This window comes from Lichenihabitans psoromatis, assembly GCF_004323635.1.
In the GTDB taxonomy this organism is placed as follows: domain Bacteria; phylum Pseudomonadota; class Alphaproteobacteria; order Rhizobiales; family Beijerinckiaceae; genus Lichenihabitans; species Lichenihabitans psoromatis.
Window position 1 is genome coordinate 1,092,780 of the sequence record NZ_CP036515.1, and the last position, 57,671, is coordinate 1,150,450.

Consider the following 57,671-nt stretch of genomic DNA (forward strand, 5'->3'; position numbering starts at 1 on the left):
CCTCGGTCCCGGGCGTCGGCCAGGGCTGCTGAGGACCCATCACGAGGTCCACGTTGACATTGCCGATCACAAGCAATTGCGGGTTCATGGCGTGACGGTGATCTTGTTGGACCGGATCGGCGTGCCGACGTCGGCCACGCGCGCAGCCGCCACCTCGACCAGCAGACGCTGGAGGGTCGGCAGCATGTCAAACACCGCCGCCATCCCGTCGCTGGGCCCGACCGACAGCGTATGAACCCCTCGGACGGGCTTGGACCCGCTGCCGTCGAGCACCACCACGGGGCACCCCGCCAAACGGCAATCCGCCGCCAGAGCAGCATCGAGATCGGCCGATTTGGCGCCGCGCAAGATGATGACGCCGGTCTGCGACGTCAGCGCCTCCATTGGACCGTGTCGCAACTGCCCGGCCTCGAAACCGAGCGCCGAACATCGCGCAAGTTCCATCAGGCACAAGGCGCCACCCTCCGCAACGCCGGCCAGCAATCCCCGGCCGCTCACTACGAAGGTCAAGCAGGCCGCAAGAGCATCGAGCGCAGCCTCGATCTCGACCATTTCAGGCTCGGCCAGCGCCGCAAGGGCTTCGATCGGGTCGAGGCCGAGCGACGCCAGCACCGCAAGATGCAATGCGTGGGAGATCAGCAGACTTCTGGTCGCCGCAAAAGCGCGCTCGGGTCCGCCGCTGCCGATAAGACACGGGACGGAACGGCCAAGCGGGCTCGCAGCATCGAGCGTGAGGCCAAACCGCTCGTCAGCGCCAGCCTCTTCCCTGAGATAGCGGACGATCTCTCCCGATTGCCCCGATTGCGAAACGATGAGGACCGTTCGCGGCATCGCCGAAGGCAGTACCCCGAGCATGTCCGAGACAACCTCGGCGCTCGCATCGACGCCGAGTTCGCGATAGGCCCGCGCTGCGGTGCGATTGACCCAATGCGAGCCGCCCATGCCAAGCAGCAGCAACCGGCCGGTCTTCCGGATGCTCGTGGCGATGATGGCGACGACCGGCTTGGCGGCCGCGACGGAATCCAAAGCATCGGCATGCTGCCGCGCCATCTCGGCCTCGATGGCGACTAATCCGGGTGCGATCATCTTGTCATCCTTTGACGCCACCCGTGGTCAGCCCACTGATCAGCGCCTTCTGCAAGCCGAAGGCGATCAGCACCGGCGGCAATGCGGTCAGCAAGCCGGCAGCGGCCACAAGCCCGAAATCCGTGGCGCGACCCGCCGCAAAATCCGCGATCGTCACCGTCAGGGTTTTGGCATCGGCATTGCTGGTAAACAGCAGAGCGAAGAAGAATTCGTCCCAGGCGAGCAGCAGCGCGAACAACGCCGCCGTGGCGATGCCGGCCCGGGCCAGAGGCAACGACACGTAAAGCAGCGTCTTGAACACGCCAGCGCCGTCCATCGCGGCCGCCTGCTCGATTTCATCGGGCAGAGCGTCGAAGGCTGATTTGATGAACCAAGCCGTGAATGGCGTCAGAATGGCGCAATAGACGATGATGAGGCCGGTGACGCTGTTGAGCAGATGCAAGGCCGACAGCATGAAATAGAGCGGAAGCACCAAGGCGACGGCCGGCGTCATATAGGTCGCCAACACCACATAGAGCGTCGCCGTCACGGCCCGGCGCCGATAGCGCGCAAAGGCCCAGGCGGCCGGGATCGAGACCAGCATCGATACGAGCGTGGCGCCGACCGAGGCGCCGAGGCTGTTCCGCAACCCGAGCAGAAAGGCTTCGCCCGGCGTATTGGCGCCGAAATCGAGCAGCCGCCGATAATGGCTGAGATCGATCTGACTGGGGATGAAGCGCAAGGGCTTTGCGGTGAGGTCCGCTGGCGGCGACAGGCTGAGGATGAGCAGCCACGCCACCGGCGCGAGCGTCACCAGCACGAAGAGGAGAACCGCTGCATAGAGAAGCGTGGATGCGAGGCGGCTCCGCTTCATGCGGGTTGCCCGTGACGCAACAGGCGCATGTAAACCGTGACCAGCACCATGCAGATCAGAACCACGATCAAGGCATAGGACGCACCCGACCCGACCCGCAGGAAGCGAAACGACTCCTCATAGACGAAAAAACTCATGGTCTTCGTGGCGCTCGCCGGGCCGCCGCGTGTCATCACATAGACGATGTCGAAGACTTTCAGAGCCTCGATCGACCGGAGGACGATCGCGACGAGCAACGGTGGCGCGATGACCGGCCAGGTCACGACTTGAAAGCGGCGGAAAGCGCCCGCGCCATCGAGCCGCGCCGCCTCGTAGAGATCGGCTGGCGCATTCTGTAAAGCCGCCAGGACGATCAGCGCGACGAGCGGGTAATTCTTCCACACGTCGGCCAGGACCACGGCGTTCATGGCGCTATCGGGGTCGCCGAGCCAACCTCGGTATCCGGACAAGACGCCCGTCTGTGTCAGAACCGCGTTGAGCACGCCGAAATCAGGCTGATAGATGAGGCGCCACATGATTGCGTTGACGATCGTGGGCAGCGCCCACGGCAGCACGAGCAGCGCTCGACACACCGTCCGGCCCCGAAATTTCTCGTTGAGCAGCAACGCCACGAGAACGCCGAAGAGCGTTTCGAACCCGACCGACAGGATGGCAAAATAGAGGGTATGCGCCGTCGCGCTGAGGAAATTCGCATCGGTCAGCGCATAGATGAAATTGTCGAGCCCAACCCAATGCGCCGAGCCGAGCCCCCCCAGCAAACGCGCGTCCGTGAAGGCGAGCGCGATCGTCTGCACGACCGGGTAGCCCACGACGGCCGCCATGATCGCCAACATCGGAGCGAGCAGACGCCAGGGCGAGATCGAGCCCGGCCGTTGCATAGCCATGGATCAGCCCTTCGTCAGACATGGGGCGCACGGACGCGCCGTGCGCCGATCCATCATCGCAGGCGCGCGGCGGCCTTGTCGGCCTCGGCCAGGGCGGCATCCGGGGTTGCCTTGTCGGTCAAGGCATTCTGGATCTGCGCCTGCAAAATGGTCGAGACCTCCTGGTAGGAGGGTGTCACCGGGCGAAGGCTCATGACGCTGATGGCGGTCTTGGCGGCTGCAACCAAAGGCTCCTGCCCCTTGGTTACGGCCGGATCGTCATAGGACGACTTCCAGATCGGCAGGCTCAACTGAGCATATTTGTTCTGAACCTCCTGCGAGGTCAGAAAGCTGATGTATTTCCAACCGAGATCAGGATGGCTCGACCCCGCCGTGATGCCGAGACCCATCGACCCGTTGACGGCCGAGGCCTCCGTGTGACCGGCGACGCCCGGTGCCGGCACCACGCCGACCTTGCCGACGATCTTGCTTTCCGCCGGGTCATTGGCCTTGGCGTAAGCATAGGTCCAGTTGAGCGCGAAGGCGGCATTGCCGGCCGAGAAGACTTTCCGCACATCCTCCTCAAGATATTCTTTGGAGTTCGGATTGGAGACGCCGTCCTTCAACGATTGGACCATATATTTGACGGCATCGAGCGAGCCACCCTGATCGAAGGCGGGCTTGCCGTCATTGTAGTAGGTCCCGCCATGGGCCGCCGTGATGGTGGCATAGTCACACACGACGGCTTCGGCCTGCGACCAACTCCAGACGATCGGATAATCGACGATCTTCTTGTCCTTTATGATCTTCGCATCGGCCAGAAGTTCATCCCAGGTCTTGGGCGGCGTCGCGATGCCGGCTTTGGCCAGCATGTCGGTATTGTAGAACAGGTATTTGGTATCGAGGATCCACGGAAGGCCGTAATACTTGCCGTCGAAAAGGCTCGTTGACCATGCGCCGTCGAACACCTTCGCGGTGTCGATATTGGCCTTCACCCGATCGGTGACGTCGCGAAGCACGCCGTCACGCGCAAAAGCCGCCGGCCAGATGACGTCATACAGCACCACGTCATAGCCCGAGCCACCCGCAGCCTTTGAGGCGACGATCTTGTCGAACAGCGCCTCATAGGGCACGAATTCCAAATTGACGGTCGTCCCGGGGTTCGCTTTTTCGAAGTCGTGCGTCATGTTCCGCACGTCATTATCGCTATAGGCCGCTTGCGCCATAAAGAGCGCATTCAGGGTTTCGGCATGTCCCGGCGACGCCAAGACCGTCCCGGCCAACGCGGCCAGACCAACCACACCGATCCAAGACTTGATTTGCAGCATGGCTTTTCCTCGTTTTAGGCGGAGATGGGTCGGGTTCGATTGCGTGAACGGGTCGGTAGAGGTCCTGGGCAGGAAAGGCGTCGGTGTCGGTCGCACGTGCCGCTCGGCGAACGATGGCCCGGATGGCGTCGAAGGAACGTTTCGATTAAGTCAATTTGAAATGAGTATTGAGAGCTGTCAAGCCGCTCCAGCGGTTTGCGGAAACCTGGGAATGAGGGGAACGAGAACGCCAGTGTCGACCAGCCTCAAGATCGCGGGCAGCAATCTCGAACATGTGCAGACGCATAATCGGCGTGTCGTCCTCGATGCAATCCGCCGGGCGGGCGCCCTGACGCGAGCCGAGGTCGCGCGGCGAACCCATTTAACTGCGCAAACCGTCAACAACATCGTGAGCGTCCTGCACGACACTGGCTTGGTGTCGGCCGGGGCGCCCAACCGAGGCGGCCGCGGTCAACCCTCGATTCCCTACAGCATCGATCCCGAAGGCGCGTGGTCGCTCGGCTTCCACGTCGACCATCGCAGCATCTCGGGCGCGGTCGTCGATTTCACCGGCCGCATTCGAGGTCACAAGAGAATACCCGCCGATCAGCCCTCGCCCACGCAGGCCGCCGACGCCCTCGCCCGAATGGCCGCACCTTTGCTGAAACGGGCCGGCGCGGTCGAGAGCCGGATTCTCGGGGCCGGATTGGCCGTGCCGGTTCGCTTCAATGCCGGCTCGATCACAAGCGCCGGACCGACGACCCTGCCGGGCTGGGACGAGGGCGACGCGGCAGACATGATCGAAGCCGCGCTCGGCATGGCCGTGCTGATCGAGAACGATGCCGTCGCGGCGGCCATCGGCGAACGCCTGAACGGCCTCGGCCGTGAGATCGATAGCTACGTCTATCTGTTCATGAACGATGGCCTCGGCGCCGGGATCATGATCGAGGGTCAGCCGTGGCGCGGCACGGGCCGAAATGCCGGCGAAATCGGTCATATGATCGTGGTGCCCGATGGCCGGCCATGTCCCTGCGGCAATCACGGCTGCCTCGAGCGGTATGTGTCATTGAGCGCGGTCTACGAGAACCTCGGGATCGCCCCACCGGATGCCACGCCCGAGTTCATCGCCCATCTCGAAACGAGCGCCCCCGGTCGCCTCGATGCCTGGGTCAAGGACGCCGCGCCACGCCTCGCCCAAGCAATCGGAATTCTCGAATCGGCCTTCGATCCACAGACCGTGATCCTGGGCGGCGTGGCGCCGAAAAGCGTCTTGGAGCGCTTGGTGGCGGCTCTCGCGCTGCCGGTCTCGGTCGGGTCTCGCGCGTCACGCACCCTGCCTCGCGTCATGCTCGGTCGTACCGGCCCGGAGGCTCCGCTGCTGGGCGCCGCATCCTTGCCGATCTTCGACGAAGTCTCACCACGCTTTGACGTGCTTCTCAAAAACGGTTGAGGCGCCTTAGCTTTACGCTACCAATCGGCATTCTTGCCGAGATCGGATCTGGGAAGATTGTCGCCGAACGTCACCATGGTCGGCCGCTCGGCCGCCGTCAGGTTGCGCCTCGTCCAATCCAAGAGGTCGGCTTCGAGGCGGGCTACGTCGACGCCGGGTTGAGGCACGACGAAGGCCTTCAGGCGGCTGCCTTCCTCAGGACGCATGAGACGAACCGCCGCCTCCCGCACGCCGGGTCGCCCCGCGAGTTGGGCCGCGACGGCGCTGGGACTGACGTTGACGCCGCCGACCTGAACGGCGCCGTCGCGCCGTCCCGCCAGCCGGAACCGACCATCATCCGTCAAGACGATGCGATCCGGCAGATCGGCCCTGAGCCCGGAGAGGTGGACGAGTTCGTGCGCCTCCTCCCGCGACTCGTCCGAAAACCGCCAATGGGGCATCAGCGCATAGGGATCGCCGGGGTCGTCCCGTAACGCGATCCCAGCCGTCTCGGACGATCCATAGACCTCGATCATTCGGGCAAGGCCACTGTCGCGGAGTGACGCGATAAGCGCCTCGGGACACGGCGCCGTCGAGGTCACGCCGGTCACGCCCGGAGCCACATGACGGAGACTGCGCTCGAACCAGCGCCATCGTTCCGGGAAACCGACGACGAGATCGCCGGCTCGCAGATCACGGGCAAGGTCGGCAGGACTCGCCCGCTCGGCCGCCCACACATCGACGCCGAGATGGTCGGGAAGCAGGGCAGTGAAAATGAAGCCGTAGATATGATGAGCCGGTGCCATGGCGACGATGCGCCGCCGGTCGCTCAACCAATCGGCGAGGAACGAGGTCTCGGCCAAAAGATGCGCGGCGGAGTGGCAGCAGCGTTTCGGGACGCCGCTCGATCCCGAACTCGAGAAGGTGATGCCCGATCCGCCGCCGCGCAGCACGGTTTCGATGTGGTCGAGCCAGCCACCGAACGTGTCGGTCGCCAACAGGTTGGCCTCGTCGCCGCCATCGTAGAGGTGGAACATTTCGTTCACGGCGGCGGCGAGTTGAAGGATCTCGAGCGAATCCGCCGCGACCGAGACCTCGCCCTCACCCTCACCCTGCATCGGAAGTGTCTCGGGCCACACGTCCGGCAATCGCGTCGGTGACGGCACCAGACCGCGTCGGCCCCGTGCCGCCGCGCGCTCTTGGCTCAACAGGCTCTGCAAGACGCGACCCAGCGCCGCGCGAGACAAGATAGGCGGCGCTGGAGCAGTCAAGCGACAGGCGACACAGGACGACCTTCCACGACGCGGTCACGACCACTTCGCTTGGCGGTGTAGAGGGCTCGATCCGCTTGTTGAACCAGGTCCGCGAGAGACCCGGTTGCGGCTGAGCCGACGACCCATCCCAAACTCGCCGTAACGTGAAGATCCGTTCCACCGACCTCGATCGATGCGGATGCGATCGCCGATCGCATCGTCTCAGCAACGGTCGACGTCAGAACGGCATCGGCGCCCGGAAGCATCGCGGTGAATTCCTCGCCACCAAGACGGGCCAGCGTGTCGATTGGACGGAGGACGGCCGCGCAAGCACTCGCAACCATTTTCAAGACCTGATCTCCCACTGCATGTCCATGAGTATCGTTGACCAACTTGAAATAGTCGATGTCGAGGCTGATGAGCCCGACCGGCCTGCCGGTCCGCAAGCAGCGGCGAAGCTCTTCTTCAGCAATATCGAAAAAATGGGCGCGGTTGCAGACGCCTGTAAGATGGTCGGTTGTCAGACGGCGTCTGATTTTATCGGAATCCATCCGGGACTGCGCCACAGGGCGAAGCACCGCAGTATAGCCTACGACCTGTTGGCCCGCTCCGCTCTCGTCGCCGCGCACTGAAATCAGGCGATGGCAACGGTAACGCCCCCCATTGCGCAACGCGGACCAGCTCTCGGCGAGATGCCAGCCGTCCCGATGCGCGCAGGCGATCTCATCCGGCATGCTCATTGAGGAGGAAGCCGGATCGGGCCGATCGAGAATGCTGATGTGGTTGCCGACGAGGTCATGTTCAGCAAAGCCGGTCTGCAACAACACGGCCGCATCGGCGGTTTGAATGCGGCCGTCGAGATCCAGCCCGAGAATGGCGAAATCGTCTTTGGCGTTGAGGAGCGACGAAAACCAAGCATCGGCCTGTTTCAAGCGCCGCTCCTGAGCCACGCGCTCGGAGATGTCTTCGAGCGTCACGATAAGCTGATCTTTATTCAGCTTGACGATCGTGCAGGCTAGAACCAGGGGGATCTCGGTCTTACCCCCTTGCGAACGGCCCACGAAGAGGCGATGGCCTTGGCAGATCTGCCCTTGCTCCGCCCCGAAGTCGGATACGACGTGCCGCAACTCGGGCGCGTAAGCCTCGATCGCGGCAAAAAGGTTCATGCTCTGCGATACGCTGCCAAGCCCGAGCAGCAATTGCATTGCAACCGGATTGAGCATTGTGATCCCACCCGTTGCATCGGCTCGGATCAGACCAACCGGACAAGCATAGAGGAACTGAAGCAGGTCCGTGCTATCGCGCTCGAATTCATCGTCCACGGCGGTCACTTGGAACGCAAGATCAATATATAACGCAACGGCGCGGCGCTCCCTTTCAGCAAGCGGAGCTTGACCGGGGTAGGCCGCATCCGCAGCGTCAGAACGTAATCGAGGGTGGTATCGAGCGTCGGCTCGTCCTCGAATTTCTGCGCGACCATGAAATTGTTCATGCACTGCGCTGTCGTTGCGAAATAATGCGTGTTCAAGACGCTGTCGAGCGAAAGGCCGGCCGCGCGGCTCTCTGTTTGATTGTAAACCTTCACCAAACCTTCGGGCGACAACCCGACGACACCGAACGAAAGGTCGTTGATGACCGTGGAATCGAGCCGATCGAGATCCGCCAGCGTGATCGTGGCAAAATCGAAAGCGTTTTGGTCGGACGACATGGTTGGCCTTTCGGGCGGTGGCGCGCGGCGAAGGACGGCGTATGACGACGACGTCTAAGCTCCGATGACTAAGGGACCGTATACGAGTCCGGCAGACGAGCGAACACGAGAAACCGAGACGGCGCCACGATCCTTAAAGAACGGGACAAGGACTATGTCGCCGTGCGAAGATCATAGCGTGGAAACACTTCAGTCATCAGCAAAACCCGTTCCGGCGCGTGCCTCAAAAGCCGTCATCTCGGCCTATGCCGAGGATATCGCACGCCAACTGGGTTTTCAAATCGGCAACACGCTCGAGCCGATCGTCGCGACACTCGGTGGCATCATCGCCTATCGCAATCCCATCTACGTCAACTCGAATGCCAGCGAGTCCATCGTGGTTCGCGGCGGCAACGACTTTACGATTTATCTCGGCACCATGACGTCGCCGGAGCGCGACCGTTTTACGATAGCGCATGAACTCGGCCACCTCTTCATTCACTATCCGCTGACAAGCATCGATGGCGCGCCCACGCCTATGATCGCGACCACCTGGGTCGATGACGACGACGAAGACCAGCGCCGAGCCGAATGGGAAGCGAATTGGTTTGCGGCCGCATTTTTGATGCCTGCGGAAGACTTCGCGAGCTATGCGAAGCAGATGGATCTCAACGAACTCGCCATGACCTTCTCGGTCAGCTATTCGGCCGCAGAGATGCGGAAAACCAGCCTAGGCATCACGTAAGTGCCAGAATGTCCCCGCTATCGCATTCGCCTGTTCCTGTCTGTCGATCTCGTCGGTTCGACCGCCTTCAAGCTTGGGCGTGGCGCGGATCGAGCCAAGGTCAGCAATCCTCATCCGATCTGGGTCGATGAAATCCGAAAGTTCTATCGCGGCTTTCCGGCGACTCTGACGGCCAAATTCCGCAGGCTCGCAGAGACGGACAAACGAGCGGACATTCAGGAAAAGCCACCCCTGATCTGGAAAACGATCGGGGACGAAATCGTCTTCTGCAACAAGATCGAAGACATCGACCATCTCTCCATCTGCATCAACGCGTTCATCTCGACGCTCGACATGCACAGCAAGGCCTTGGAGACGCGACGGATCGAGGACGCCGGAAAACTGCCGGCCGGCCTCGCGGTCAAGGGGACCGCCTGGATCGCCGCCTTCCCCTATCCGAACATCTCGGTCAGCATCTCTCAGAAAATTCGAACGCTCAACCTCGAAACGACCGAAGAATTCGAGGCCAGCGCCGAAACCAACCCGCAAGGTTATGATTTTCTCGGCCAAAGTATCGATACCGGTTTTCGGATCTCGACCTTTTCCGGCATCGACAGAATTTCGATTTCGGCGGAACTGGCTTATCTTCTCTGCGATCTGGCGGCGGACGGTAAACTCAACGTCAAGCTGCATTACGCAGGACGAGAATCGCTAAAGGGTGTGACGACGGGCAAAACTTACCCGATCACCGTCTTGGATACCGAACGCAATCCGCTTCGGAAATCGGTCAAAGAACATGAAAAGACGCTGATGGGCGTCGCGGAAACCAAGAATGAGCAGTTGAAGGCTTTTCTTGCGGCTTATTTCCTCGACGAAGCGGTCGAGGTGCCGAGCTTGTCGGAAACCTCGCTGCCTGAAAATTACCGGACCTTCGCTTTGGCTTGGGCCGCGACCGCGAAGGAAGAAGAAGAAAAGACGAAACGCGAGCTCGAAGGGGAAGCTCAGCGGGCGCAGGACCGATTGCTCGACAAGTCGCACGAAGCGAACGTCATGGATCGCGTTCGGTCAATCGGCGACACGTTGATCAAGAAGGCCACGAGCCTGCCGTCGTCGCGCCGATCAGGCCGCTAACGCCACGGTCTCATGGCTCGCCCGCGACGTCGACCCGGAAACGCAACCTGTCCCGCTCCGCGACGTTGCTGCTTCGAGCGCCCGACGATGGCGAGGGTCGACGCAGCGGAGATTTGCGTTTGAGCACAGAGGCCGACGAGGCGGACTGGAAGGCCATGGTGGCCGACCTCAGCGAAGGCGTCTTGCTGATCAGGCCTGACGGGACACTGACCTTCGCCAACACGGCCGCGCTAGCGATGCATGGCGTCAGCCGGCTCGACGAGCTTGGTGGGTCAATCGCGGGCTTTCACAAGCGGTTTATCCTCAGCAACGCACGGTCGCATCCGCTCGATCCGAAGCAGGATCCACTGGCGCGGGCGGCGCGGGGCGAAGCCTTCTCCGACATGGTAATCCGCGTCGCCAAAGTCGGGGACGGGGAGCATCAGTCGATCTTCAGGGTTCGGAGCCTCATCGATCGGAACGGCGAACAAGGCGGTCTTCACTCCGGCCTGCTGATCCGGAATGATACGGAACTCGTCGAAGCCGAACAGCGGTTCGAGCATATGTTCCGCGCCAACCCGGCCCCGGCCGCGATTTGTCGCCTCTCGGATTTTCGATTCTGTCGCGTCAACCAGGGCTTTCTCGAACTGACCGGGTTCAAGGAAAACCAGGTGGTCGGCCGTTCGGTCTACGAGGTCGATGTGTTGAGGCAGGCGGAGCAGCGGGCCGCCGCCATCGAGCACCTGCACGCCGGCGAAACCATCCGGCAAAGGGAAGCCTGCCTCGACGTCCCTGCGGATAGCAATAAATGGGTGATCGTGGCCGGTCATCCGATCGACATGCCGGGTGATACCCGATGTATGCTGTTCACATTTGCGGATCTCGAGGCGCGGCGGAAGGCTGAGATCGCCCTGAAGCAAAGTGAAGAACGCTTTGCCAAAGCGTTTCAGCTGACGCCGGTCCCGACCTTGATCGGCAAGCGGGCCGGACTTGCCATCTCCGGCCTCAATGATTCCTTCACCCAGACGTTCGGTCACCATCTCGACGATTGCCTGGGCAAGACGGCCGCCGAGATCGGCCTCTGGATCGACCCCAAGCTCGAGCGCCGCTTCGACCGCGAGCTGAAGCGGGCTGGAGCCGTCAGGAACTTCGATGGCCGCCTCCGGGCGAAGGATGGGTCAGAGCTCGACTGCATGATCTCGGCCGAAAGCGTGACGATCGATGGCGAAGCTTGCGTGCTCTGTACGCTGCAGGACATCACCGAACGGCGTCGATCTGAAAAAGACTTGATCGCCGCGATCGAGGCGGCAATGTCGGACGCGTCGTGGTTCACCCGGGGCGTGCTCGATAAGCTTGCGGCGCTCCGGCAACCACCGCGGCCGGGCGAGGCCGCTCCGAGCGAAACATCTCTGACACGGCGCGAGCGCGAGGTGTTGAAGCGCGTCGGCCATGGGTCGACCGATCAGGAGATCGCCGAGGAACTGGCCGTCTCGCCCAACACGGTTCGAAACCATGTCGCGTCCCTCCACCGAAAGCTCGGCGTCAACCGCCGCAGCGCCGTCGTGGTCTGGGCTCGCGAGCGCGGCCTTGTCGATGCGCCGGAGCCGAAACGCTCCATCCGTGCCAAAAAGCGGTAAAATCCGCTTAAGCAAATTAGTCAAAAACGACCAGCAATTTTTCTACGGAACCTTGCGGTTGCTTGGCTCTTCTAAGGCTATCGAGCGTCCCGAAACAGGATGCTCATCCTCATGAGGAAGTCGACAAATGAAATTCGCGACGTTCGTGCTCGTCAGCAGCCTTTTCGCGACAGCCGCTTCGGCCCAAACCGCAACCACGACGACGGCCCCTCAGGATGGCAACAGCAACCAGGCTGTCGCAACCACCGGCGCCAATGCCATGCAGCCCGCCAAGGGCGCCAATTCCTTCACCGAAGGCCAGGCGCAAGGCCGCATCGAGAAGGAAGGCTTCACCAAGGTCACGGCTCTCAAGAAGGACAATGACGGTGTGTGGCGCGGCCAGGGCATGAAGGGCAGCGCCAGCGTCGGTGTCTGGCTCGATTACAAGGGCAATGTCGGCCAGCAGTAACGTCGAGCCAAACTCCCCATTGTTTTAAGGATAATTCATCATGCGAATGATCGCTCACAGCTACGATACCTACGACCAGGCGACGCGCGCCGTTACGGCGCTCGAGGCAGCCGGCGTGCGGCACGACGACATCAGCCTCGTGTCAGGAGACAAGACCCGGTCCACCGCACCTGCGGTTACGGATGACACGACGCAGACGACCGCGGCCGGAACGGGCGCAACGGCCGGGACGATCCTGGGCGGTGGCGCCGGCCTGCTGGCGGGGATCGGCATGCTGGCCATCCCGGGAGTCGGGCCGGTCGTGGCGGCCGGTTGGCTCATCGCAACGCTGACGGGTGCCGGTGTCGGCGCGGCGGCGGGCGGCCTGCTCGGTTCGCTGACCGGCGCGGGTATCGACGACGCCGATGCCAAGACCTACACGGACCATGTCGGTCGCGGCGGGACGCTTGTGACGGTTCGGACCGATGATGCCATGGCGTCACGCGTCGAGAGCATTCTCGAGCATGGCGAGTTGCGCGCCGATATGACGGCTCCGATCGCTCCGCTTGGGGTTGACGCTGGTCTTCGTCCCGGCATGACGACCCGCCCGATCAACCGTCCCCTGACCGGCGTCGCGGGAGATGCCTTTCGTGACCGCACGATATCGGACATGGACCGTGACGACCTAACGTCACGGCCAAATCCGGTCCGGGACAATGCCGCCACGCGCGCGGTCGACAACACGCTTGGCACGAACGTCAGCGGCGAACACCCGACCCGTAAGCTCTGACGATCACGCCGACGGAGGGCGCAAAGCGTCTCCCGTCGGCGACCCGTCCGATATGAGGCCAGCCGCTGACCGTCAGCGGTTATGCCTTTTCGGCTCGTGATGGGCACGCCGCTTGAGGACAGCCATGACCTTCTCCGATGACGTTCAGCCGACGCGCTTAGCCGGCTTCCGGGTTCTTGTCGTCGAAGACGAGATGCTGCTGGCTGTCGAACTGATCGACGAGTTGCAAGAGCTCGGCGCAATTCCGATCGGCCCGATCGCAAGTCTTCCAGAAGCCCTTGCGGCGATCGAGAATACGGCGATCGATCTCGCCATGCTGAATGTCCATTTGCGCGGGCAATTGTCATTTCCGGCCGCAAAAGCGCTTGTGGCGCGCAACATTCCATTTGTCTTCGTGACGGGCAACGATACGTTCGTGCGTCAACATTTCCCGCAGGTTCCGGCGCACCAAAAGCCCTATGAAATGGCGCAGATCGTCGACGCGCTGGAACGCCTGATGAAGGAAGCGGCGGCTCGCCGACCGGCCGGCCCCGCCGAGCAGCAAGACCCGGACCGCACCTGAGTTCGGTAGTGCTGCCGCGTCGACGAACCAGCGTCGTCAGGATGCAGCGGCCGCGCTCACATGATGGGTCGCGATGAGGCTGCGGATCCGATCGCCATCGGCGACTGAGACAGGGTTGTAGACGATCATGCTGAGATCCGGCCGCGCGTCGACCGCGAAGGTGGAATAATCCATTTCGATCGCACCAAGGGTCGGATGCTGGAGCCGCTTCACACCATCGCCATGACTTCGAACTTCATTATCTTGCCAAAAGACTTTGAACTCGGGGCTCAGTCGACAGAGGTCCTGGACGAGATCGGCGACTTCTGAAACGGCTCCGGCGCGTGCCGCATCGGCCCGGAAGGCCGCGACCACGAAACGCGCCATGCTGTTCCAATCCGGTTGCGCGGCGCGGACCTTCGAATTGCTGAACATGATGCGAAGAATGTTGCGTTCGCTCGGCGGCAGCTTGCCATAATCGGTCAGAACCACGGCCGCAGCGTGGTTCCACGCGACGACATCCCAGGTTGCGCTCTTGATCAGCGCGGGACTGACCTCGAAGGCATCGATAACGCGCTGCAAACGGGGCGTCACGCCTTCGCCGGGCGTGTAACGCACCTCGGGGGGACGCCCGAGCCCGAGCATGAAGAGGTGCTCCCGCTCGATGTCGGTCAGCATCAGGCCGCCGGCAATCCGGTTCAAAACATCGGCCGACGGCGCCCCACCGCGTCCTTGCTCCAACCACGTGTACCAAGTCGGGCTGATGTTGGAGCGTTGAGCGACCTCCTCCCGGCGCAGGCCTGGCGTGCGACGGCGCCCTGAGAAACCCAAGGCGATGGGATCGAGGCGCGCGCGACGATCCTTGAGAAAATGCCCCAGCAGATTATCGGTTTCGGGCATGGCGATCCTATTGATGATTATACCACGATAAGGTCACTACTTTAACAGGATGAAGGGTCAGCCGATAGAGGAGACGCACTCTCATCGGAGACTTCCAATGCGCGTATTTCTCACCGGCGCGACCGGCTTCATCGGATCGGCCATCATCCCGGAACTCATCGGCGCCGGCCATCAGGTGCTCGGACTGACGCGGTCGGATGCAGGAGCCCAGGCTCTCGCGATCGCCGGCGTCGAGCCGTATCGTGGGGATCTGAACGACCCGGCGAGCCTGCGACGCGGCGCGGCCGAGGCCGATGGCGTCATCCACTGCGCCTTCGACCATGACTTTTCCAACTTCCTGGCGAATTGCGACAAGGATCGACGCAACATCGAGGCTCTTGGCGCCGCACTCGTCGGATCCGACCGCCCCTTGGTCATCACCTCGGGCACCGGCATGGGGAATGCGGTGCAGGGCGAGCCGGCAACCGAAGACGCCTTCAATATTAATCACCCGAACCCCCGCAAGGCTTCGGAGCTGGCCGGTGCGGCCCTGTCGGATGCAGGCGTCAACGTGTCGGTGGTGCGCCTTCCCCAGGTGCATGACACGGTCAAGCAGGGGCTCATCACGCCCTTGGTGGCGCTCACCCGCGAGAAGGGCGTCTCGGCCTATGTGGGCGATGGACGCAATCGCTACCCAGCCGCGCATGTGCTCGACGTCGCGCGCCTTTACCGGCTCGCGTTGGAGAAGCGGGAGGCTGGCGCTCGTTATCACGCGGTGGCCGAGGAAGGCGTGTCGGTCCGCGCGATCGCGGAGACGATCGGTCGAGGCTTGAAGGTGCCGGTGGTCTCGCTTTCGCCGGACGAAGCGGCGGCCCATTTCGGGTGGCTCGCGATGTTCGTCGGTCTCGATCTTTTGGCCTCGAGCGCGCTCACGCAGAAGCGGCTCGGATGGCACCCGACCGGCCCCGACCTCATCACCGACCTCGAAAACATGGACTACGGCACGGCTTAGCCCCGCCCGAGAGCGGTCGAGGCGTCAGCCGCGCGATCGCCGCCGGTGCGAGGCGCCGTCGCGGCCGCTCACGACATCCAGGATCTCGGCCGCGACATTCCGCAGATGCGTCACCATGGCGGCCCGCGCGCGGCGGGCGTCGCCACTTTCGAACGCCGTAAGGATATCGAGATGTTCGGCCGCATCGGCCGCCACGCGTCCGGCCGGGCTCGTCAATTCGAACAAGCGCGTGGTGACGCGCAGCGACCGGATCATGCGAACCAGAACGCCGTTACCGAGGACCTCGGGAAACAGCAGATGGAGCCGATCGTCCATCTCCCAATGGGCCGTATCCTGGACGCCGAGCGAGCCCAATCGCGTGATCCCCTCGCGCAAGCCGTCGAGCGTCGATTTTGGCACGCGTCCGATCGCGAGTTCGATCGCTTCGGCCTCGAGCAATTCGCGGATCTTCAGCGCCTGGAAGAATTCGACCGGTTGCACCTGCCGCACCACATAGGAGCGCGACCCTTGCTTCACGAGCAGACCCTCGGCGGCGAGGCGTAGAATCGCCTCCCGCATCGGCGTGCGCGAGATGTCGAGTTGCTGCGCGAGGCGCCCTTCGACCACCGAACTGCCGCCCGGCAAGGTCCGCGTGAGGATCATGCGCCCGAGCTCGTCGTAGGCGCGTTCGGCGAGACTCGCGTCCGGGTCTGGGGTCTGGAGCGTGACGCCTAAAGGCTCACCGGCCCTCATGCGGAGGGCTCGATCAGCCCCGACGTTACCAGCGCGTCGCGAAGATCGGCGATCTCGACCGCCGACAAGCCGGTGATCGGGGCGCGGGTCGCGCCATTCGACCAGCGTCCGAGCAGCACCATACAGGCTTTCAGGCGAGCCGTCGCCAACCCGCCCGGCGCAACCCCGTAGATCGCGTTGGCGAGGGGCTGGATTCGCTCGTGCAGCGCGCGCGCCTGGTCGAGATCGCCACGGCGCACGGCGGCCTCGAGCGCCACGATCTCGTCCGGCATCAGAGCCGCAAGGCTGACGAGGCTCCCCTCGGTGCCGATTACGAAACAGGAGAGCAGATGCTCGTCTCCCGATGCCATCATCTCGACATGGGGCGCGATGCGTTTGACCAGCCGGCGGTTGCGGTCATAAGCGTTGCTTTCCCAACTGCCTTCCTTGATCCCGACCACGGAGGGCAGACAAACGAGCTTTGCGAGCACCTCGGGCCGATAGGCGAGCGCCGATGCGACACCGGCCTGATAGAGCATGAGCGGGATCCCGGACGCCTCGGCGATGCGGGCGTGGTGCGTCACCGCCATATTGTCATCCTGTGAGAGCGCCCAGGAGAATGGCGGAAACACGAGAACCGCATCGGCGCCGGCCTTGGCTGCGTCGGCGCCATGCTGGGCCGCCTCGTCGCTCGATTCGCAGAGGACGCCCGAGACCACGATATGGGTTCGCCCGATCGTCTCGACCGCGATCTCCGTCACGCGTCGGCGCTCCTCGCGGCTGAGCAGGAAATTCTCCCCCGCATGCCCGTTGCACAGCACGCCAGCGATCCCCGGCCCTGCCGTGACGGTGCGGAAATGCGCCGCCAGAACCGCATCGTCGATCTGGCCGTCGGCACGGAACGGCGTGAGCGTGGCGACATAGATCCCACGGAACGGGTGAGCTGCATTCGGGATCACGCTGTTTTCTCCAGAGGGTTCGTGATGTCGGGTTGCCCGACTGGGTCCGGAAGGATGAGCCGGGCGGGGTCAAACAGGGGCATCTCGGGCTCGCGACCGAGAATCCGTTCGGCCAGCAGCAGCCCCATATAGGGGGCGCTCGTATAACCCGAATGCACGCAGCCGATCACATAGGCGTCGTCGATGCCCGGAAGTGCGCCGATCATCGGCATGGCGTCGGCGGTCTCCGATTCGAGGCCCAGCCAGATGCGAAGAATGCGGGTTTCGGCGAGGGCCGGAATCGCGTGCCGCGCCAGGCGGACATTGCCGACGAGATTATCGGGATTGGCTTCGACGCCGCCGCGTTGCGGATCCCCGATGCCCTGCCAGCCGCCGCCGATCAGCACCGAGCCATTCTCGAATTGCTTGAGCGATAGCAGGCCGTTGGCGATGCCGACGACGCTTCGCATCACCGGACGCATTCGTTCGGTGACGATCAGCTGATTGACCAGACATTTGACCGGCACGCGCAGGCCGATCCAGGCCAGCATCGTCTCGAGCCAGACCCCGCCCGCCAACACCAGCCGCTTGGCGCGGATTTGCCGGCGTCCTCCAACGAGAATGTCGAAGCCCGCCCCGTGCCGGTGGATCGCATCGACCGGCGAGTGTTCCATCACCGTGACGCCGGCAGCCAGCAGGGCCTGCCGATAAGCCCGGCCGGTCAAATAGGCCGTGACATGGCCATCGAGCTCGCAATATGCGGCCGCGATGACGCCCGCATTGAGCCCGGGCTCGATCTGACGGGCTTCGGCCGGCGTGACGAGCCGGATCGGCGCACCCATGGCGGAGCGGGCCGCCGCCCGCTTCTCCAGCATGTCGTGCTCGGCTGGCGTGAAGGCCAGCGATAGGCCGGGCGCCGACCGGGCGCCGACATCGGAGCCGAGCCACTCGGGCGCGTCGATCCATAACTGGCGCCCCCGCATCGCATAGGGGATGAGGGCGGCGCGCGTCATATGCAGCGTGAGGGTTCCGGCATTGACGCCCGATGCCTCCCGGCAGACGTCGCCGCGATCAATCAATGCGGCCGTCATGCCGCCACGCGCGAGATGGAGCGCAACGGTGGCGCCCATGGCGCCCGCGCCGATGACGGCGACATCGACGGTGCTGGACTGTTGCGCCTCGCTCATAACGGCGCCGGTGGTGGGAGGATGAGGTCGGCATAGGCCACATCGCCGGTCAGCTGATCGAGGGGCAGCGGGCGAAACGGCGAGCGGCCGGTGAAATGACCGACGGTGTCGCGCGAAGCGCCCGCGCGCACCAGCAAAGCGCCGACGATATCGCCGCAAATGCGCCCTTGGCACGGCCCCATGCCGCACCGCGTCCAGGCTTTCACCTGGTTTGCGGTGGCTGAGCCCTCGCGCATCGCAGCCTCGATCTCGGCGCGGGTGACATCTTCGCACCGACAGACGATGGCGTCGGGCGGAATGGCGTCGATCTGGCCGGGCCGCAGCGCCATCAGGCTGGCCATCGCGCGGCCGAAGCGACGGGCGCGGGCGGCAGCGGGTTTCAGCTTGGCGCTGATCCGCTGATGCTCGGACGCCGGAAGAGCACCGAGATCGCGCGCGACCGCGAGCCCCGCGAGGCGCCCGTCGGTTGCGGCCGCGGCCGCTCCGGCCAGTCCGGCGCCGTCACCGGTCGCGAACAGCAGCGGAATGCTGGTTCGACCCTCGGCGTCGGTCAGCGGCAACCAGCCGCCGCGCGCGTCATCGAACAGATGTTCGGCCCGCAGCAGTCGCGTCACATCGGTCGATGGTGTCAAGCCGTGGCCGACAGCCGCGGCATCGACCGTAAAATGTCGTTCACGACCGTCCGCGATGGGACGTCTCGCGGCATCGACAGGCCCGATCACGATATCGAGGCGGCCATCGGGCATGGCCTCGGCCCGCCGCACACCTTGACGCGTCAGGAGCGGCACTCCGGCTGCCATGAGGCGGCTCACCCAGGCCGTGCCGCGCGCCGCCAAGTCCGGACGCGCCAGGAGGGCGGGACCACGCGACAGCCAGTCTCGGCGCGACGATAAATCGACCACGGCCGCGACGTCGCCGCCCGCCTTCAGGATCGCAACCGCGACCGCCAGCAGCAGCGGGCCGCAGCCCGCCACCAGCGTTCGACGTCCCGGCAGCATGCCCTGGGATTTCAGGAGGATCGTGGCCCCCGCGAGGCCGGTGACGCCCGGCAGAGTCCATCCCGGGAACGGAACGACCCGTTCCTGCGCCCCCGTGGCGGTGACGACGGCGCGCGCGCGCCAGGAGCGCGGGCCGTCTGGCCCAAGGGCGTCGACTCGGAACCCGGGCGATATGGACCAGACCATATGGTCGAACACGACGGTCACCGGGCTTGCTGCGAGGCGGGCCCGAAGCGCGTCTCCGGTCTTGCGCTCGGGCGACGCGCTGCCGCCCGAGAAGGCGGCCGGGGGAGCGCGATAGACCTGGCCGCCGGCGGCGGGCGCTTCATCGACCAGCGTGACGGCCAATCCGCAGGAGGCGGCCGCGAGGGCGGCTTCGATGCCGGCCGGCCCTGCGCCAATGACGAGAAGGTCGGGCGAACCCATCACGCGATCGTTCCCGACATCACCTGCATGCCCTCACGCACGATGACACGGCAGGCGGGGCGGCGGACATGATCGACCACCACGGTACATTCCTGGCACAACCCCATCCAGCAGAAGGCTCCGCGCGGCTGCGCGTTTCGTGGGCTTGCGCGCAAGATGCGGATGCCGGCCGCCAACAATGCGGCCGCGACGGACTCGCCGGCATAGGCCGGAACCACCACGCCATCGAAGCTGAACGCGAGAGGCTCACCGCGCTGAATGTCGGCGGCACGAAGGGAAACCGAGATCATGGCGGCAGCCTCATGGTGGATTGACTTTCATCCATCTTGGTGTTTGTTTCGCGTCCGAACGGTATACGATACGTACACCGTTAAAGGGGTTGGCGCAACCTGTCTGCCAGACTGGCACGATCGGACGGCGCATAGGAGAGGGTCGAACCATGAGTGCCTTGAAGATCATTTGCGGATTGGCCGGCATGGCCTTGGTTGCCATGTCTCCCGCTCCGGCGTCCGCCCACAGCCTCGACGATATTCTGTCGGCCAAGAAGCTGGTGGTGGGCATCAACCCCAATCTGCCGCCACTCGGTCGCTTCAACGACAAGAACGAGATCGAAGGCTTCGATGTCGACGTCGCCACCAAACTGAGCCAGATGCTCGGCGTCGACGTCTCGCTGGTCCAGGTCAACTCGGCCGACCGCGTGCCGTTTCTGGTGACCGGCAAGGCCGATATCGTGCTCGGCGCCCTTACGCGCACACCGGACCGGGCCAAAGTGATCGATTTCTCGCTGCCGATCCAGACCGAGGCGATCAGCGCCATGACGCTGAAGGACAAGCCGTTCAAGACCCTCGCGGATCTCGACTCGGCCGACGTTCATCTGATCGAGGTGCGCGGCACGACCCCGGTCGAATATGTCAAGACCCACATGCCGAAGGCGCAAGTCACGTTGTTCGACAATTATCCCGATGCAGTGCGGGCGCTGTTCCAGGGACGCGGCGACGCGATCGTCGACGTGGTCGACTACATCGGTCCCTACACCAAGACCTACAAGACCGAGACGCGGATCATCCTCGATAGCAAACCCGACGTCGATTACGATTGCATTGGCGTTGCGCACGGCAACGATGCGCTGAAAAGCTGGCTCAATACTGCGGTGTTCCAGTTGCAGACCAACGGCTTCATGGCGACCACCTACAAGAAGTGGTTCGGCATCGACATGGTCTATCCGATCCCGGTCACACCCTATTTCTGAGGCTTCGTTCGTGAAGGCGTGATCGACCCATGCACTACGTCCTGCAGTATAGTCAGATCACGCCTTATCTGCCCTATTTCCTGGGCGGTGCCCTGATCAGCCTTGAACTCAGCGTCCTGGCTTTCGCCGGGGGTGCCGTCCTCGGCCTCTGCGGCGCGATCGCCCGCGACCAGGGCGGTCCTCTTCTGTCGCGCCTCGCCAGGATCTATGTGGCGTTTTTTACCAACACCCCGCAGCTCGTGCAGATCTATGTGATCTTCTTCGGCCTGCCGGATCTCGGGGTGCTGTTCTCGCCCTTCGCCGCAGTACTGATCGGCATGACGCTGAATGCCGGCGCCTATCTGACCGAAATCTTACGGGCGGGCCTCGCCTCCGTCCATCAGCAGGAACTCGACGCGGCCGAAACGCTCGGCATGAACCGGCTGCAAACCCTCCGGCATGTCGTGCTGCCGCATATTTTCCGCGTCGTGCTGCCGGCGCTCAGCAACCAATATATTCTGATGACGCTCGGCACCTCGATGGCGGCGGTCTTCGGGGTCGAGGAACTCACCGGCCGCGCCTATAACGTGAATTCGACGACGTTTCGCTCGATCGAGGTCTTCACCACGGTGGCGGTAATCTATGTCGCGATCACCTTCGCGGCCACACTGCTTCTGGCGGTCGTCGGGCGACTGGCGTTCCGAGTCCGGATCAAGGTGCTGTGATGTTCAACGATATCATCGCGCAGATCCCGCAAGTCTTTACATCGTACAATTTGATCCTGTTGGGCGAAGCGGCGCTGACGACGTTGCTGCTCTCGGCCGTCGGGTGCCTCGTCGGCCTGGTAATCGGGTTTCTGGTCTCGCTCGCGCGCATGTCGCATGGCTGGCCGCTGCTGCCGATGCGCGTTCTCGCCGGCTTCTATGTCGAGATCGTGCGGCGGGTGCCGTTCCTCGTCACGCTCATGCTGTTCTTCTTCGGCGCGCAGGTGCTCGGTTTCGATGCATCGCCGCTGACGATCGCGCTGATCGCCACATCGGTCATATCGACCGCCTTCGTGGCGGAGATCATCCGGGGCGGTCTCGGGGCAGTCAATCAGAGCCAGATCGAGGCAGCCACCGCGATGAATTTTTCGACCTGGCAAACCTTGCGGCTAGTGCGGCTGCCTCAAGCCTGGCCGCTGATCCTCCCGCCGGTCTTCGGTTATTTCGTCCTCTTCATCAAGGATACGGCGCTTGCGTCGCAGGCCGGCGTTCTCGAACTCACGCAGGCCGGCAAAATCCTCAACACCAAGGGCTTTTCGGCCTTTCTGGTGTTCGGCGCCGTGCTGCTTTTGTACTTCCTCATCTCATACCCCTTGGCGCGCCTCGGCGGCCACCTGGAGCATCGCCTTGGCGCATCTCGACATCCGCGGACTTAGCGCGCGCTACGGCAAAGTTGCGGTGCTCGACGGCATCGACCTGTCGGTCGAGCGCGGCGAGATCGTCAGCCTGATCGGCCCGTCGGGATCGGGGAAGAGCACGCTGCTTCGGGTCATCACGGGGTTGCTGCGGCCCGAGCACGGCGGCGTCACGCTCGCCGGTCAGTCGATCGATTATGCGGACCGACGCTCGCTCAAGGCGGCCCGCGACCGCATGGCCATCGTGTTCCAGCAATATAATCTGTTCGGCAACATGACGGTTCTCAAAAACGTCACCGTGGCGCCGGTCACGATTAAGAAGCGGGATCGGCGGGAGGTCGATGCCGAGGCGCGGGCCCTGCTCGACAAGGTTGGGCTTGGCGACAAGCTGGACGCTTATCCCGACCAATTGTCAGGTGGCCAGCAGCAGCGGGTCGCCATCGCCCGCGCGCTCTGCCTGAAGCCCGATCTCCTGCTGCTCGACGAAGTAACCTCGGCGCTCGATCCCGAGCGTGTCAGCGAGGTGCTGGATACGATCCGGTTGCTCGCCTCGGGGCAGATCACGATGTTGATCGTGTCGCATGAGATGAGTTTCGTGCGTGACGTGTCGCACCGCGTCGCCTTCATGGCCGACGGCAAGGTCCAGGAAATCGGACCACCCGACCAGATCTTCGACGCCCCGACAGTGACCCGCACCCGCGACTTCGTCGGAAAGATTTCGCGACGATCGCCCAACCCGGGTTGATCACTCGGCGGGCGTTGGACATCGGGAGCCTGGATTGCAATCCAATCGAGGCGCCGCACGGAACGATTGGAGCGACCCAGCACGGACCATCGCCCGCCAACACAGGCGTCGACTCTCGTTAGAAGCGATCGACGATTGCTATATGTCGAATTTGGCGCGCCCGGAACGATTCGAACGTCCGACCCTCAGATTCGTAGTCTGATGCTCTATCCAGCTGAGCTACGGGCGCGCATGCCGCGAGGGGCAAAACGATCCGGAAACAGATCGTAGGCCCGACCGGATCGGTCAGGCTGCAGTGACGGTCGTGTACCCAATCCCAATCGGCTTGGCAACCCGCATTTAAGGTTCCTGGCCCGATCGACCCGTCATGTCAGGCAAAAAGACCGCCTCGTCGGCAGCATGGCCGAGCAAGCAGTCGCAAACGAGTTGCAAGCCCGTGTCGCCTCCCGGCGAGCGCCGTCGGTTAGATCGTCACGGCTGACGGGCCGCTTCGTCCCGGCGCATGGGCATCGCGTCGATCGTCGGAAACAGAACGTCGGGGCCAAGCGGCGTCTCGGACGACATCTTCGTGCCGCCATCCTTACCGATCAGCAGCACGCGAAACCCTGCACCATCGACTTCGGCGGCCGCCCGGAGGGCTCGCGCCTTGGCGCCGTCGCCCACCGCCTCGACGAGCGCGAGATCACGCTCCGCGGCGCCCTTCTGCATGGCCCGGAACATCGTCTTCTGCTCAAGCAGTTGCGGATCGTCCGCCGAAGGAGCCGACACCAGCAGAACACGATGCGTCCATCGATACGGCGCGAGCGGATTGGCTGCCGCACCGGCTGGGGAAATGGCCGCCACGAAGGTCGAAGCCGTCAAAGCGGCGATCAGAAACGTCTGGGTCATGGTCGGGTCCCTGCGAAACGAGATCATGGGATCAACGCCGCCACGGCTCCGATGTTCGCTTGCCCGGTGTTTTGCAGTGCACGCGGCCCCGCGACCGCGCTAAGATCGGGACCATGCAGCTTCCCGCACCACTTCCCCATCCGCGCTCCGACCATTTCGACGGATCGCATTTTTTCAATCCGGGCGTCGATACCGACAAGACAGCCGCTGATCTTTTGCGCTGGAGGCGGACCGGACATCGGGCGTTATGGCCCGCCCATCGGGACAATCTCCCCTACCCACCCGCACCATCGCGCATCGATGCCGGCGAGGTCGCCGTGACATTCATCGGCCATGCGAGCGCCCTGATCCGAACCGCGGACTGCACCATCCTGGTCGATCCCGTCTTTTCTGAGCGGGTGAGCCCGATCAGCTTTCTCGGGCCGAAACGGATCCGCCCGCCGGGCCTGTCGATCGACCAGCTGCCGCCCATCGACCTCGTTCTGCTCACCCATAACCACTACGACCACATGGATCTGCCGAGCCTCCGCGCGTTGCGGACGCGACCATCTCCCCGCGGCAAGCGGGTTCCCATCGTGACCGGCCTCGGCAACGGGGCCTATCTGGCGCGCAAGGGCATTGCGGGCGCGGCCGAACTCGATTGGTGGCAGGCGATCGGGCTTCGCCTGAGCGTGTCGATCACGTTCGTGCCGGCGCAACATTGGTCGAGCCGCTCCCTGAGTGACCGCCGCCAGACGCTCTGGGGCGGCTTTATGATCGAGAGCGGAGCGAGCCGCATCTATGTCGCAGGCGACAGCGGCTATTGCGGCTGGTTCTCGGAGATCCGCCGGCGCCTTGGCGAGCCGGATGTCGCGCTGCTGCCGATCGGCGCTTACGAGCCGCGCTGGTTCATGCAGAGCCAACACATGAATCCGGCCGAGGCCGTTCGGGCCCATCAGGATTTGCAGGCTCGCCACAGCATCGGGATGCACTTCGGTACGGTCCAATTGACCGACGAGCCGATCGACGAGCCGCTTCTCGCCCTTGGCCAAGCCCGCGCCGAGGCGGGGCTCACGATCGATGACTTCACGACCTTGGACGTGGGTGAAACGCGGGTCATCCCGCCGCGCTGAGACGCGGCCTCAAGGTGCATCGGTCACGCTCCGTTGCGTCTCCGGCAGGTTTCTGCTATGGCGCTCTTCTGTTGCTGTTACGCCGTCCCGGCTCCATCTTTGGGATCGGGCCGTTTCGGTTTCGAGACGACCAACCGCCTGCCCTCGCCGGCCCCGCGCCGGCCCGCCCTTTTGGGGCGGAGGATCGCTCCGATAACGGACGATCGTCGGCGTCGACAGGCACCCTGAAACACCAACCCGGCCGGCGCCGCCCGTCAAGGGCACTCCAGGAGATTGAATGTCCGCTGTTGTTTCCAACTCACGCACCCCGACGCGTGAAGACTTTGCCGCTCTGCTCGACGAGAGCTATGGCAATAACGATGCGTTCGAAGGAACCGTCGTCAAGGGTATTATCGTCGCCATCGAAAAGGATGTCGCGGTCATCGACATCGGTCTGAAGACCGAAGGTCGCGTTGCCCTCAAGGAATTTACCGGCCCGAACCGCGAAGCCGCCCCCAAGGTCGGCGACGAAGTCGAGGTCTATCTCGAACGCGTCGAAAACGCGCTCGGCGAGGCCGTGATCTCGCGCGACAAGGCCCGTCGCGAAGAGAGCTGGGTCAAGCTCGAAAAGGCGTTCGAGAAGCAGGAAAAGGTCGAAGGCGTCATCTTCAACCAGGTCAAGGGTGGCTTCACGGTCGACCTCGACGGCGCTGTCGCGTTCTTGCCCCGCTCGCAGGTCGATATCCGTCCGGTGCGCGACGTCGCGCCGCTGATGGGCATCCCGCAGCCGTTCCAGATCCTCAAGATGGATCGCCGTCGCGGCAATATCGTCGTGTCGCGTCGGACCGTGCTTGAAGAATCCCGCGCCGAGCAGCGTCACGAGATCGTGGCGAACCTCGAAGAGGGTCAGGTGATCGACGGAACGGTGAAGAACATCACCGATTACGGCGCATTCGTGGACCTCGGCGGCATCGATGGCCTGCTGCACGTCACCGATATCGCATGGCGTCGCGTCAACCATCCCACGGAAGTGCTGAACATCGGCCAGACCGTGAAGGTGAAGATCATCAAGATCAACCACGAGACGCACCGCATCTCGCTGGGCATGAAGCAACTGCTGGACGATCCGTGGCAGGGCATCGAGGCCAAATACCCGATCGAGGCGCGCCTGTCGGGCCGCGTCACCAACATCACCGACTACGGCGCCTTCGTGGAGCTCGAGCCGGGGATCGAGGGTCTTATCCACGTGTCCGAGATGTCGTGGACGAAGAAGAACGTCCACCCCGGCAAGATCGTGGCGACGAGCCAGGAAGTCGACGTTCAGGTTCTGGAAGTCGATCCGGTCAAGCGCCGCATCTCGCTCGGCCTCAAGCAGACGCTCGCCAATCCGTGGGAGAGCTTCGCCGAGCAATTCCCGACGGGATCGATCGTCGAAGGCGAGGTCAAGAACAAGACCGAATTCGGTTTGTTCATCGGCCTCGAAGGCGATGTGGACGGCATGGTCCATCTCTCCGACCTCGACTGGACGAAGCCTGGCGAGCAGGTGATCGACGACTTCAAGAAGGGCGACATGGTCAAGGCGCAAGTGCTTGACGTCGACATCGAAAAGGAGCGCATCTCGCTCGGCATCAAGCAGCTCGCCGGCGACCCCTTCGTCTCGAAGGCTGCCGATTCCGAGCCGGTATTCGCTGTTGCGGGCACCGATGCGGCTACGGCCGGCACCACCCCGGCTCCGGCTGGCGGCCCGGGCGAATTGCGCAAGGGCGCGGTCGTCACCTGCGAGATCATCGAAGTTCGCGATGGCGGCGTCGATGTGAAGATCGCCGGGACGGACCTCACCTGCTTCGTCCGTCGCGCCGAATTGGCGCGCGATCGCAACGATCAGCGTCCGGATCGCTTTGCGGTTGGCGAAAAGGTCGATGCACGCATCACCTTGTTCGACCGGAAGGCCCGCAAGGTCGCCGTGTCGGTCAAGGCGCTCGAAATGGCCGAGGAAAAGGAAGCCATCGCTCAATATGGGTCGGCTGATTCCGGCGCGTCCTTGGGCGACATTCTCGGTGCGGCGCTCAAGCGTCAGCGCGACAACCAGAACTAAGACGTCACGCTCCGGGCCCTCACTGCCCCGGATACGACTCGCATCGAAGCCCGCGCGGGGCATTACCCCGCGCGGGCTTTTTCGTCGCCGTCGGTTCTCGCGCCGACGCCGAAGCCTCAACCGACCCTTGAGCCACGGGACACCCATGATGACTCACGCCATCGGCATCGACTTCGGCACCACCAACTCGACCGTCGCGATCGCGGACCAGCATGGCCGCGTCGAAAACATCTCCTGGCCGTCCGCCGAGGGCCCGTCCGAGGTGTTTCGCACTGCCCTCACGTTTTGGAGCGAGGGACGCATGCCGAAGGCGACACTGCGTCATGTCGGCGGCCCGGACGCGCTCCAGCGCGCCCTCTCGCCCGACGGCCATCATCGGTTTGTCCAATCGATCAAGACCTATGTGGCGACGGCTTCGTTCACGGAGACGCGGCTGTTCGGCAAGCGCTTCACGATCGAGGCGCTGATCGCGACATTTCTCAATCATCTGCTGGCGCAGGACCGCGACCGCGTCATCACGCCGAATGTGCCGATCGTCGGCGGCCGTCCAGTCGTGTTCGCCGGCGGGCGACCCGACGAGGCGCTGGCGGTCAAGCGGCTTCAAAGCGCTTATGCGGAAGCCGGTCTGCCACAGGTGGATCTCGCCTATGAGCCACTGGGCGCCGCCTATTGGTATGCCCGCAATCTCAAACGCGACGAAACCGTGCTGGTCGCCGATTTCGGGGGCGGCACCAGCGATTTCTCGGTCATCCGTTTCACGCGCGACGCGGCTGGCCGCCTCGAGGGCACGCCGCTGGCCCATTCGGGCGTCGGCGTCGCGGGCGACACGTTCGATTATCGGCTGGTCGACCATCTGGTCTCGCCGCAACTCGGTAAGAACAGCCATTATCGCTCGTTCGACAAGCTGCTGCCCTTCCCGGCTTATGTGCATGCGGCCTTCGCCCAATGGCATCAGTTGTCGTGGCTGAAGACCAGCAAGGTCATGGCCGAGTTGAAGAGCCTCGCGGCTTCGAGCGACGTGCCCGAGCGGATCGAAGCGCTGATGACGTTTCTCGACATGGATCTCGGCTTCGAGCTCTACCGCGCCATCAGCGCCGTCAAGATGCGGCTCTCGTCCGAGGAGCAGGCCGAGCTGGATTTCCACTCGGGCGGCGTGACGCTTCGAGCCAAGGTGACGCGTCGCGACTTCGAGCGCTTCATCGCGCCGGACCTCGCCCGCATCTCAGCCGCGACCGACGAGGCCATGGTAGCCTCGGGTCTCGGCACCGATGACATCGACGCCGTGTTCATGACGGGCGGAACCTCCTACGTGCCGGCCGTGCGGCGCCTGTTTGAGGATCGCTTCGGCCCGGAGCGGCTGCATACCGGCAACGCGTTCCAATCCGTCGCGTCCGGTCTCGCTTTGCTGGCCGCCGACCGGGCCCGACGCTAGTCGCTACGCTGCAGCGGCGTGGGTCAGGCCTGCCATCACGTGTCGGTATCGGTCGACGAAGCGATGTCCTTCTGCGCCTCGAGTGCCGCAAGGCGTTGCGTCAATGCGTGATGGACGCGCTTGTAGGAGTCCGCTCCCAGCACGAGACGAAACGGTGCCGGGCGGCGCTCTGCCGATGCGATCATGACATCGGCCATCTTGTCGACATCTCCCGGCAGCGGAAAGGCGCCCGACGAAACGGCACGGCGCATTTCCCCGACCGGTGTGTCGTCGTAGATCGACATCGGGGGCGAGCTCACCAGTCCGGCGCCGAAGTTCGTCTTGGTGGGGCCCGGCCCGACGATCGTGAAGTCGATACCGAAGGGTGCGACCTCCTGAGCTACGGACTCGATGAAGCCTTCGATGGCGAATTTACTGGCGTGATAGAGGCTGAAATTCGGATAGGCGATCTGGCCTCCTTCCGACGAGACCTGCATGATCCGTCCGCCACCCTGGGCGCGGAGATGTGGGAGGGCGGCCCGGATGACCTGGATCGACCCCACCACATTGGTGTCGAACTGCCGCTCGATCTGCTCGTCGGTCACCTCCTCGGCGGCGCCGAACAGGCCGTAGCCGGCATTGTTCACGACGACGTCGATCCGGCCGAGGGCGGCGAAAGCTCGGCCGACGACATGGCGTACCTCAGCGGTGTCGGTGACATCCAGCGCGGCGGTCCAGAGGCGATCGCCAAACCGGGCCGCGAGATCATCGAGGGCGCTCACCGTTCGCAACGTCGCGGCCACCCGGTCGCCATGGTCGAGAAGTCGCTGCGTCAACGCACGACCGATGCCGGAGGAGGTGCCGGTGATAAACCAAGTCTTGCTCATGAGGATGCCTTTCGCGAGCCGTGCAACACAGCCCATGAGGACAAGCTAAGCCTATCGATCCATGCGACTATCCGCATAGATCTGCATAGGCTAGTGAAGAAATCCCATGAAAGACCGGCCGACACTTTCTGACATGACAGCCTTCATGGCCATCGTGGCGCATCGGAGCTTCAGCAAGGCTGCCCAAGAGCTCGGTCAGTCGCCATCCACGCTGAGCCACATGGTGCGAAATCTCGAGGCGAAGATGGGAGTACGTCTCCTGCATCGCACGACCCGGAGTGTGTCCACGACTGAGGCCGGAGACCAACTGGCGACCCGCTTGCGACCCGTGCTGAAGGATTTCGATCTCGCGATCGACGAAATCGGGGCCTTGCGCGGACGCCCGAGCGGAACCTTGCGGATCAACAGCAGCGACATAGCGATCCGGCTGCTACTCGCCTCGGTGGTTCCGACATTCCTGGCGCGCTATCCGGAGATGTCGCTCGATCTTGTCACAGACGGCATGTTGAGCGACATCATCGCGAAGGGGTTCGACGCGGGGATTCGGCTAGGCGACGATGTGCCTCGCGACATGATCGCCATACGCTTCGGGGGAGACGTGCGTTTCGTTCCCGTCGCATCTCCGCTTTACATCGCGGCAAACCCGGCGCCGACCACCCCCGAGGATCTGCGACACCATACTTGCATTCGCTTTCGTCTCCCGAGCGGCAGGCTGTTCCACTGGGAATTCGAAAAACACGGTCAGAGCATCAGCATCGATGTTCCCGGCCCGCTGACACTCGACTCGATGAGTCTGATGGCCGAAGCCGCCGCCGACGGCCTGGGGATCGCCTATCTGTCCGACGATGTGGCGCGCTCGTTCATCCAACGCGGTGCCCTACGACTCGTGCTGGAGGATTGGTGTCCCGCGATCCCGGGACTGTTTCTCTACTACCCTGGACATCGGCACGTGCCACCTGGATTGCGGGCCTTCATCGACGTCCTGAAAGAGCGATCCTGAACGGCGTCCTCGCACCGCAAGGCGGCGCGGAACGTGAATTCCCTCGCGTGGGATCTTGGTCTAGGGTCCGGTCTAAACCCATTCAGTCGAGATCCTCATGTCCCATATCGCCGGATCAACTGCCGATTACCTCGTCGACCGCCGCCGGATGAGGCGCAAATTGTTCTTCTGGCGCGCCATCGCCTGCGTGATCGTCGCTCTGGCGCTGGTCGGCATCGGGTTGCAGATCGTTGGTCCGCGCGGCGCCGGCACGCTGGTGCCGCATATTGCACGCCTCAAGATCCAAGGTGTCATCACGGGCGATGACGCGACCATCAAGCTCCTCGACGAGATCGCGACCTCGAATGCGACAGCCCTCATCCTGTCGCTGGAAAGTCCGGGCGGCACTACTGTCGGCTCTGAGCGGCTGTATGATGCGATCCGCAAAGTCGCGGCCAAGAAGCCAGTCGTCGCGACCGTCGGCACCATGGCGGCGTCGGGTGCCTATATCGCGGCCCTTGGGGCCGACCACATCGTGGCGCGTGGGAATTCCCTCGTCGGCTCGATCGGTGTGCTGTTCGAATTTCCCAACGTCTCCGGACTACTCGACAAGGTGGGCGTAAAAGTCGAGACCGTGAAGTCGGCGCCGCTCAAGGCGTCGCCGAACGGTTTCGAGCCGACCAGCGATGCGGCCCGCGCGGCACTCGCCTCCCTGGTGAGCGACAGTTTCGATTGGTTCAAGGCGTTGGTGAAGGACCGCCGCCACATGAGCGACACCGACCTCGCCGCCGTCGACGATGGTCGCGTCTTCACCGGCCGGCAAAGCATGCCGCTCAAGCTGATCGACCAGATCGGCAGCGAAGAGGATGCCGTGGCCTGGCTCGAAACCCAGAAAGGCGTCGCAAAAGGATTACCGATTCGCGATTGGAAAACCGACCGAAGCCTTGAGCGGCTTGGCCTTTTTGGCGCCGCCGCAACGCTGGCCGATGGGCTCGGCTGGTCAATGGTCGGGCATCTGCTGCATCAGACCGCTGCCCTCGAAGAGGCCCCGAAGCTTGACGGTCTGGTCTCCATTTGGCAGGGTAGCTGAGTGAATTGAAGGGTTACGGGGCACGGAATTTGAGCCTTATCGTGACCCAGCCGTAGCGGATTTGGGGCCAAGGTGATCAAGTCGGAACTCGTCCAGCGGATCGCTGAAAAGAACCCACACCTCTACCAACGCGACGTCGAACGCATCGTCAACGCCATCCTGGACGAGATCACCAATGCTCTGACGCGGGGCGATCGCGTCGAGTTGCGGGGCTTTGGCGCCTTCTCGATCAAGCGCCGCGACGCTCGCCTCGGCCGCAATCCGCGCACCGGCGCTCATGTCGATGTCGACCAAAAGGCTGTGCCATTCTTTAAAACCGGCAAGGAAATGCGCGAGCGCCTGAACGTCAGCGCCTGAGTTTATCCCGAGCGTTCCGGCCTCGGACAATTGGGACAGGGTCGTCGACGGCAGGACACAATCCTGGCCCACATCGTTGGCGTCATACTCTGAACTGTCCCGCACGATCGCCCCGCGTCCGAAAGGTCTCGATATTCCATGAAGACGTTTCTGAAACTCGTGATTTTGGTGCCGCTGGCGTTGATCGCCGTCGCCTTCGCGGTCGCCAATCGCCAGGGCGTCACGGTGTCGTTCGATCCGTTCGCGACCGACATCCCAGCTTTCGCGCTGAACGGTCCTCTCTTTGTCGTGATCCTGATCGTGATCGGAACCGGCATCATCATCGGCGGCATTGCGACATGGTTCGGCCAGGGCCGTTTCCGCCGCGCGGCCCGCTTGGCCAAGCGCGAAAGCGATGAGCTTCGCGCCGAAGTTGCGCGTTTGAAGGCCGATCTCGAGCAACAAAGCCGTCGCTCGAACGACAATGCCGGGACCTACCCGTCACTACCGGGGCAGACCGCCGCCTGAGGCGGCCGACGTGAGCGACGCGTCGCCCGCTCCAATTCCGATCGACGATGTGACTCCGGGAACGGGCCTCCCGGCAGCCCGCGTCTGGCGGCCGCTTCGGCTGATCGTCGCGGCCTTGCTGGCCCTCGCGGCCTGTGCGGGCGTCGCCGCCTTCCGCATCTCTGGCTTCGTGACAGCTGATCAGCTCGGCCGGAGCGGATATCTGTGGTCCCATAGCGATGGAACCGTAGCGGCCACCTGGGTCGATGGTCGCGTGGTGCCCCTGCTGATCGTGCTCGGTGGCGGCGCCATGCTGTTCGCCGTCGCGCTGATCGTGACGGCGTGGTCGATGTCGCTGATGCTGTTACGCCGCTCGGACGGTCGGGCCGATGCTGCCTATATTGCGCCACGGCCACGCCGCTCCCGCGCCCGTCGCACAAGCCTGATCCTGGCACTCGGGATTGGCAGCCTCGTGGCGGCGCGCTGGTACAGCTATGTCGATAATACAGCGACCCCGGATGATCCGCTCGGCATCGTGCTCAACGCTTACGCGCCAACACCCCTGCGTGCCTGGGGCTGCGCCAAACTCCGGGCGACCTTCGGCGCCGCGACCGTCCTTCGCGGCTGTGCGCCGGATCGGCGCTGAACCTCACCCATCCGGCCGTCAGCCGTTGGTGCGCTTCGATCGTCCATACAGCAGCAGCATGGCCAGGATCACGACCCCATAGATGATCTGGCGGCCGGATTCAGCAATTTGCATGACCGAGAGGATCGACTGCAGCAGCGTGATCAGAATGACGCCCGCCGTCGTGCCAAGATAGGAGCCCTTGCCGCCGAGGATCGAGGTGCCGCCGAGCACCACAGCCGCGATGGCGGGCAGCAGATAGGCATCTCCCATGCCTTGATAGGCTTTGGTCGAGTAGCCCGCCAGCAATACGCCTCCGAAGGCGGCCAGCGCGCCCGAAAGGCCGAACGCCAGGAGAACGATCCGCTGATTCGGGATGCCCGACAGATAGGCGGCCGGTTCCTGATTGCCGATACCGTAAACGGCCCGGCCGAAACTCGTGCGGGTCAGCAGAAACACGGTCGCGAGCCCGACCACGACCCAGATCCACACCGCGTTCGGGATCGGTCCGACGAGATGCCCGGTCGCGAGTTCGTGCATGGTGGGGGTCGCCATATCCTGCGGCGCCGAGCCACCGGTCCGCAAGATCATCAGGCCCTGCGCGACCGCGTTGATGCCAAGCGTGAAAATCATCGACGGCACCCGCAGATAGGCGACGCCGACGCCGTTAATCAGCCCGAACCCGAGCCCACACAACACGCCGAACGGAATGGCGACGACATCGCCCCAGGGGCCCCAGCCAGCGGCGGCGGTCGACATCATGCCACCCACCGCCATGAGCCAAGGGATCGACAGGTCGATCTGACCGAGCAGGATGACGATCATCATGCCGCTCGCCACCATGGCCAGGAAGGCGCCGACCTGAAGCTGCTGCAGCAGATAGTCGGGGGACAGAAAGCTGCTCGAGTAGAGGCTGCCGACCAGCAGCAGCACGACGATGCAGCCGAAGGCGGTCGCGACCGCCGGATCGATCCGTCGGAGGATCGCGGGCATACGGGAAATGGGGGGTGTGGCTGAGCCGGGTTGCATGGTCATTGCCTGAAAAGGTCGAGCCGATTGCGGATGCTGATCAGGCGGAATGAGCCGAGACACACGGCGGCCAGCAGCACGAGCCCGAGGAACAGGGGCTGCCAGAGCGGGTCGAGGTCGAACACGAACAACAGGTCGTTGATGGTGCGGAAGATCAACGCACCGAAGATCGCCCCGATGGCGCTGCCGGAGCCGCCGAAGAGCGACACACCGCCGATCACCACGGCGGCGATGGAATTCAACGTGTAGGTCGCTGCATTCGACGACGAGGCCTCCCCCGAGGAGGTGAAGAAGGCCAACATCAGGCCGCCCAGGGACGCGAAAAGCCCAGCCAACATATAGGCCGTGAAGGTGGCGCGGCGGACCGGCACGCCGGACATATAGGCCGACACCTCGGATGAGCCGACCGCGTAGACGGCGCGCCCCGTGAGCGAGCGGCGGAACGGCACCCAGATCAGCAACATCACGACCGCCAGCGCGACGACGCTGGTCGGAATGCCGCCGGGCAATTGACCGGTGATCGCATCGGCGAGGTCGCCGTTGATGTCGCCGCCGGGCTGCGGGCGCAACTGCAGCGCCACTCCGAAGAAGATCGCGCTCGTCGCGATGGTGGCGACGATCGGCTGCAGACGTCCGACGATCACCAGCGCGCCGTTGATCGCACCGCAGGCGAGCCCCGTCGCCATCACGCCGAGAATCCCGAGCGCCGTCATGGCGGGCGATCCGATAACGATCCAGGAGGCCAGGCAATTCGAGAGAATGAAGATTGAGCCAAGCGACAGATCGATGCCGGCCGTCAACACCACGAAGGTCTGCGCGACGGCGATCAAGGCCAGCAGAACGCCCTTGTTGGCGGCCGTCTGCACCACGTTGGCGCTGAACCCGGCCGGGTGGTTGGCCGTATAGATCGCGAAGATCACGACGAACACGAGCGCGGCGAAGATCGTCGCCTTATGCTCGCTCAGGCGATAGCGCCAATCGCTCACGAGACATGCGCCGGCGCAGCGCCGGCCTCCCCGGTTGGAGTATCGATATTAAGAGCGCTGCTGATCAGCGCATGTTCGGTGATGTCATGGCCGGCCAGCATGCGCCGCACCGATCCGTCATAGAGCACCGCGACCCGGTCGCAGCAGCCGATGAGTTCGGCATAATCGGTCGAATAGAGCAGGATCGCGGCGCCATCGTCGGCAAGCTTCCGCAGCAGGCGATAAATCTCCTGCTTGGTGCCGACGTCGATGCCGCGCGTCGGGTCGTTCAGCAGGATGATCTTCGGCGCGATCATCAGCCATTTGGCGATCACCACCTTCTGCTGGTTGCCGCCCGACAGCGCCGAGACGGGAACGTCGATCGAGGCGGTCTTGATCTCGAGCAGGCGCAACATCGCATCGATCGCCTGCCGCTCGGCCCCGCGATCGATCACGCCGCCGCTGGTAAACCGATCGAGCGCCGCAAAGGACAGGTTCTGGCCGACCGACATCGGCAGCATCAACCCCTCGGTCTTCCGATCCTCTGGGATTAGCGCAATCCCGTTGGCGGGCGATTTGGCGTCGCCAGGCCCTTTGATCGAGACGGGGCTGCCGTCGATCAGCACCTCACCCGTCACGCCGCGCAGCACACCGAAGAGCGCCAGCAGCAGCTCGCGCTGCCCCTGCCCGTCGAGACCGCCAAGCCCGACGATCTCGCCGGGCCGGACGCTCAACGAAATGTCGCTCAGCCGGCCGCCCCAAGACAGCCGGCGTAATTCAAGCGCCGGCACCTTGCTGTCGGGAATGGGGGCGGGCTTCGGCGGAAAGACGTGGCTGTAGTCGCGGCCGATCATCAACTTGACGACCTCATCGTCCGTCTTGGTGCCGGCCGGATAGGTCTCGATGTTGCGACCGTTGCGGAACACGCTGCAATCATCCGCGAGTTCGGTGATCTCCTGCATCCGATGCGAGATGTAGACCAGCGCCAGCCCTTCCGACCGGAGCGTCTTCAACACGCTGAACACCGACGCCACGTCGCTGGCCGTGAGAGCCGACGTCGCTTCATCGAGGATCAGGATGCGCGGGTTGCGGGCCAGCGCCTTGGCGATCTCGACGAGCTGGCGGCGCGACAGCGGCAAATCCTTGACCCGGGCGGCGGGATGGATGTCGCCGGCCCCTGCCCGTGCCAACGCCTGCATCGCCATGGTGCGCTGGGCGGCGCGATCGATCATGCCGAAGCGCATGGGCGGATTGCTGATCATGATGTTGTCGGCCACCGAAAGGTCGGGGATCAGCGACAATTCCTGAAAGATGCAGACGATTCCGGCCCGGTTGGCGGCGGCCGGATCGGGGAAACGAACGGCTGCGCCATCGAGCGTCAGGGTTCCTTCGTCGGGCTGCACGACCCCCGACATGATCTTGATGAGGCTGGATTTCCCAGCGCCGTTCTCCCCCAGGATCGCATGAATGCGCCCGGCGCGGACATCGAGGCTGACGCCGTCGAGAGCACGCACGCCACCGTAACGCTTGGAGATTCCCTGCATGCGGAACAAGGGCGGTGACGCATCGGCGATCCTGCCGTCGTTCATCGAGGGAGACCCGTTGGTTGATGTCTTGAGCCTGGTCGCGACAGCCGGGCAGAGGCCCGGCTGTCGTCGAAGCAGCGTGACGTTACTGGTTGGTCTCGGACTGACCCATGATTTCCTGCGCCGTGAAATTGATGCCACAGCTCGGGAAGGAGTTACCGACGAAGAAGTTATCGGTCTGCTTCGGATAGAAATTTTCGCCGGCTTTGAAATCAGGATCTTCGACGCGCGCCAGCGGCAACTTGATGGATTGCGGCACGACGTCGCCCTGGAGCGCCGCGATCGCAGTCTTGACCGCGACGGCGACCTGAGCCGGACCGGTGCCGCCCGAGGCGCATTTCAGCCCGTCAGCGGAATGTTCGGCGCATAGCTTGCGGAAGCCATTCTCGGTTTCGGCGCCGGCCGGAACGAAGGGCTGCTTCGCGTCCATGAAGGCGCGGACCATGCCGGTCGAGCCGCCTTGGGCCGTCATCCCGTCGAAATGCTTGTGGATCGAAATCGCGTCGGCCGACACCTTCTGGGCCGTGCCGTCATCCCATTTGCCGACGACCTCGACGGTCTCGAAGGGTTTTCCGGAGGCCTTCAGCACATCCTGGATGCCCTTGTGTCGATCCGTGTCGACCTGGGTCCCGGTCACGCCCCGCACTTCGAGGATCTTGCCGCCGTTCGGCACCGTCTTGACCAGCCACTCGCCCCAATATTTGCCGAGGCCTTCCTGATCGACGTTGACGTTAATACCCTCGTCGGTATCGATCGTGTTGTCGAAAGCGACCAGCACCACGCCGGCCTGCTTGGCGCGGCGCACGACGGATTTGAACGCCGTCGGGTTCTGCGCGTCGATCACGATCGCATCATAGCCCGAGTCGATGAAATTGTTGACGGCCGCGATCTGGGCCGCGATGTCCTCGCCGGTCGAAACGACCTTGAATTCCTTGAGCTGCGCCTTGACGGCGGGCTGCTCGGAATAAGCCTTGGCGGTCTTGATCATCTGAATACGCCAGGTATTGCCGATGAAACCATTGGCCAAAGCAATGCGATAAGGACCGGCCTTCTTGGGATATTTGAAGAATTTCGTCTGTTGCGTCCACGGAACGAAACATTCCGGCTGAGCGCTCGGGCCAGAGACGATTTCGGGGCCGGCCGCGAATGCCAATGTGGTGCTGGCCAGCAATCCGGCCGCGACGATAGTCGCGATGTGAGACATACGCATCATGTTCCCTCCTGTTGTGTCGACCGATATCGTGAGCGGCTTCTGCCACTTCTTGTCGGCGCTATGCCGGATAGCCGCGGCCCAACGCAGTGCTGGGCCCATTAGGCTGACTAACCGAAGCGGGCCGGACCGGCAATATCACGCCACCGCTTTGTACGATTTTTTCGCGTCACGCCTGCCGTCGCTCAGGAGCCCGGCACGATTCCAGGCGGCAACGAAAGGACATGCGCCGCGATCGCACCAGGCCGGGTGATGAAAACGAGGTCGCGCTGGCCGGCGATATGCGCGAGGGCGCGGCGCAAATGGCGAAGCCGATAGGGTTGGCCGACCAGATAGGCATGCAGCGCGATTCCCATGACCAGCGGCACATCGCGGCTTTGATGCAGCATCTCGTCGAACTGATCCACGATCATATCCGCGAAGGCGTCCCCGCCAATTTTGCGGCCGACGATCATCGGAATATCGTTGAGTTCCTGCGGATACGGAACCGCGAGGATGCGCCCCCGCCGAGTCCGCATGACCACGGGCTGATCGTCCATGCACCAATCGAGGAGATAGCGGTAGCCGGCCTCCTGCAGGAGATCGGGCGTCACCGCGCTTTCCGAGATCCATGGGCCGAGCCACCCGCCGGGCGCCCGACCCTCGTGCCGTGCCAAGGTGGCGGTCGCCTCGGCAATCAGCGCCGCCTCGTCACGCTCCGGAAGAAGGCCTTGCCGCTCGGCATTGCTGCGGCCGTGACCGAGGAACTCGTCGCCGCGCTGTCGGAACGCGACGGGGAGATCCGGGCAGGTGTCGTAGAGGACGCTGTTCAGCAGCACCGACGCCGGGAGAGCCAGATCGTCGAACAGCTCCAGCAGACGCCATGCGCCGACCCGGTTGCCGTAATCACGCCAAGCGAAATTGAGGATATCGGGCGAAGGGCCCCCGGGCGCGAGCTCCGCCCCGAGCCCCTCGCCGAACGCGAAATCTTCGAGATTCAGCCCGATATAGACGGCAAGACGCTTGCCGTTCGGCCAATCATAGGTGGGTCGCTTCGTGATCGGGATGTAGTCATAGCGCCCATGAGTCCGAAGCACGCTCACGCTGCGAGGATCAGGGAATGGACTGCAGAACCAGCGGATCGGCGATGTTCCATTGCACCGAGCCGCTCACCTCGTCGACGTAAAGACCGAAACGAGCCTGAACGCGGCGCGGGTCGCCCGGGCATGCACCGCCATGCTTTTCGAGAACCACCACTTCGGTGGCCTCCTTGATGGCCTTGTCGCCGCGCACGAGCGTCGAGCAAGCCAGCTGGTCAGGCGTCAGCAGATGATGACTGATGATGATCCGCTCGGCAAACCGAAGCGATGAATCCGACAGCCCATAGGACCTATAGGGCGCCGCCAGATCCGCAGACCAGGCCGGTGCCGAAACCAAGGCCCCAAAGGCCACGACGAATAGGATCATCTTGCGCATGGTTCAATAATAGAGCCACGGCTCTTATCCGTCCAGATCGGATCTTAGCCAGGATCACGCCGAGCCGCGATCGCGCGCACTTTCGGTCAGGACCGCGCTCTATTTGCCATAGCGCGCGCAAAACAGGGATCGAGCAGGCGATTCCGCCCCGCTAGCTCTTTCGTGCTCGAGCCGCACGCTTCACGTTGGATGCGTCGAGTCTCGCGGCGAGGAGCCATAGCGCGAGTCGGCAAGACGCGATCGTGAGTGGGAGATGTCGACGGTGAACGGATGGATTGCGGGCGTGGGGTTGGGGCTGGCCTTGACGGTGTCGGGATGCGTCGCCGACCGGATGACACCCGAACGGGCTGCCGCGATGCGGACCAACAACGAGGCCAATCTGGCACTCGCGCGAGCCCACAAGATCACCTATGCGGAAGCGGCGGCCCGCACCAATGCCGATATGGAAAGCGTCGCGCCGGGACCCTTGGCCAAGCAGCAGAAGGCGCTGGACGACTACCGCCTCATGCTGGCCGGGGAGGTCGATGCGGGCCGGATGAAGCCGCAAACCGCGGAAGCCAAGCAGCAGCAGAAGGCCGTGGAGCTGCTGGCGCAGCGCTGACAAACGGGACCGATGGCGGTATCGTCAGGCGCGTTATACGACAGCCGGCGATGACGCACGCGGCGCGCTCTGACGCGGCACGATCCAGGACCAAGGGCCCAACACGTTGCTGCATTACGCGATCGGCAAAGTGAGACGAGACGACGGCGCGATCTACATCCTCACGCAAGAGGGCGAAGCCGGCTGTGTCGTTTTTGGCCCTTATTGCGTGCTGTCGCCCGGGAGCTACGAAGTCGAGTTCCGCATCCATCCGACCGAAATGACCAATGACATCTGCTGCGTCGTCGATGTTCTCCGTCGCGGCAGGACCATCGCGGCCGAGAAGGATTTCACCTGTAGCGAGTTGATCCACCGCAACGGTCGGGTCTCGATCCGATTCGAGGTGATCGAGCGCGACACCTACGAGTTTCGAGTTTTATCGACCGGGCGCTCGGCCTTGAAGGTCCGCTATCAGAGACCGGTCCGGACCTTGCCACCCCCCGACCAGCCGAACGCGAACGACGGCGCATAGTTTTGCGCCCGAACCAGCGCCGTCTAGGCGATCGTCACGATGGAGGCGCGGCCGTCCACCGCCAGCCGCTCGCCGGCCGCGAGCACGGACTGATGGTGAGTAAACAGCAGCACCTGTGTCGTGGTCGCGAATTCGGCCAGAAGATCGAGCGTCGCTGCACCCCGGCGATCGTCGAAATGCACCAGAATGTCGTCGGCAACAAAGGGCAGCGGCTCGGTGGCGGCGCAGTAATTGGCGAGGCTCGCGAGCCGAAAGGCGAGGAAGAGTTGGTCGCGCGTGCCATCGCTCATGGTCGCCACAGCTTCCGAACCGCGACCACCTGACCGGATGCCGCGCACCACCGGCGCACCCTTCTGATCGACGTCGGCCTCGACCCCGTCGAATTGGCCTTGGGTCATACGAGCGAACATCGCACCCGCCGCGCGGATCAGCGGATCCTGCTGCTCGCTTCTGACACGCTGGATCGCCTGGGTCACGAGATCGCGAGCGAGCCGCAACTCGACGTAGCGCTCGACAGCAGCATGCATGTCGGCGGTGGCGCGTTCGCGATCCACCACGGCGCGCTGAACCGCCGAGGGCGCCTCATGGGCCTCCATGGCCTTGCCGGCCGATTGCTCGTCGCGGATCGCGGCTTCCATCGTTTGATCGAGCGCATCGAGGCGCCCCTTGAGGTCGGCGACCTCGGCCCGCACGGCGTCGAGATCTTGCCCTAAAGCCTCGCGCCGCAACACGTCGAGATCGAGACCCTCGCCGGCGCGCCGAGCCGTCGAGGCTAATTGCGTCTGCCTCGACCGCAGCCCGGAAAGATCGAGCCGCCGTTCCGCGATCCTCTTCAGCGCCGCATCGTCGCCGGCCGGGACAGCGGCCTGTTCGGCCAGTTCTTTTAAGACGCTTTCCGCCTCGTCGAAGGCCTGTTGGCGGGTCTGCAGCGCCGCCGTGACAGCGTCGCGTTCCGGCACCAGCGCGTCGCGGCCAAGCCGCAGCGTGTTGTTGTAACGCCAGCGGTCGACCAGCATCGCACCGGACGCCAGCGTATCGTCCGCCAAGGCGATCCCGAGCGGCGCCGCCAAAGCCGAGATCTGGCCCGTCAGCGCCGCCTCGTCCTCATCCATGCGAAGCAGCCGCCGCCGCGTCTGCGCCAACGAGCGGAGCTCGCCGCGCGCGCGATTCCACTGCGCCGCGAGTGTCGCGCCCAGGTCGGTCGGCGCATCGGCCGGAAGGCCGAGTTGCATCGCCGCCACGCCCCATGCCGCGATCCACGCCTGCTCCTCCTGCTCGAGGCCGGCGAGCAGGCGGCGGGCTGTCGCGTGTTGGGATTGCTGCGCGACGAGATCGCGTTCATCTCGAAGATAGGCCGCATGCGCCTGGTCGTGGGTCGCGATGGCTTGAGCCAAGGCCTGCACGCGCTCGGCGAGATCAGCACCCGGTTCGGGCCGCAACAGCGCTTTGCGTTCCGCCCCTTCGAACTGACGGAGCCGAGGCGCGAGGGATCGGTTCGCCTGTTCGGCATCGAGACGCGCTGTTTCGATCGCATCGGCCCGCGCCAGCATATCGGCCCGCGCCTCCACCAAGGCAAGAAGCGCCGGCGCTTCGGGCCGACGCTCGCACGCCTCAGGAAAGGCACGGCAAAGGTCAGCAAGACGGCGCTCGAGCGATCGGGCGAGTTGCGCTCGCGCGGTTTCGGCGGCCGTGACCGCGGCCGACGCTTCCGCCAGCCGACGTTCGGTCTCGACGAGCGTTGCGACCCGTTGCGCCTCGGACGTGCGGCTGTCAGCCAGTTGGTCCGCATGGGCCAGACCGACGTCGAGCGCCGCGATCTCGGCCGAGCGCTCGATAGCCGATCGGTCCGACCGCCCCGCGAGATGAGCGGCACGGATCGGCTGCCACGCCTCGTGGCGCTGCGCCCGCGCAGCCGCCAACGCCGCATCGGTCGCGATCTCGCCCCCCTGCCGCAGCCGGTCGATATCGGCCCGCGCGATCTCGCGTTGTTGGATTGCGGCCGCATGGGCGCTCACCTGCCGGGTCACTTCGGCCGCGATCAGGGTGCGGGCTTCGATCTCGAGCCGGAGTTGATCGGCGGCCGGGCAGACGAGCGCCCGCAAAGCGTCGATATCGACGAAACCGAGCGCCGCCGCACGCGCGTGAAGGATGTCAGCGTCACGCAGGATCTGCTGCGATTTATGCGCCAAACCGTCGGCTTCGACCGGGAGCGCCGCGAAGGTCGTCACGCTCGCGCCGAAGGGCTCGTGCCGCCCGCGCGCCACCAGGGCCTCGATCCGCCGTGCTGTTCCCCTGACGATTTCATCGGCCAGCGCGCTCGCCTCGCGCGCATTGTCGAGCCGAAGCCGCCGTGCCACGGCATCGGCCGCAAGCGCGAGCACCCGGTCCAGCACCGGCTGCGGCGGCATCAAGGGTTCGAGATCGGCATCCGGCCCAACGCCGAGCCGCTGGCGCAATCCGGCCAGTTCGGCCTCGGCATCGCCAAGCTCCTTCAAGCGATTTGCGCGGTCGTTGCGGGCGCGGGACACCATCACCATGCCCTGCTCGATATCCCGCACCGCCGCTTCGGCCTCCGCCAGATTGGTGTCGACCGCCATCACGTCGAGCCGATCCGAGAGATCGGCAACGTGCCGTCGGATGCTGGCGAGATCGGCCGCGACGGTGTCGCGTGTCGACAGGGCCGCCGTGCATCGATCGGCAAAATCCTCCGCAAGCCCCGTCACGTCGGCATAAAGCGCGAGCTTGTCCTCGACGGCGTCGAGCTCGCGCAGAGTCGGAATGACGCGTTCCACCCGTTGCAAGCGCGACAGGCTTTGCGCCAGATCCCGCTTGGCGGCTCGCGCCTCGGACAGGCGCGTGAGGGCCGTCTCATGGGTCTTGCGGTCCCGCTCATACGCGTCCCGCGTCAGGGCGGCGGCTTTGGCGACCTTCTCGGCATCCTCGAACGCATCGAGGGCCTTATAGAAAGCGCGGCTTTCCTTGCGTCGCGGGGCGAACAGCGTGTCGATCTCCGCATCGATCGCATCGAGCCGCCGCATCAGGCTTCGCAGGCCGCCACCCGCCTCCACAATCAAGCGACCGATCTCGCCATCGGCCAGCAGCAACTGGTCGCCACCCTGGCGCAAGCTCTCGTGATCGAGGCCGAACAAATGCTCGAACCGCTCGCGCGTCGTCGATCCCAGCAGCGTCGCCAGCACCGCGTCGTCGCAGGGCGCTCCGGCTTGATCGATGAGCGTCTTGCCACGACCAGCGCGCCGCTTCAGCGTGACGCGGCGCCCGTCGGCCATGCTGAGCGTTGCGCCAATCCGCATCACATCCGTGCCGAATACGCCGCCCCGCAGGGTGCGTTCCGGAATGCGGAACAGAAAGTCCGTAAGAGCCGCCAAACAGGTGCTTTTGCCGGCTTCGTTCGGACCATAAACGACCGTCAGACCCGGTCCGTTCAGCGTGAGGCGGCGATGCTCGACAGCGCCGTAGCGCTCGAGGACGAGTTCATCCAGCCGCACGCGCATCCTCCGCTTCGCTGACGAGCGACACGGCGATCTCGACCGCGCGACCGCCCGCCTCGGCTCGCACCAGATCGAACAACTCGTCGGTGCGCGAGCCGGCCGGCATTTTGACCCGGATTTCGGCGAGATAATCGTCGATCAGTTTGGCGGCTTCCGGTGCCGCGCCCAGACGGCGGATTTCGCCTTCGAGTTGACCCGCGACGGTTGGATCGATCCCCTCACCGCGCGTCGCCAGAGGCTGCGTACCGAGGTCGAGCTTTTCGAGCCAGACCGGGCTCGATAAGGTCGCCAGCAGAGCCTCGACATCGTCGCGCAACCCGAAGCGATCGACCAGCAATCCGCCATGCAGCACCGACCGGCCAGAGAGGCGCAACCGCAACGCGACCGACCGGTCACCGGCCTCGACCCCGATGACATCCAACCGCGCGCGCAGCCGTTCGAGGATCTCGCGACGGTCGGCCGCGCCCAACACATCGATCGTCTCCGATACCCATCGCACCTCGTCGAGGTCGCGGTGCACGCAGGACACGATCGTGCCGTCCACCACCTCGACCAGGGTCGCGCCCTTCGGCCCGGTCTCGCGCGGGTTCCGGCCCTGCAGGTTGCCGGGATAGATCACATGCGGGTGCAGGTTCAGTTCGGCCCGCGTATGCACGTGGCCGAGCGCCCAATAATGGTAGCCATGATTGATAAGCTGCTCCAACGAGCACGGCGCATAGAGCGCGTGATGGCCCTCGCTCCCGGCGCAGGCCGTGTGCAAAATGCCGATGTTGAAGACGTTGCCGACCGGCGCCGGATAGCCGAGCGCGAGATTCTCCGACACGTCGCGCTGTCCGAAGCTACGGCCGTGGATCACGGTCTCGATGTCGTCGAGCACGACCGTCTCGGCCTTGCGGTGGGCGAATCGATGCACGTTATCGGAATAGCCGAGCTTGTCGGCGAAGCGATTTTCCGCGTCGTGGTTGCCGGCGATGAGGAACACTTTGATGTCCGCGTCGCGCAGCCGCCGCATGCCGCTGAGGAAATAGAGGCCGGTCTTGAAGTCGCGAAGATCGCCGTCGAAGACGTCGCCGGCCAGGATGACGAAACGGCATTGCTCCGCGATCGCCAGCGCCACGAGATTGTCAAAGGCCCGCCGCGAGGCATGTTCGACCGCCGCCGCAAAATCAACCGACTTGCCGGAGAGACCCAGTAACGGGCTATCGAGGTGCAGATCCGCCGCGTGCAGAAACTTAAAGGCGCTGATGACGGTCAATCCCAGCCGGAGAGCTCACGAGAGGCGACGACGCCGGTGCGGCCGCCCGGATACCCGAGTGACACTGAACGAATAGGGAACAAAGTTCAAGCCACATCGGCCAAAAACCGCGGTCGCTCGATGTCAGGGCGTTCGACCTCGAACGAGCGACACCACAACAATCCGCAGCTACATCAATGAATTGAAGCAGCCAAGGCGCCAGAACATCTCATGAGTCGAAGGCGATGAGTGGTGGGCACGACAGGGATTGAACCTGTGACCCCTCCCATGTCAAGGGAGTGCTCTCCCGCTGAGCTACGCGCCCACTCATCTTCGACACGGCTCGGGACAACCGCGAAGCAGCCGTATATCCGCACCATTGGCCGGACGCAACCGCCAATTGCCGCCAAGCCCTGTTTTTGCTGGCCACTCTCGGCCGGATCCCCGATCCGATGCGCTATTGCGCGGCCGTCCGCACCGGGTCATCGCCTTCGCGCAGCGGTGCGCGATGGTATTTTCCCTTGATGCAGAGGGTCTTGATCGACAATCCGCCGCGTGCTGCGAAGAGATCGTCCGGAACGACGACCTGGCCATTGCGGACCTCGAGCCCGATCACCGCATAGGCGGCCGACAGCATGCGGGCCGCCGACCCGGTGTACCAGCTCCACCCGCCGCGTCCCTCATAGCCCGGCCCGTCGTAAATGTCGGCCGGCTGCTGATGCGGCGCGAGGCCGTAGATCGCGAGCTCCTTGCCCTCGGTCTTGCCAAGCGGCGAGATCGCGCACCAGGTTTCGAAGGCGCGCCCGACGAGATGCGCCGCGAGATCGGTATCGCCGCGCCGCTTGGCGTCTTCGGCCAGCCGCATGTATGCGTCCACGGTCCACGACACGCCATGCGAATATTGGCCGCCGTTCTCCCGCACGCCGGGCGGATAATCCGCGATGCGGCCGGGATAGGGTTTGGACTGTTCGTCGAATGGGGGAGCCAGCAACAGAATGCGGTGCGGTTTTTCAAGCGCCGACAGGCCATGCTCCAACGCCGTGAGCGCGCGCGCCGGATCGACCGCGCCGGACGACAATGCCGGCCATGCCGCCGTCATCATGCTGAACGGATCCAGCACCTCGCCGGCATCGTCATAGTCGAACACGAAATGATCGCTCGTCCAGGCGCCCGCGATCGCTAGTTTGAGGGCGGCCGCGGCATCCAGCAGACGCTGCGCGGCAGCATCGCCCTGGCGCGCCTGAGCGATCGGGGCGAAGCGGACGAGGATGTCGTGCAGGAAGAACGACAGCCACAGGCTCTCGCCCTTGCCGGCCGGCCCGACCGCATCGACGCCATCGTTCCAATCCCCGGTGCCGACCAGCGGCAGGCCGTGCGGACCCATGCGGGCCAGCGTATAGTCGATGGCGCGGATGCAGTGGTCGTAAACATCGCCGGTTTCGAGCGAGAGGCGCGGCGCGATCAGGAGATCGACGGTGCCGTCCGGTACGGCCGGCCCTTCGAGATAGGCGGCGGTCTCGTCCAGAACCGTCGTGTCCGAGGTCGCCTCGATATAGCGCACCAGCACATAGGGCAGCCAGAGATGCGGATCGGAGGCGCGGGTGCGCTGACCGAGGCCCGTGCGGCCATCGGGCGCGACATGCCACCATTTGAAGACATCGCCCTCGGGGAATTGCGCGCCGGCGTGGAACACGATTTGCCGCCGCGTGAGATGCGGGTCGAAGAACAGGAAGGGCAGCACATCCTGCAACTGGTCGCGGAACCCGTAGGCGCCGCCGCGCTGGTTCGGGCCATTGCGCCCCCACAGACGAGACGCCAGAACCTGATAGGGCAGCCAATGGTTGACCAGCCGATCAAAGGCCGGATTATTGGTTTCGATCGAGATGTCGTTCAAGCGCTCGGCCCACCAGGCGCGGGTCGCCTGCATAGCGGAGCGGGCCGACGCCAGATCACAGAGCGCCGCCGCCAGCGTCAGCGCCTCGGTGCGGCTTTCGCCTTGCCCGAGCACGACCACCACCTCGGTTTCTCCGCCGGCCGGCACCTCGATCAGGCCCGAGAAGGTCGCGGCGCAACGGCCGTCGTCGTCGATCGAGCTGTCCGGCACGCCATTTTCGACCATGAACGGATTGGTGAGGTCGCGCCCGGCTCCGCCCAGAAAGCGGGCTCGAACCGTCTCGCTCACCGGCGCCGTCAGGCTGGTGGCCGCGAACGCCCAGCCCTTGAAGAAGTCGTTGCGCGGATTGGTGAAGAGCAGCGCCTCGGTCTGTTCGTCGCGCGAGGCTTCGAGTTTGCCGAGACTATCCTCCGGGCTCTCGTCGAGCGCGATGTCGAAATAGGGGACGATGCGGAAGCGCCGGTTGCGCGTCGCATTATTCTTGACCGTGAGAATGCGGATATCGGCCGGAGCGTCGGGCAGCACGAAGACGGTCAGAAGAAGTTCGGTCTCGCCGCGTTGCTGCGCGAAGGTGACGGAGCCGAGCCCATAGGTGACGCGATGGGTCGCATCGGCACGCCGGAACGGCACGAAGCCAGCCGTATCGGCCTCGCCGGTTTCGAGATCGACCACATAGATGGCTTGGCCCTGGTTGGACACCGGCACCGATTCGAAGCGAAACGGCGTCAGCGCGTTCTGCCGCGCATTGGCGTTGAACGAGTGGATCTCGCCCTCGTTCGACACCACCGTGCCGAAGCCGGTCGTATTGGCCAGAACATGCGCCCAGGGGCGCGGCGTGGCCTCGGTCAGATGCAGTTCCGTCCCATTCTTCCTGAAGCTGAACGGCCAAGCGGTGGCCGGTTTCGGCGGCAGCGGATCGATGTGGCGTGTCCGCATCCAAACGGCCGCGAGCGCGGCAGGGGTCGGGCGGGCGACCTTGAGGTGATGCGCCACGATCTCGGCCGCATGCTGCTCGTCGTTGGCGCGCCCCGTCACGAAGAGGAGCTCGCATTGACCGCCCGGCGGCAGATCGATCGCGACCGTCAGGCTCGCCGCAGGGTCGAACGTATAGAGCGAGCCTTCATCGTCGATTTGGCGCGGCGCGGTCTCGGCCAAGCCCTGCGGATCGCGGATGCCGGTCTGTCCGAGAAAGCGCGTGCGGCTATCCTCATAGCCCGTGAGCCTCGCCCCGTCGCCTGTCCGCACGGCGTGGAAATAGATCTCGGGCGACATGCGTCCGGCAGCGCGCAGCAGCCGGTTGCGGATGAACAAGCCATTGAGGCTGCTCATGAACCACGTCTCGACATGCAACGCGTTGAAGTCCGGGTCGCGCGCATAGGCCCCGAGTTCGTGCACCGCGATCTCGCGGAAGCTGGCCAGCGACAGGCGACGCGGCCGCGCCTCGGTGTTGGTCAGCCGGATGGTCCAGAATTCGATCGTCTCTTCTTCGGCAAGGCGCAATTCGGCATCGGCCTGAATGCCCGCGACGGTGTTACGAAGGCTGGCGCAACTCGGCGTCGGCTGATGCGCGGCATAATCGGGGCCGACACGCTGGAGCGGCTCGTAGCCGATGCTCCACCTCTGTTCCTCGTCTCGGTCGCGCAGGAAGAAGAAGGGGCCGCGCATCTGCAGCGGGTCGGTCAGCTTCTTGGAGATGTCGACGCCATGGCTGCCGCGCGCCGAGCCGTCGATCGCCGAATGGCCGCGCCCGTCGGGCAGCAGATCGGCCGTCATGAACCCGTTGGACAGGCTGAACTTGGCTGGCGCGGTCAGGAAGAAGTCCGGCCGCGCCATTGTCTCGGTCACGGCCGAGGGTCTGCGCCGATCCCACCGTCGCCCAACCAGATAGGCGATGGCCAGCGCCGCGATCCCGGCCACCCCATAGGCCATGACAAGGCTGTCGACCGGTCCCGACAGGGCGGGTGTCTTGGCGCGAATCTGCTCCGCCCCGGTCCAGGCCGTGTCCCACTCGGGACCATGCGGAATGTAGAACGGGATCAACAAGGGTGCCCAGGTGGCGAACCGGCGGATGCCGGTCGGGATGATCCGGGTGCGCGCCGCATGGCCGGCGAACCGCGCGGCTGCCTCATCGGCCCGGTCGCCGCCGATGAAGGTGAGATTGACGAGGGTCGCGACCCGCAGGCCCATATGATCGAACCAGATCAGCACGCGCAGCCAGTCATAGGCCAAAAGGCCGGTGAACAGCGCGAGGCTCCACAAGCGGAAATCATGTTGCGGCAAGGTCACGTTGGCGGCGGTCGCCGCGATGGTGCGGACGAGCCCATCCTGATTGTACCAAGCGGGATCCGGTGACTGGCGCAGGAACGAATTGATGATCGGGGCCATCCAGAGCCCCCAACGGAGCACCCGCACGGCTTGCTCGACGAGGCTCTCGAAGCCTTTGGGGCTGATCAATTGTTTCAGCGGCGTCAGACTGCGACCGATCAGGGCCGCGAGCACGAAATAGTTGATGCTGAACAGCGGGGCCGCGATCGACCAGTTGATGACGCCCGACAGTGACTCGTCGTAGAAGAGTTTGACGCCGCCGGCCGCATGGCCGAGGTCGATCGTGCCCCATTTGTTGAACAGGGGATAGACCGCGAAGGTGCCGTCCGGGTGGCCCGTGAGGCTGACATAGGACCAGAACTTGGTCGCCACCACGACGAGTTGCGGCGCATCGAAATACCAGCCGAGCGATCCGCCGACGAGGCCGCCGAGCAACAGCCCAAGACCATAGATGCGCCAGGTTTCCATCACGGCACGCTGCCGACTGGCCCGGCCGATCAGGTCGGCCGCAAGATCGACGCCGCCATAGGCGAGCGCCCCGATCAGGAACGTGACCAGAAACCGATTGAGGCCGTCCTGGCTGCTCAAGCCGGCCGAGAGCGCAAGCGCCGCCCCCAGCCCGACGACGGCGCCGCGCCAATAGGCACGCGGGGCGCCATAGGCGTCGCGCAGGCGGCCGAAGAACGGCGGCGTTCCGTCGGCGCTCGCCACGATGGTGCCGGCCAGCGGGAACAGCAGCGCGCCGCCAATGAGGCCGGCGAGCCAAGGCATGGCTTGCATGAACGTCACGATGCCGGGTGTTTGCAGAATAGCACCCGCGGCCAGCAGCAACGCCATGAACGTGCCGCCATAAATGCCGCCCTTGGTCAACCCGCCCCGCCAATGGCGCGACAAGGTCGCGAAGGTCGGAGGCATGCGGCCGAGCGCGTCGATCGCGAGGCCGGTCACAATGAAGACGAGCGCCCAGAGGCCCGCTTGCGAGAGCGTGGCGGCGACGACCGCCAGCAGGTCCTGCACCATAGGGCCGCCACCCGGGACAACTTGGTTGAGATCTGCCAGCAGCGGCGTCAAGGCCGCATGGATCGCACTGCCGATCAGCAAGACATGCACACGCGGGTCGCGGGGCAGCGTCCCCGTGACGAGCAGGCGCAGGATGCCTGTCAGCATTTCGACGAAGACGACAAGCACGACGGCGCGCCCGATCACGGCCCGGACCGCATCGTCGACCGCACCCTTGAGCGTCAGCCAGAACCCCAGCCGCCGCATCAGCACCTCGCTGCCGACCAGCAGCATCAGATTAAAGAGGAGCGGCAGCAGGACCGCGGCAGTCGCCTCGCGCAACGCGATGTGGCGGCGCGTGCGGACGAGGGTCGCGGCGGCCGCGAGCCCGTAGAGCAAAACCATGACGCCGGAGCCGACATTGGTGAGCCCGAGTACGTCGGTCCACGTGTCCGGCACCTGCCAAACCCGATAGGCGTCGTTCCGTGCATGCGCCAGAAGGCCAAGCGCGACGATATCGATGGCGGCTTCGATCAGTGTCGGCAGGCGACCCGAGACGCGCCGCTGCAGAAGTGCCAGTCCGGCGGCGCCGAGCGCAACGGCGGCGACGAGCGCGAGTGGGGGTGGAAGCAGCAAAGCACCGAGCGCCGAGAAGACCAGCATCGCGGCCGCGAGCGGCGCTAAGCCGTCGCTGTTCGGCGTGGTCGCGCTCTGTGCCTCTGCCATTCTCTGATCCATCACGCCGCCTTTGACCCATGCCTCCGAGTTGCTGGTCGCGACTCGGAACAGCCCGTTGTCAGCAACGTAAAGCCTCGACGCCAAAGCGAAACAATCAATCGATGGCGATACCCATGCTGCGGACGACGGAACCAGAGCCCGACGACCGTGACGCTATCGTGAAGTCCGGCCGCCAACCAACCATAAGCTAGACAAGAACCGCCTGGACCTTGCGGCCGGAGTCGCCAAAGACGCGGAGATAGCGGTCGATCTCGCGCTTGTCGCCGCTCGCCTTCATGGGATTGTCCGACAGTTTCACGGCCGGATGCCCGTCGGCGTCGACGACTTTGCAGACGAGCGAGATCGCCTTGAGCCGGTCGTTCGGCGTCGGGGCACAATCGCGGAAGTCGTTGGTCAGGTTGGTGCCCCACCCGAAACTCATATTGACCCGGCCGCGAAAGTAACGGTGCGTCTCCTCGATCGTGTCGACGTCGAGCGCGTCCGAGAAGACGAGGCGCTTGTCGCGCGGATCCCGCCCCATCGCGTTCCACCAGGCGATGATGCGCTCGCCGCCTTCGATCGGGGGCGCCGAATCGGGTCGAAATCCGGTCCAATCGGCCACCCATTCGGGCGCATCGCGCAAGAAAGAGGCCGTGCCGAACGTGTCGGGCAGCACGATCAGCAGGTTGCTGCCGTAGTAGGTTTGCCAATCCGCCAGCACCCGATAGGGCGACAGGCGCAAGGCTTCGTCGTCGGGCGCAAGAGCCGCCAGCACCATCGGCAGTTCATGGGCATTGGTGCCAATCGCCACGAGATCGTTGTTCATCGCCAGCAGCACGTTGCTCGAGCCCGTGAAGGCGGTTCCGAGCCCCTCTTTCAGCGCCTCGACGCACCAGCTCTGCCACAAAAATCCGTGCCGCCGCCGTGAGCCGAAATCCGAGATGCTGAGGTCGGGCAATTGGCGCAGCCGCTCGACCTTGGACCAGAGCTTGGTCTTGGCACGCGCATAAAGCACGTCGAGCTCGAAACGGCCGAGCCCCTTGAGGGCGGCGCGGGACCGTAGTTCGTTGATGATCGCGAGGGCGGGGATCTCCCACATGGTGGTTTCGGTCCATGGCCCCTCGAAGGTCAGGACGAATTGCCCATCCTCCTTGCGAAGATCATAGGCCGGCAACGCGAAATCGTTGAACCAGGCGAGGAAGTCGGGATGGAAAATCTGCCGCTGGCCGTAAAAGCTGTTCCCGGCGAGCCAGATCTGTTCCTTTTTGGTGACGCGGAGGCTGCGGGCATGATCGAGCTGCTCGCGGAGCTCGGTCTCGTCGATCTCATCCGCGATCCGCACCGACGACGTTCGGTTCCGGACCGAAAACGTGACGCGGCGATCTCGGTAGAGACCCCAGATCATTTGCAGCATCAGCAATTTGTAAAAGTCGGTGTCGAGCAGGCTCCGGATGATCGGATCGAGCTTCCAGGTGTGATCATACACCCGCTTGGCGATGTCGGTGGTGGTGGCCATGATGGTTCCGCTGCATCGGTCGCATCAGCGAACCGAGCCCTCGCCTTACCGCCTCGGCGCACCGTCGACGACGCGCGGCCTGCCGTCCAGGCCGACGACGAAGCTGCTTGTCGCGTATCGGACAGGCCACGGCTCCGTCAAGCCACAAGGCTCCGTATGGAAAACACCCGACCGATGACGCCATCGACGCCGCCGCAAAACAGCCGCGCCGATCGTTGATAGGTTGCTGACCCGAAAGGGCGGCGCTGCAGCCGAGCTTAAGCGACCTGCAGGTTGACCGCGGAGGTCTTGCCGCGATCGGCCTTCAATTCGAAGGAGACTTCCTGACCCTCATTGAGCGTTTTCAGGCCGGCGGCTTCGACAGCGGAGACGTGGACGAACACGTCTTTGCCCCCGTCCGAGGGCTGGATGAACCCATAGCCGCGGATGCTATCAAACCACTTCACGATACCTTTTTGCATAGTCTGTCCTTATCGAAGGGCGTCCCGACGCAGCGACCAAGCAGCCGGGAACTCGAGTCGCCCACCCTGAAGCACGGCATGTGGGCCAGTTCGGATCGATTTCAACCCGGACCAAACGGCGCGACAGACGCATCGGGGCGTACCCCTGGAAGTTCCGACTGAAACCCGTTACATCACCGTCTTCATTCCACCTGCCGAAACCCACTATGATGATCGACCATCCCCTCAATTCCCTCGGCTTGCCGAAGGCCCCCGCCGAAACGCGGGTCGTCGTCGCCATGTCGGGCGGCGTCGACTCATCGGTCGTCGCGGCCCTGCTGGCGCAGCAGGGCTATGAGGTCATCGGGGTGACGCTGCAGCTCTACGATCACGGCGCGGCCGTCGAGCGCAAAGGATCCTGCTGCGCGGGACGCGACATCCACGATGCGCGCGCCGTGGCGGAGCGGCTCGGCATTCCGCATTACGTGCTCGACTATGAAAGCCGCTTCAAGGCCAAGGTAATAGACAGCTTCGCCGACAGCTATCTCCGAGGCGAGACGCCGATCCCTTGCGTCAGCTGCAACCAGCACATCAAATTCGCCGATCTGTTCGAGACCGCCCGCGATCTCAATGCGGACGTGCTGGCGACGGGGCATTACGTCTCCTCCCGCAGCGTCGACGGCAAGCAGGCCTTGTTTCGGGCGCGCGACGCGGATCGCGACCAGAGCTACTTTCTGTTCGCGACGACGGACGCGCAGCTCGAGCTGTTGCGCTTTCCGCTTGGTGACATGATGAAGCCGGAGGTGCGCGGACACGCCCGCGCCTTCGGGCTTGCGATCGCCGAGAAGCAGGACAGCCAGGACATCTGCTTCGTGCCCACCGGGCGCTACGCCGATTTGATCGAGCGGTTGCGCCCGGGCGCCGCGACGGCTGGCGACATCGTCCATCTTGATGGACGCGTGCTCGGCCGACATGCCGGCATTCTTCACTACACCATCGGACAGAGACGCGGCCTGGGGCTCTCCACCGCGAGCGGCCCATCGGCCGAACCGCTGTTCGTCGTGCAACTCGACGCAGCCCAGGCGCGCGTCGTCGTCGGCCCGCGCGAGGCGCTCGCGACCCGAGCCGTGCGGTTGCGCGACATCAACTGGATTGGACCGGACAGCTTTGCCGCCCTGGCGGACGCCGATACCGAGATCGCTGTGCGGCTCCGTTCCACACGGGCGCCGGTGCCGGCGACCTTGGGGGTTGTCGACGGACAGCCGATCGTGACCTTGCTGGCGCATGAGGATGGCGTCTCGCCCGGGCAAGCCTGTGTTTTCTACGCCTCCACGGCGGGCGATGCCCGTGTCTGGGGCGGCGGCACCATCATGTCGACGGTCGCGGCCGTCACCGCACCCTCGCGCGCATCCGCCCCATCCCGCCTCGAAACGGCGGATGGCGCTGGCCGTCTCGCCGCCGGATGAACGCACCGGACGGCCATAAGCCCGACCACAGCACCATCCGCGACAGCCAACAGGTCGTCTCGGCCTATGCGCGCTGGGCTCCGATCTATGATCTTGCCTTCACGGCCGTGATGCGGGCCGGTCGAAAGGCCGCGGTCGCGGCGGTGGCCGAACCGGGGCAGCTGATTCTCGATGTTGGGGTCGGCACCGGGCTCGAATTGCCGATGTTTCCACTCGGCTGCCGGGTCGTCGGCATCGATCTCGCCGAACCCATGCTGCGCCGGGCCGGCGAGCGGGTGCGGCGCGACAATCTTGCCGGGGTCGAGGGGCTTGCGGTCATGGACGCGACCCGGATGGCCTTCGCGGACGCGAGCTTCGATGCCGCGATCGTGCCTTATGTGCTGACCGTGGTCCCGGACCCGACCGCCATGATGGATGAGATCAGCCGCGTCATCCGGCCCGGCGGCAGCATCGTGCTGGTCAATCATTTCGGGGCCGAGGCCGGGCTGCTGAAACCGATCGAAGCTTGGCTTGGCCAGCGCAGCGCCTCACTCGGTTGGCATCCGCAATTCCCCTTCAGCGTTCTCGGAAACTGGGTGGTGGCGCAGCGCAACATCGAGATGCTCGACCGCCGTCAAATCGGGCCGCTTGGGCTGTTCACCGTCGTGCGTCTTCGCAAGACGCGTTAATCCGAAAAGCTCGTCTCGGCGTTTAAACGACGCGTTTGCAATGCCGCCGCAAAAGCGTCCGATCGGCATGGAAACTTGCTATAAGGCCGGCAGCCGCCCCCAAACCAAATCGACGGACACTTGCGCGACAGCCTCACTGTTCTTGCCATTCTGCTGATCGCGGTCCTGACGACCGCGCTCGTCGGTCCTTATTTCGTCGATTGGAACGGGCATCGGGGCGAGATCGAAGCACGGTTGTCGAGCCTGCTCGGGGCGAAGGTCGAGATCACTGGCCCGATCGACGTCAAACTGCTGCCACGACCGATCTTTCGGCTCCAAGGCCTGACCGTATCGGGCGGATCGGCCCGCGCGGCGCGGGTCTCGGCCGAGCGGGTCGATGTCGAACTCGCCCTGACGGCGTTGCTGCGCGGCGACATCCAACTGATCGACGCCGACCTCACCCGACCCCACGTGACGCTTGCGATCGCGCCGGATCGCTCCATCGCGGTACCGGACTTCAACGGCGCCGACGCCAGTCGGGTCATCCTCAGCCACCTTGCTGTCCACGATGGCATAATCGACTTCGTGGGCCAGGACGGGTTTGCGATCGGCGGCATCGAGGGCGAGGGGGGTGCCGAAACCTTGGCCGGGCCGTTCAAATTCGCCGGGCGGGTCGATACGGCGCGCGGGGCGCTCGGCTTCCGGGTCGCGACCAGCGCGGTCGAAGGGCACGCGCTCCGACTGAAGGCGACGATCGATCCTTTGAACGGCTCTCCGAAGACGGAGCTCGAAGGCACGGTCGTGAGCACAGCGGCGCCGGACCGTGCGGCCGCGCTATCGTTCGACGGGATGGTGACCGCTACGGGCGAAGTTCCGCTGCGCGACACGCAATCCGTCATCCCGTGGCGGCTCGGCGCCAAATTGCAGGCGGATGGCCAGCAGATCGCCATCAGCGACATCGACCTGAGGGCGGGGACCGACGGCCGCGCGCTGGCCGCGACGGGCACCGGACGGGTGGATCTTGCCACGGCGCGTGCGGCGCAGCTGACCTTGAAGGCGCGGCAAGTCGATCTTGGTAAACTGGCCGTCACGGGTGCCGACCAGGACACCAGCACGGACCCGATCGCGGATCGCTTGGCGGCTCTGGCGCGATTCGTGAACAGCGACGATCCGTTCGCCGGCCTCCCGTTTCCGGTGACGGTCGATTATGCGGTCGACACGCTGGTATTCGGCAATCAGACCTACGCCAATCTCAACGGCACAACGACGCTCGCGGCGGGACAGCCGATTACGGGTTGGACGGCGATCGAGTCGGGTGATGGATCGCGGGTCCGGTTCGAGGGGAGTTTCGAGCCAGGCGCGGCGGCCGTGTTCAAAGGACGGCTCGACGCCGCCAGTCGCGATCTCGAGCGATTCGCCGATGGCCTCGCGCCCGACCTGCCGGATGTCGCGGACTGGTTGAAACTGTCGCTGCCGGTCAAGACCTTTGCGTTTACGGGCGCGGTCGAGCTGTCGAAGATCGGGGTCGCGGCCCATGATGCTGCGATCACGATCGATCGATCGATATTCGGCGGCACCATCACGCTGACCCGCGCGGTGGGCGATGATCGGGCGCGGCTTTTCGCCGATCTCACCTCCGATGCGCTCGATCTCGATGCCCTGCCCGATTGGCGCAATACGGCGCAAGCCGCATCGGCGCTCGATCTCTCGCTCAGCCTCTCGGCCCGGGCGCTCCGCCTCGCCCGCACCGATGTCGGCGCCGTGGATGCGGGCCGAATCGCCCTGCAGTTGCACAAGACCGGCTCTGCCGTGACGCTCGATCGGCTGTCGCTCGCCGATCTTGGGAGCGCCACCGCGGACCTGACGGGCCACAGCGACGGCCGGACCGCCCACCTCGAAGGTCGCTTCGATGCGCGAAAGCTCGGCGACCTCGCCAAGCTGATCGACCGGATCGCGCCCGGTGCCGCCACCGACGCCCTCGCGGCCCGCTCGGACGTGCTGTCGCCTGCGCTGCTACAGGTCTCGGTGGACGCCGCCATCGATCCGGACGGAACCCTGGTGCCCGTCGCCTTGTCGCTCGATGGCACAGCCGCCGGCACGAAGCTCGGGCTTCACCTCAAGCCCGATGCCACATCCTCGTTCACGCCTGACAAGGGCGCCCGACCGCCCTTCACGGCGACGCTGCTGCTCGACGCGCCGGAATCGGGCGCCCTGCTTCGGCAACTCGGCATCCAGACATTGCCCGCAACCGCCATCGGGCACGGCAAGGTGGATGCGTCCGCGCATGTCGGCGCCTCCGGCACGTTGGACGGCGCGGTCGCGGTGACGCTTGGGGATACGAAGCTGAGTTTCGCGGGTCGCGGCAACCTTGGCGGAGAGATGACCGGTCATTTGACCATGAAAGCTCCGAACGTCGCGCCAGCCCTGC

52 protein-coding genes and 2 tRNA genes (2 of these 54 cut by a window edge) are annotated in these 57,671 nt (G+C 64.5%); 25 read left to right on the top strand and 29 right to left on the bottom strand.

What is annotated here, in order from left to right; genetic code table 11:
* The 5 genes in view from EY713_RS05110 to EY713_RS05130 are tightly spaced (at most 59 nt apart) and all read right to left on the bottom strand, a layout consistent with a single transcriptional unit that may run on beyond the window.
* A protein-coding gene (locus EY713_RS05110) for a carbohydrate kinase family protein (RefSeq protein WP_131113862.1) crosses the window boundary here: on the bottom strand, nucleotides 1–88 show its 5' end (the start). It extends 824 nt beyond the left edge of the window; 88 of the gene's 912 nt are visible here — the first part of the coding sequence; the start codon lies at nucleotides 86–88; its stop codon lies beyond the left edge, outside the window.
* Entirely contained in the window at nucleotides 85–1,086 is a 1,002-nt protein-coding gene (locus EY713_RS05115) for an SIS domain-containing protein (RefSeq protein WP_131113863.1), read from the bottom strand. Before EY713_RS05115 ends, EY713_RS05110 begins: the two co-directional genes overlap by 4 nt.
* A gap of 4 nt (nucleotides 1,087–1,090) precedes the next feature.
* Nucleotides 1,091–1,939, bottom strand: coding sequence for a carbohydrate ABC transporter permease (locus EY713_RS05120; RefSeq protein ID WP_131113864.1), 849 nt, complete (start codon nucleotides 1,937–1,939; stop codon nucleotides 1,091–1,093).
* Nucleotides 1,936–2,817: a carbohydrate ABC transporter permease gene (locus tag EY713_RS05125; protein ID WP_210215340.1), complete on the bottom strand. Its 882-nt coding sequence runs from the start codon at nucleotides 2,815–2,817 to the stop codon at nucleotides 1,936–1,938. Before EY713_RS05125 ends, EY713_RS05120 begins: the two co-directional genes overlap by 4 nt.
* 59 nt (nucleotides 2,818–2,876) lie before the next feature.
* A complete protein-coding gene (locus tag EY713_RS05130; protein WP_131113866.1) occupies nucleotides 2,877–4,130 on the bottom strand; it encodes an extracellular solute-binding protein in 1,254 nt (417 codons plus the stop codon).
* 232 nt (nucleotides 4,131–4,362) lie between these two features.
* Here EY713_RS05130 and EY713_RS05135 point away from each other — a divergent pair, with 232 nt between their 5' ends.
* A complete protein-coding gene (locus EY713_RS05135) occupies nucleotides 4,363–5,559 on the top strand; it encodes an ROK family transcriptional regulator (RefSeq protein WP_165491032.1) in 1,197 nt (398 codons plus the stop codon).
* A 17-nt stretch (nucleotides 5,560–5,576) separates the two neighbouring features.
* Here EY713_RS05135 and EY713_RS05140 read toward each other — a convergent pair whose 3' ends face one another.
* Genes EY713_RS05140 through EY713_RS05150 form a run of 3 tightly spaced genes read right to left on the bottom strand, consistent with a single transcriptional unit; the run spans nucleotide 5,577 to nucleotide 8,499 of the window.
* Nucleotides 5,577–6,746, bottom strand: a complete 1,170-nt coding sequence (locus EY713_RS05140) for an AMP-binding protein (RefSeq protein WP_131113868.1) — start codon at nucleotides 6,744–6,746, stop codon at nucleotides 5,577–5,579.
* A 59-nt stretch (nucleotides 6,747–6,805) separates the two neighbouring features.
* The gene (locus tag EY713_RS05145; protein WP_165491033.1) at nucleotides 6,806–8,122 is read right to left on the bottom strand and encodes a sensor domain-containing diguanylate cyclase; all 1,317 of its coding nucleotides are present in this window, start codon (nucleotides 8,120–8,122) and stop codon (nucleotides 6,806–6,808) included.
* Nucleotides 8,119–8,499 carry a phosphonate transporter gene (locus EY713_RS05150; RefSeq protein WP_131113870.1) on the bottom strand — a complete coding sequence of 127 codons (381 nt, stop codon included), beginning with the start codon at nucleotides 8,497–8,499 and terminating at the stop codon, nucleotides 8,119–8,121. Before EY713_RS05150 ends, EY713_RS05145 begins: the two co-directional genes overlap by 4 nt.
* A 178-nt stretch (nucleotides 8,500–8,677) precedes the next feature.
* Between EY713_RS05150 and EY713_RS05155 the strand changes: the two genes are divergently transcribed.
* The 6 genes from EY713_RS05155 to EY713_RS05180 all read left to right on the top strand — a co-directional run bounded on the left by EY713_RS05155 (nucleotide 8,678) and on the right by EY713_RS05180 (nucleotide 13,728).
* Nucleotides 8,678–9,223 carry an ImmA/IrrE family metallo-endopeptidase gene (locus EY713_RS05155; protein ID WP_165491034.1) on the top strand — a complete coding sequence of 182 codons (546 nt, stop codon included), beginning with the start codon at nucleotides 8,678–8,680 and terminating at the stop codon, nucleotides 9,221–9,223.
* Nucleotides 9,224–10,333 (top strand): hypothetical protein, encoded by a 1,110-nt coding sequence (locus EY713_RS05160; RefSeq protein WP_131113872.1) that lies wholly within the window; start codon nucleotides 9,224–9,226, stop codon nucleotides 10,331–10,333.
* Between the two features lie 119 nt (nucleotides 10,334–10,452).
* Entirely contained in the window at nucleotides 10,453–11,949 is a 1,497-nt protein-coding gene (locus EY713_RS05165) for a helix-turn-helix transcriptional regulator (RefSeq protein WP_245572899.1), read from the top strand.
* A gap of 127 nt (nucleotides 11,950–12,076) precedes the next feature.
* Nucleotides 12,077–12,397: a PepSY domain-containing protein gene (locus EY713_RS05170; protein WP_131113873.1), complete on the top strand. Its 321-nt coding sequence runs from the start codon at nucleotides 12,077–12,079 to the stop codon at nucleotides 12,395–12,397.
* Between the two features lie 40 nt (nucleotides 12,398–12,437).
* Nucleotides 12,438–13,166 (top strand): general stress protein, encoded by a 729-nt coding sequence (locus EY713_RS05175; protein ID WP_131113874.1) that lies wholly within the window; start codon nucleotides 12,438–12,440, stop codon nucleotides 13,164–13,166.
* A 124-nt stretch (nucleotides 13,167–13,290) separates the two neighbouring features.
* Complete coding sequence (locus EY713_RS05180; protein ID WP_131113875.1) at nucleotides 13,291–13,728, top strand: response regulator; 438 nt, start codon at nucleotides 13,291–13,293, stop codon at nucleotides 13,726–13,728.
* Between the two features lie 36 nt (nucleotides 13,729–13,764).
* On the opposite strand, the gene EY713_RS05185 is transcribed toward EY713_RS05180, so the two are convergent.
* Complete coding sequence (locus EY713_RS05185) at nucleotides 13,765–14,607, bottom strand: helix-turn-helix transcriptional regulator (protein ID WP_131113876.1); 843 nt, start codon at nucleotides 14,605–14,607, stop codon at nucleotides 13,765–13,767.
* Nucleotides 14,608–14,704: 97 nt separating this feature from the next.
* Here EY713_RS05185 and EY713_RS05190 point away from each other — a divergent pair, with 97 nt between their 5' ends.
* Nucleotides 14,705–15,598, top strand: a complete 894-nt coding sequence (locus EY713_RS05190; protein WP_131113877.1) for an SDR family oxidoreductase — start codon at nucleotides 14,705–14,707, stop codon at nucleotides 15,596–15,598.
* Between the two features lie 24 nt (nucleotides 15,599–15,622).
* Here the strand turns inward: EY713_RS05190 and EY713_RS05195 are convergent, their stop codons facing one another.
* The 5 genes from EY713_RS05195 to EY713_RS05215 are packed head-to-tail and all read right to left on the bottom strand — an operon-like array spanning nucleotide 15,623 to nucleotide 20,148.
* A complete protein-coding gene (locus EY713_RS05195; RefSeq protein WP_131113878.1) occupies nucleotides 15,623–16,330 on the bottom strand; it encodes a GntR family transcriptional regulator in 708 nt (235 codons plus the stop codon).
* Nucleotides 16,327–17,268 (bottom strand): dihydrodipicolinate synthase family protein, encoded by a 942-nt coding sequence (locus EY713_RS05200; RefSeq protein WP_131113879.1) that lies wholly within the window; start codon nucleotides 17,266–17,268, stop codon nucleotides 16,327–16,329. The genes EY713_RS05195 and EY713_RS05200 overlap by 4 nt, the downstream gene beginning before the upstream one ends.
* Complete coding sequence (locus EY713_RS05205) at nucleotides 17,265–18,434, bottom strand: NAD(P)/FAD-dependent oxidoreductase (protein WP_131113880.1); 1,170 nt, start codon at nucleotides 18,432–18,434, stop codon at nucleotides 17,265–17,267. The genes EY713_RS05200 and EY713_RS05205 overlap by 4 nt, the downstream gene beginning before the upstream one ends.
* On the bottom strand, nucleotides 18,431–19,858 hold the full coding sequence (locus EY713_RS05210) for an NAD(P)/FAD-dependent oxidoreductase (RefSeq protein WP_131113881.1): 1,428 nt from the start codon (nucleotides 19,856–19,858) through the stop codon (nucleotides 18,431–18,433). Before EY713_RS05210 ends, EY713_RS05205 begins: the two co-directional genes overlap by 4 nt.
* On the bottom strand, nucleotides 19,858–20,148 hold the full coding sequence (locus EY713_RS05215; RefSeq protein WP_131113882.1) for a (2Fe-2S)-binding protein: 291 nt from the start codon (nucleotides 20,146–20,148) through the stop codon (nucleotides 19,858–19,860). The genes EY713_RS05210 and EY713_RS05215 overlap by 1 nt, the downstream gene beginning before the upstream one ends.
* 149 nt (nucleotides 20,149–20,297) lie before the next feature.
* Between EY713_RS05215 and EY713_RS05220 the strand changes: the two genes are divergently transcribed.
* The 4 genes from EY713_RS05220 to EY713_RS05235 are packed head-to-tail and all read left to right on the top strand — an operon-like array spanning nucleotide 20,298 to nucleotide 23,230.
* Nucleotides 20,298–21,107: a transporter substrate-binding domain-containing protein gene (locus tag EY713_RS05220; protein ID WP_131113883.1), complete on the top strand. Its 810-nt coding sequence runs from the start codon at nucleotides 20,298–20,300 to the stop codon at nucleotides 21,105–21,107.
* Nucleotides 21,108–21,136: 29 nt separating this feature from the next.
* Complete coding sequence (locus tag EY713_RS05225; protein ID WP_131113884.1) at nucleotides 21,137–21,811, top strand: amino acid ABC transporter permease; 675 nt, start codon at nucleotides 21,137–21,139, stop codon at nucleotides 21,809–21,811.
* Nucleotides 21,811–22,506 carry an amino acid ABC transporter permease gene (locus EY713_RS05230; protein ID WP_131113885.1) on the top strand — a complete coding sequence of 232 codons (696 nt, stop codon included), beginning with the start codon at nucleotides 21,811–21,813 and terminating at the stop codon, nucleotides 22,504–22,506. Before EY713_RS05225 ends, EY713_RS05230 begins: the two co-directional genes overlap by 1 nt.
* Entirely contained in the window at nucleotides 22,478–23,230 is a 753-nt protein-coding gene (locus EY713_RS05235) for an amino acid ABC transporter ATP-binding protein (protein ID WP_131113886.1), read from the top strand. The genes EY713_RS05230 and EY713_RS05235 overlap by 29 nt, the downstream gene beginning before the upstream one ends.
* 152 nt (nucleotides 23,231–23,382) lie before the next feature.
* Here EY713_RS05235 and EY713_RS05240 read toward each other — a convergent pair.
* Nucleotides 23,383–23,459, bottom strand: a tRNA-Arg gene (locus tag EY713_RS05240).
* A 242-nt stretch (nucleotides 23,460–23,701) separates the two neighbouring features.
* Nucleotides 23,702–24,118 (bottom strand): DUF4174 domain-containing protein, encoded by a 417-nt coding sequence (locus EY713_RS05245; protein ID WP_131113887.1) that lies wholly within the window; start codon nucleotides 24,116–24,118, stop codon nucleotides 23,702–23,704.
* A gap of 113 nt (nucleotides 24,119–24,231) precedes the next feature.
* Here EY713_RS05245 and EY713_RS05250 point away from each other — a divergent pair, with 113 nt between their 5' ends.
* From EY713_RS05250 to EY713_RS05260, 3 genes are all read left to right on the top strand, one after another.
* Nucleotides 24,232–25,230, top strand: coding sequence for an MBL fold metallo-hydrolase (locus EY713_RS05250; protein WP_131113888.1), 999 nt, complete (start codon nucleotides 24,232–24,234; stop codon nucleotides 25,228–25,230).
* A 277-nt stretch (nucleotides 25,231–25,507) separates the two neighbouring features.
* The gene (gene rpsA / locus EY713_RS05255) at nucleotides 25,508–27,304 is read left to right on the top strand and encodes a 30S ribosomal protein S1 (protein ID WP_131113889.1); all 1,797 of its coding nucleotides are present in this window, start codon (nucleotides 25,508–25,510) and stop codon (nucleotides 27,302–27,304) included.
* Between the two features lie 145 nt (nucleotides 27,305–27,449).
* On the top strand, nucleotides 27,450–28,736 hold the full coding sequence (locus tag EY713_RS05260) for an Hsp70 family protein (RefSeq protein ID WP_131113890.1): 1,287 nt from the start codon (nucleotides 27,450–27,452) through the stop codon (nucleotides 28,734–28,736).
* A 35-nt stretch (nucleotides 28,737–28,771) separates the two neighbouring features.
* Here EY713_RS05260 and EY713_RS05265 read toward each other — a convergent pair whose 3' ends face one another.
* Nucleotides 28,772–29,602, bottom strand: a complete 831-nt coding sequence (locus tag EY713_RS05265) for an SDR family oxidoreductase (protein ID WP_131113891.1) — start codon at nucleotides 29,600–29,602, stop codon at nucleotides 28,772–28,774.
* 106 nt (nucleotides 29,603–29,708) lie between these two features.
* Between EY713_RS05265 and EY713_RS05270 the strand changes: the two genes are divergently transcribed.
* The 5 genes from EY713_RS05270 (at nucleotide 29,709) to EY713_RS23090 (ending at nucleotide 33,160) form a co-directional block, all read left to right on the top strand.
* Nucleotides 29,709–30,602, top strand: coding sequence for a LysR family transcriptional regulator (locus tag EY713_RS05270; RefSeq protein ID WP_131113892.1), 894 nt, complete (start codon nucleotides 29,709–29,711; stop codon nucleotides 30,600–30,602).
* 97 nt (nucleotides 30,603–30,699) lie between these two features.
* Nucleotides 30,700–31,671, top strand: coding sequence for a signal peptide peptidase SppA (gene sppA / locus EY713_RS05275; RefSeq protein WP_131113893.1), 972 nt, complete (start codon nucleotides 30,700–30,702; stop codon nucleotides 31,669–31,671).
* Between the two features lie 72 nt (nucleotides 31,672–31,743).
* On the top strand, nucleotides 31,744–32,028 hold the full coding sequence (locus EY713_RS05280; RefSeq protein ID WP_131113894.1) for an integration host factor subunit beta: 285 nt from the start codon (nucleotides 31,744–31,746) through the stop codon (nucleotides 32,026–32,028).
* Between the two features lie 138 nt (nucleotides 32,029–32,166).
* A complete protein-coding gene (locus EY713_RS05285; RefSeq protein WP_131113895.1) occupies nucleotides 32,167–32,535 on the top strand; it encodes a lipopolysaccharide assembly protein LapA domain-containing protein in 369 nt (122 codons plus the stop codon).
* Nucleotides 32,536–32,545: 10 nt separating this feature from the next.
* Nucleotides 32,546–33,160 (top strand): hypothetical protein, encoded by a 615-nt coding sequence (locus EY713_RS23090; protein WP_245572900.1) that lies wholly within the window; start codon nucleotides 32,546–32,548, stop codon nucleotides 33,158–33,160.
* A gap of 18 nt (nucleotides 33,161–33,178) precedes the next feature.
* On the opposite strand, the gene EY713_RS05295 is transcribed toward EY713_RS23090, so the two are convergent.
* The 6 genes from EY713_RS05295 to EY713_RS05320 form a co-directional block, all read right to left on the bottom strand.
* On the bottom strand, nucleotides 33,179–34,168 hold the full coding sequence (locus tag EY713_RS05295) for an ABC transporter permease (RefSeq protein ID WP_131113896.1): 990 nt from the start codon (nucleotides 34,166–34,168) through the stop codon (nucleotides 33,179–33,181).
* 2 nt (nucleotides 34,169–34,170) lie between these two features.
* Nucleotides 34,171–35,154, bottom strand: a complete 984-nt coding sequence (locus EY713_RS05300; RefSeq protein WP_131113897.1) for an ABC transporter permease — start codon at nucleotides 35,152–35,154, stop codon at nucleotides 34,171–34,173.
* Entirely contained in the window at nucleotides 35,151–36,722 is a 1,572-nt protein-coding gene (locus EY713_RS05305) for a sugar ABC transporter ATP-binding protein (RefSeq protein WP_131113898.1), read from the bottom strand. The genes EY713_RS05300 and EY713_RS05305 overlap by 4 nt, the downstream gene beginning before the upstream one ends.
* Nucleotides 36,723–36,804: 82 nt before the next feature.
* Nucleotides 36,805–37,929: a sugar ABC transporter substrate-binding protein gene (locus tag EY713_RS05310; RefSeq protein ID WP_131119294.1), complete on the bottom strand. Its 1,125-nt coding sequence runs from the start codon at nucleotides 37,927–37,929 to the stop codon at nucleotides 36,805–36,807.
* A gap of 185 nt (nucleotides 37,930–38,114) precedes the next feature.
* Nucleotides 38,115–39,011, bottom strand: coding sequence for a polysaccharide deacetylase family protein (locus EY713_RS05315; protein ID WP_210215314.1), 897 nt, complete (start codon nucleotides 39,009–39,011; stop codon nucleotides 38,115–38,117).
* Nucleotides 39,012–39,021: 10 nt separating this feature from the next.
* Entirely contained in the window at nucleotides 39,022–39,375 is a 354-nt protein-coding gene (locus EY713_RS05320; protein ID WP_131113899.1) for a hypothetical protein, read from the bottom strand.
* A gap of 262 nt (nucleotides 39,376–39,637) precedes the next feature.
* Here EY713_RS05320 and EY713_RS05325 point away from each other — a divergent pair, with 262 nt between their 5' ends.
* Nucleotides 39,638–39,985: a hypothetical protein gene (locus tag EY713_RS05325; protein WP_131113900.1), complete on the top strand. Its 348-nt coding sequence runs from the start codon at nucleotides 39,638–39,640 to the stop codon at nucleotides 39,983–39,985.
* A 106-nt stretch (nucleotides 39,986–40,091) separates the two neighbouring features.
* On the top strand, nucleotides 40,092–40,496 hold the full coding sequence (locus EY713_RS05330) for a hypothetical protein (RefSeq protein WP_131113901.1): 405 nt from the start codon (nucleotides 40,092–40,094) through the stop codon (nucleotides 40,494–40,496).
* 23 nt (nucleotides 40,497–40,519) lie between these two features.
* Here EY713_RS05330 and EY713_RS05335 read toward each other — a convergent pair whose 3' ends face one another.
* From EY713_RS05335 to EY713_RS05360, 6 genes are all read right to left on the bottom strand, one after another.
* Nucleotides 40,520–44,002: an ATP-binding protein gene (locus EY713_RS05335; RefSeq protein WP_165491035.1), complete on the bottom strand. Its 3,483-nt coding sequence runs from the start codon at nucleotides 44,000–44,002 to the stop codon at nucleotides 40,520–40,522.
* Nucleotides 43,989–45,260 carry a metallophosphoesterase family protein gene (locus EY713_RS05340; protein WP_245572901.1) on the bottom strand — a complete coding sequence of 424 codons (1,272 nt, stop codon included), beginning with the start codon at nucleotides 45,258–45,260 and terminating at the stop codon, nucleotides 43,989–43,991. Before EY713_RS05340 ends, EY713_RS05335 begins: the two co-directional genes overlap by 14 nt.
* A gap of 229 nt (nucleotides 45,261–45,489) precedes the next feature.
* A tRNA-Val gene (locus EY713_RS05345) sits at nucleotides 45,490–45,564 on the bottom strand.
* A 132-nt stretch (nucleotides 45,565–45,696) separates the two neighbouring features.
* Nucleotides 45,697–51,183, bottom strand: coding sequence for a GH36-type glycosyl hydrolase domain-containing protein (locus EY713_RS05350; RefSeq protein ID WP_165491036.1), 5,487 nt, complete (start codon nucleotides 51,181–51,183; stop codon nucleotides 45,697–45,699).
* A gap of 199 nt (nucleotides 51,184–51,382) precedes the next feature.
* Nucleotides 51,383–52,690, bottom strand: coding sequence for a nicotinate phosphoribosyltransferase (locus EY713_RS05355; RefSeq protein ID WP_131113904.1), 1,308 nt, complete (start codon nucleotides 52,688–52,690; stop codon nucleotides 51,383–51,385).
* A gap of 257 nt (nucleotides 52,691–52,947) precedes the next feature.
* Nucleotides 52,948–53,151, bottom strand: a complete 204-nt coding sequence (locus EY713_RS05360; RefSeq protein ID WP_131113905.1) for a cold-shock protein — start codon at nucleotides 53,149–53,151, stop codon at nucleotides 52,948–52,950.
* A gap of 209 nt (nucleotides 53,152–53,360) precedes the next feature.
* Here EY713_RS05360 and mnmA point away from each other — a divergent pair, with 209 nt between their 5' ends.
* The 3 genes from mnmA to EY713_RS05375 all read left to right on the top strand — a co-directional run.
* Nucleotides 53,361–54,596, top strand: a complete 1,236-nt coding sequence (gene mnmA / locus EY713_RS05365) for a tRNA 2-thiouridine(34) synthase MnmA (RefSeq protein ID WP_131119297.1) — start codon at nucleotides 53,361–53,363, stop codon at nucleotides 54,594–54,596.
* Nucleotides 54,593–55,264: a class I SAM-dependent methyltransferase gene (locus EY713_RS05370; RefSeq protein ID WP_131113906.1), complete on the top strand. Its 672-nt coding sequence runs from the start codon at nucleotides 54,593–54,595 to the stop codon at nucleotides 55,262–55,264. Before mnmA ends, EY713_RS05370 begins: the two co-directional genes overlap by 4 nt.
* A 120-nt stretch (nucleotides 55,265–55,384) precedes the next feature.
* Nucleotides 55,385–57,671, top strand: partial view of an AsmA family protein gene (locus EY713_RS05375; RefSeq protein ID WP_131113907.1) — the 5' portion only. Its footprint extends 1,424 nt past the window's final position; the window shows 2,287 of its 3,711 coding nt (coding positions 1–2,287); the start codon lies at nucleotides 55,385–55,387; the stop codon falls past the right edge of the window.

Bases quoted from the DNA above. Each gene is read 5' to 3' on its own strand.
- EY713_RS05115 (WP_131113863.1), bottom strand. From the start codon at position 1,086: ATGATCGCACCCGGATTAGTCGCCATCGAGGCCGAGATGGCGCGGCAG.
- EY713_RS05120 (WP_131113864.1), bottom strand. From the start codon at position 1,939: ATGAAGCGGAGCCGCCTCGCATCCACGCTTCTCTATGCAGCGGTTCTC.
- EY713_RS05125 (WP_210215340.1), bottom strand. From the start codon at position 2,817: ATGCAACGGCCGGGCTCGATCTCGCCCTGGCGTCTGCTCGCTCCGATG.
- EY713_RS05130 (WP_131113866.1), bottom strand. From the start codon at position 4,130: ATGCTGCAAATCAAGTCTTGGATCGGTGTGGTTGGTCTGGCCGCGTTG.
- EY713_RS05150 (WP_131113870.1), bottom strand. From the start codon at position 8,499: ATGTCGTCCGACCAAAACGCTTTCGATTTTGCCACGATCACGCTGGCG.
- EY713_RS05170 (WP_131113873.1), top strand. From the start codon at position 12,077: ATGAAATTCGCGACGTTCGTGCTCGTCAGCAGCCTTTTCGCGACAGCC.
- EY713_RS05175 (WP_131113874.1), top strand. From the start codon at position 12,438: ATGCGAATGATCGCTCACAGCTACGATACCTACGACCAGGCGACGCGC.
- EY713_RS05180 (WP_131113875.1), top strand. From the start codon at position 13,291: ATGACCTTCTCCGATGACGTTCAGCCGACGCGCTTAGCCGGCTTCCGG.
- EY713_RS05185 (WP_131113876.1), bottom strand. From the start codon at position 14,607: ATGCCCGAAACCGATAATCTGCTGGGGCATTTTCTCAAGGATCGTCGC.
- EY713_RS05190 (WP_131113877.1), top strand. From the start codon at position 14,705: ATGCGCGTATTTCTCACCGGCGCGACCGGCTTCATCGGATCGGCCATC.
- EY713_RS05195 (WP_131113878.1), bottom strand. From the start codon at position 16,330: ATGAGGGCCGGTGAGCCTTTAGGCGTCACGCTCCAGACCCCAGACCCG.
- EY713_RS05205 (WP_131113880.1), bottom strand. From the start codon at position 18,434: ATGAGCGAGGCGCAACAGTCCAGCACCGTCGATGTCGCCGTCATCGGC.
- EY713_RS05210 (WP_131113881.1), bottom strand. From the start codon at position 19,858: ATGGGTTCGCCCGACCTTCTCGTCATTGGCGCAGGGCCGGCCGGCATC.
- EY713_RS05215 (WP_131113882.1), bottom strand. From the start codon at position 20,148: ATGATCTCGGTTTCCCTTCGTGCCGCCGACATTCAGCGCGGTGAGCCT.
- EY713_RS05220 (WP_131113883.1), top strand. From the start codon at position 20,298: ATGAGTGCCTTGAAGATCATTTGCGGATTGGCCGGCATGGCCTTGGTT.
- EY713_RS05225 (WP_131113884.1), top strand. From the start codon at position 21,137: ATGCACTACGTCCTGCAGTATAGTCAGATCACGCCTTATCTGCCCTAT.
- EY713_RS05230 (WP_131113885.1), top strand. From the start codon at position 21,811: ATGTTCAACGATATCATCGCGCAGATCCCGCAAGTCTTTACATCGTAC.
- EY713_RS05245 (WP_131113887.1), bottom strand. From the start codon at position 24,118: ATGACCCAGACGTTTCTGATCGCCGCTTTGACGGCTTCGACCTTCGTG.
- EY713_RS05250 (WP_131113888.1), top strand. From the start codon at position 24,232: ATGCAGCTTCCCGCACCACTTCCCCATCCGCGCTCCGACCATTTCGAC.
- rpsA (WP_131113889.1), top strand. From the start codon at position 25,508: ATGTCCGCTGTTGTTTCCAACTCACGCACCCCGACGCGTGAAGACTTT.
- EY713_RS05260 (WP_131113890.1), top strand. From the start codon at position 27,450: ATGATGACTCACGCCATCGGCATCGACTTCGGCACCACCAACTCGACC.
- EY713_RS05265 (WP_131113891.1), bottom strand. From the start codon at position 29,602: ATGAGCAAGACTTGGTTTATCACCGGCACCTCCTCCGGCATCGGTCGT.
- EY713_RS05270 (WP_131113892.1), top strand. From the start codon at position 29,709: ATGAAAGACCGGCCGACACTTTCTGACATGACAGCCTTCATGGCCATC.
- sppA (WP_131113893.1), top strand. From the start codon at position 30,700: ATGTCCCATATCGCCGGATCAACTGCCGATTACCTCGTCGACCGCCGC.
- EY713_RS05285 (WP_131113895.1), top strand. From the start codon at position 32,167: ATGAAGACGTTTCTGAAACTCGTGATTTTGGTGCCGCTGGCGTTGATC.
- EY713_RS05295 (WP_131113896.1), bottom strand. From the start codon at position 34,168: ATGCAACCCGGCTCAGCCACACCCCCCATTTCCCGTATGCCCGCGATC.
- EY713_RS05305 (WP_131113898.1), bottom strand. From the start codon at position 36,722: ATGAACGACGGCAGGATCGCCGATGCGTCACCGCCCTTGTTCCGCATG.
- EY713_RS05310 (WP_131119294.1), bottom strand. From the start codon at position 37,929: ATGCGTATGTCTCACATCGCGACTATCGTCGCGGCCGGATTGCTGGCC.
- EY713_RS05320 (WP_131113899.1), bottom strand. From the start codon at position 39,375: ATGATCCTATTCGTCGTGGCCTTTGGGGCCTTGGTTTCGGCACCGGCC.
- EY713_RS05325 (WP_131113900.1), top strand. From the start codon at position 39,638: ATGTCGACGGTGAACGGATGGATTGCGGGCGTGGGGTTGGGGCTGGCC.
- EY713_RS05350 (WP_165491036.1), bottom strand. From the start codon at position 51,183: ATGGCAGAGGCACAGAGCGCGACCACGCCGAACAGCGACGGCTTAGCG.
- EY713_RS05355 (WP_131113904.1), bottom strand. From the start codon at position 52,690: ATGGCCACCACCACCGACATCGCCAAGCGGGTGTATGATCACACCTGG.
- EY713_RS05360 (WP_131113905.1), bottom strand. From the start codon at position 53,151: ATGCAAAAAGGTATCGTGAAGTGGTTTGATAGCATCCGCGGCTATGGG.
- mnmA (WP_131119297.1), top strand. From the start codon at position 53,361: ATGATCGACCATCCCCTCAATTCCCTCGGCTTGCCGAAGGCCCCCGCC.
- EY713_RS05370 (WP_131113906.1), top strand. From the start codon at position 54,593: ATGAACGCACCGGACGGCCATAAGCCCGACCACAGCACCATCCGCGAC.